This is a genomic window from Micromonospora thermarum (genome assembly GCF_012034245.1).
GTDB classification, from domain to species: Bacteria; Actinomycetota; Actinomycetes; order Mycobacteriales; family Micromonosporaceae; genus Micromonospora; species Micromonospora thermarum.
In genome coordinates, this window is sequence record NZ_JAATEO010000005.1 from 111,919 (window position 1) to 169,589 (window position 57,671).

Consider the following 57,671-nt stretch of genomic DNA (forward strand, 5'->3'; position numbering starts at 1 on the left):
CGCGCTCTACCTGACCGCGCTGATCTTCGCGGGCACGTTCCTGGCCGCCCAGTTCCGTCGCCGGCGCCGCCTCGCCGCGGGTGCGACGAGCGGGGTCGGTGCCCTCTTCCTGGGCTTCAGCGTCAAGCTCGCCACCGCCAGCGGCTGACCCCACCCGGGCGGCCACGTGCCGCCGCCACCGCGACCGGCATCGCCGGCCGTGCCGCGTCGCGTGCCGTCGCCATGGCCGACGCCGGCACCGCCGCGCCGTGCCGCGTCACGTGCCGTCGCCGCCCCCGCCCCCGCCGCCGATGCCGGCGCCGCCGGCCGTGCCGCCCAGGCCGAACCCGGGATGGACCGGTTCGTCGGGCGGGCGGCTGACGTGGGCCGATTCGGTGATGTTCGCCGACCAGTCGGCGTGCGACGCCGCGGCGGCGTGCCGGTTGATCGCCATCCGCAGCCACCCGTCCACCGTCGAGACCCAGTCGCGCCGCTCGGTGCCGGCGTGCCAGATCCGGAAGCGGCTGATGCTCTGGTGGGTGATCCCGGCCAGGGCGAGCCGCCGGTCGCACCAGAGGAGCACCTCCAGGCCGGCCGGGTTCGTAACGAAGATCACCTCCAGTTCGGTGATCGGCCCGGCGTACAGCGGCGCGACCCAGTAGCCCAGCCGCTGGTGCAGCGGAAGGGCCTGCTCGACGCCGGGGAGCCGGCTGTCGACCAGCCCGGCCTGACGCATCCGGAACCCGAGCGTGTCGAGGGCGGTCAGGATGTGCGCCTGGGCGGGCAGCGGGTGCACGAAGACCGGCACCATCGCGCCCTGGTCGAGTTGCGGCTCGATCGCCACCTCGGTCCGCAGACCCATCCGCATGCTGAGGATCGGCACTCCGCCGAAGATCGTCACCGGGGTTTCCCACGGCATCGGGAACTCGAACGGGATGCTCCGGGCCCGCCCGGCACGCAGCGCGAAGGCGCCGGCCACCTGCGCCTGGTGGAACTGCACGAGGCGGCGGGGCGCGTCCGGGTCCTCCGGCTCGGCGGTGGCGACCAGGCCGAGCCGGACGTGCAGCACCGGCACGTCGGTGGAGCCCGCGCTGACGAGCACCCGCCCCGGCAGGTGCAGCCCCGGGCGGGTGCTCGGGTTGGCCAGCGCGGTCCGGACGGTCAGACCCGTCCAGCCCGACTCCGGCGACACCCCCGTCAGCCGCACGCCACTCCCCCGTTCCGGCGTCGACGCGCCGGGCGGACGCCCGGCACCCGCAGCCGGTAGGAGCGGCCGCGGGGCCGGCGGCGCGGACGCCGGCCGACCCCGCTTACCCCTTGGCGCCTGTTTCACAAGTGTCGGCCGGCACGGTGAAACAGGCCCTGCGTCTCACCGCAACCGTCGTCCGCGCGGCACCGGGTCGGTCTCGTCGTCGAACTCGCCGATGACCTCCTCGAGCAGGTCCTCCAGCGCGACGAAGCCGATCGGGCGGGCCGGCCCGCCGCCGTTGCGGACCAACGCCAGCTGCGACTGCCGCGCCCGCATCGCCGCCACCGCCTCCGTCACGGTGGCCGACGCCGGCAGGGTGAAGGCGGCCGTCATCAGCTCGCCGGCCGTCGCCTCCGGACGGGTCGCGGTGGCGCGCACCGCCTCGCGGACGTGCACCAGGCCGCAGACGTCCCCCACCTCGTCCAGCACGGCGAGACGCGACCGGCCGCTGTCCCGGCTGACCTGCTCGACCCGACCGGCGTCGTCGCCGCGGCGTACGGTGACCATCCGGTCGAACGGCTCCATGATCTGGGCCACCGTGGTGCCCTGCAGCTCCAGCATGCTGGTCAGCAGCTCGTGCTGCTCGGCGCCGAGGAGGCCGTGCTCGCGGGACTGCTCGAGCAGGATGCGCAGCTCGTCCGGGCCGTGCACCTGGGCGAGCTGGTCCTGCGGGTTGACCTTGACCAGCCGGAGGATGCCGTTGGCCAGGCTGTTGAGGACCGACAGCACCGGCCGGGCGATCCAGGCGAAGGCCCGGAACGGCAGCGCCAGGAGCGTCGCCGACCGCTCGGCGTCGGTGATGGCCCACGACTTCGGCGCCATCTCGCCGACCACCAGGTGCAGGAACGTCACCACGCTGAGGGCGAAGATCAGCGCGATGGCGTGGCTGGCCGCGTCGGGCAGGCCGACGGCGTGGAGCAGTGGGCTGAGCAGGTGTTCGATCGCCGGTTCGGCGAGCGCACCGAGGCCCAGCGTGCACAGGGTGATGCCCAGCTGCGCGCCGGCGAGCATGAGCGACAGCTCCCGTACGCCATCCAGGGCTGCTTTCGCGGCACGGCTGCCGCCGGCGGCGGCCTGCTCCAGGCGGTACCGCTTGCTCGCCACGAGGGCGAACTCGGCGGCCACGAAGAACCCGTTCAGCGCGAGCAGGACCACCGAGGTGAAGAGTGCGACGCCGGGGCTCACGCGGTCACCTCCTGGCGGCCGCCCGGCTCCATGAGGCGGAGCCGGACCGAGTCGGCCACGTGCCGGTCGACCGCGAGCACCTCGACCAGCGCCCGCGTGCCGACGGCGGCCTCGTCGCCGTCCACGGGCAGGGTGACCTCCAGCCGGTCGCCGACCTCGGGCACCCGGCCCAGCTCCCGCATGACCAGGCCGGAGAGGGTGTCGTACTCCGGGGCCTCGGGAAGCGAGATGCCGGTGCTGTCGGCGACCTCGTCGATGCGCCAGCGGGCGGGGACCACCCACGAGCCGTCGTCCTGCCGGGTCGGCGTCCGCTCCGGCGGGTCGTCCTCGTCGCGGATCGGGCCGACCAGTTCCTCGGCGATGTCCTCCAGCGTGATCACGCCCGCGAAGCCGCCGTACTCGTCGACCACGCAGGCGAGCTGCCGGTGCCCGGACCGGAGCCGGTCCAGCACCGTGGGCAGCGGCAGGGTCTCCGGCACCAGCAGCGGGGGTACGGCCACCGCGCTCACCGGGGTGGTGGCGCGGCGCTCCAGCGGTACGCCGAGCACGTCGGCGATGCCGATGACGCCGACGACGTCGTCCACGCCCTCCGCGCCCCGGACGGGGAACCGGGAGCGGCCGGTCTCCAGCAGTTCCACGACCCGGCTGACCGGCTCGTGCGCGCGGACGGTGTGCACGTCGACCCGGGGCACCATCGCCTCCCCGGCGGTGAGCTGCCGGAAGTCCAGCCCACGGTCGAGCAGGGTGGACATCTCGGCGGTCAGGCGCCCCTCCTCGCGCGACTCCGCGATGATCTGTTCGAGGTCCTCCGGGGTGGCGCCGCTGGGCAGCTCCTCGATGGGCTCGATGCCGATCCGGCGGAGCAGCCGGACGGCGGAGCGGTCGAAGAGCTTGATCAGCGGCCCGGCCACCTTCAGGTACATGAGGGTGGAGCGGGAGAGAGCGCGGGCGAGCGGCTCGGCGCGGGCGATGGCGAGGTTCTTCGGGGCCAGCTCACCCAGCACCATCTGCACGATGGTGGCGATGAGCAGGGCCAGCACCACGGACAGGGGCAGGCTCACGGCGGCCGAGACCCCGGCCACGCCGAGCAGGTCGGCCAGGCCCGCACCGAGGTACGGCTCGGCGACGTAACCGACCAGCAGCGCCGTGACGGTGATCCCGAGCTGGGCGCCGGAGAGCATGAAGGAGAGCCGGCCGGTCACCTCGAGGGCCCGGGCGGCGGCCTTGTCGCCACCGTCGGCACGCTGCTTGAGCCTGCCGCGGTCCACGGCGACGTAACCGAACTCCTGAGCCACGAAGTAGCCGGTGGCTGCGGTGAGAACGATGATGAGGAGAAGACCGACGACGATCAGCACGGGTGGCTCAGGGCTCCCGTACGGGTCGGGGTCAGGGGGTGCCGGGCGCGACCCGGCTGGCTACTGCTGCCCTCCTGGGCAGAAGAGTCGATCATGCCATCCATTTTATCGGCAATCCGCTGTACGTTCGCTGACAGTGTGGGGAAGGGTCTCCACCGGCGCGGGGACCCTTCCCGTGACACGGTCAGCTCTGGGTGATCGTCACGTCGTCGACGGCCGCCTCGACGAGGCTGGCACCGCTGGCGTCCGCCGCGTCGATGACGACCCGTACCGTCTGTCCCCGTAGAGCCGAGATGTCCGCACTGCCGGTCTGCCAGGCGGCCGTCCGATTGCTCGCCGCCCCGGTGGCGTTCAGCGCCGTGACGGTGCCGGTCCCGACCACGCGGACGCGGAGGTAGTCGGCGCTGCTGGCGTTGGTCAGGTGGGCGAGGTACCAGGAGAACGAGAGAGTCAGGGTGCCCGTCGACGGCAGCGTGACGGCCGGCGACTGGATGGTGCTGACCCCGCCGTCGAGGTCGTACGTCCCGGCGCTGCTGCCGGCGAGCGCGCCGGTGACCAGGTCGAAGCTGCCGCTGACCGTGGTGCCGAGCTGGGTGGTCACCCCGGAGCTGGTGGTGGCGGCGGGGTCGCCGCGCTCCCACGCGCCAGCCGTGGCGGTGTCGGTGCCGGCGGGGTTCCCGGTCCAGCCGGTGGCCGTCTCGAAGGTGTCGCTCCAGACCGTGCTGCCCGGCGGGGTCGCCGCCTGGGCCAGCGCCCACACCGCGTACGCGATCGCGTCGGCGTTGCGGTTCAACGCGGTGTCGTTGATGTTGGTGCTCGTGTCGCAGGAGCGGTGGTAGCAGGGGTCGAACGCCTGTCCCGCGGTGCCACCCCAGAGCGACGCCTGGGCGCTCGACTTGATGCCCTCCGCGCCGGTGAAGGTGCCGCCGGCGGGGATGCCGACGGAGATGAACGGTCCGTAGTCGCTGCGGCCGTCGAAGTCGGTGCCGCGGGTCGGCACGCCGATCGACGTGAAGTACGCCTGGATGGTCTGCTCGATCTGCGCCGAGCCGGCGGGGCCGGGGCCGGCACCCACACCGTCGGAGTTGTCCCCGTCGTAGACGAAGTAGCCGGCGTTCGGCGAGCCCACCATGTCGAAGTTCAGGTACTGCTTGATCTTCGCGCGCTCCGCGGTCGGCAGGGTGTTCACGTAGTGCCGCGAGCCGCGCAGACCCAGCTCCTCCGCGCCCCACCACGCGAAGCGCAGGCGCTTGTCCGGGGTGAAGCCGCTGCGGGGCACGGCGAGCGCCACCTCGAGGATGGCGGCGGATCCGGAGCCGTTGTCGTTGATGCCCGGTCCGGCGGTGACGCTGTCCAGGTGGGCCCCGGTCATCACCACCGCGTTCGGATCCCCGGCCGGCCAGTCGGCGATCAGGTTGTAACCGGTGGCGCCGTTGTAGGTGAACGACTGCACGGCCGTCGTGTAGCCCACGGCGTCGAGCTGCGCCTTCACGTAGTTCACGGAGGCGAGGTAACCGGGCCGGCCGTGCGCCCGGTTCCCGCCGTTGGCGGTGGCGATGGACTGGAACTGCGTCAGGTGGGCCTTCACGTTGGCCAGCGGGATGTCCGGGGCGGCGACGGCGGCCTGCACCGGCGCGGCGTCCGGGTCCACGGACGCGGCGGTGGCCGACGGCGCGGCCACGGCCGTCACCGCCGCGACGGCCAGGACGGCCAGCCAGCCGGAGCGGGAGGTACGGGGTCTCATGGGTCTTCCTCCGGGTCGGGGTCCCGGTCACGCCGGTGGGCGCGACCGCACCGTCCGGCCATCTATCGATGACCATCACTGCGCAGAGTGCAGTGGGACTTCCCGGCCGGCAAGACGCAAGCCGTCGGAATCGCCACCCAGCCGCAATTGCGACGCGCTGGATCGCGGTTCAGTGCGGAGCCGGTCCGTCCACCTCGTCGGTCTCGAGGAGGGCCCGGTCCAGGCGGCCGGTGCGGTAGGCCGCACGGCCGATCATCTGCGCCGCCACCGGTGCGGTGGCGAGCTGGAAGAGCGCCACCAGCGCGATCATCCCCAGGTCGGACGGGGAGCGCAGGCGCAAGGCCAATCCGGCGAGGAGAAGCAGCACCCCGAGCGTCTGCGGCTTGGTGGCGGCGTGCATCCGGTCCAGCACGTCGGGGAACCGCAGCACCCCGATCCCGGCGGCCAGGCTGAGCAGTGCGCCGGCCACCAGCAGGACGGCGGCGAGCAAGTCAGCGACGGTCCCCACCATCAGCGCTCCTCCCGGACGGCGAAGCGGACCAGCGACACCGAGCCGACGAAGCCCAGCAGCGACAGCACCACCAGCACCGGCAGCGTCGTGGCGTGCCGGTTCACCGCGGCCTCGGCGCCGACCGCCCCGACCATGGTCGCGAGCAGCATGTCGGCGGCGACCACCCGATCCAGCAGGGACGGTCCCCGGTAGAGCCGGATCAGCGCCAGCAGCGCGGTGACCGAGAACAGGACGGTCAGGACGACGGCGAGGACGACGATCATCAGGTACCCCTCTCGGCGGGACGGCCCAGCCGGCGCACCTCGGCGGCCGAGCCGACCGCCCGCACGATCCGCCGCTCGACGACGCGCACCCGCTCCTTGTTCTCCGCGAGTTGCCGCGAACCGTGGGTGTCCAGAAGGTGCACGTGGAGCGTGCCGGCGTCCCGGTCCACGTCGAGGACCAGGGTGCCGGGCACCAGCGACACCACCTCCGCGGTGAGGGCCAGGTTCAGGTCACTGGGCACGCGCATCCGCACCGCGACGATCGCGCTGTGCGGCCGGTGGCCGGGCAGCACCGCCAGCGCGGCCACCCGAAGACTGGCGGCGACCAGCTCGCCCAGCGTGCTGAGCACGAGCACCAGCAGCGGGCCGGCGCGGACGCGCCCGCCGAACGTGACCGGCGGCAGCGGGAAGAACACCAACACCACGCCGGCCACCACCAGCCCACCGAGCAGGTTGGCCCAGGAGAAGTCGCCCCACAGCAGGTTCCAGACCAGCACCAGCCACCCGTACGCGACCAACCGGTCCCGCCACCGCTTCACCCGGCCGTGCGACGGTTCGGACGTCCGCGATCCGGCGGTCACGGCACCCCCTCGGGGAAGACGGCCCGCACGTACGGGGTGCGCGCGAGCAGGTCGGTGGCGGCGTCCGCGGTCACGTCGAAGAGCGGGCCGGCGACCACGGTCAGGGTCAGGCCGAGCGCGACCAGGGCGACGGTCGCACCGGTCATCAGCGTCGGCAGGCGCACCGCCGGCTCGGTGGTGGCCAGCCGCGGCGCCCGCCAGAAGGCGATGTTCCACACCCGCGACGCCACGTAGAGGGTCAGCAGGCTGGTCACCGCCCCGGCGGCGACCAGCGCGCCGGGCAGGGAGCCGCCGGTCGCCACCCCCGCCTGGAAGAGGCCGAGCTTGCCCAGGAACCCGGAGAACGGCGGGATGCCGGCCAGGTTCATCGCGGAGACGAAGAAGAGCACCGCGAGCAACGGCGCCACCCGGGACAGCCCACCGATCCGGCGCAGGTCGGTGCTGCCGGCCCGCACCTCGACCAGCCCGGCGACGAGGAACAGGGTGGTCTGGATGGTGATGTGGTGCACCACGTAGAAGATCGCGCCGGAGAGCCCGGCGACGGTGCTCAGCGCCACCCCGAAGATCATGAAGCCGATGTGGCTGACCAGGGTGAACGAGAACAGCCGCTTCATGTCGGACTGGGCGACCGCACCGAGGATGCCGACCAGCATCGTCGCCCCGGCCACCAGCATCAGCAGGGCGGCAACCCGACCGCCGGGGAAGAGCAGCGTCTCGGTCCGGATGATCGCGTACACGCCGACCTTGGTGAGCAGGCCGGCGAAGACGGCGGTGACCGGGGCCGGGGCGGTCGGGTAGCTGTCCGGCAGCCAGGCCGACAGCGGGAAGACCGCCGCCTTGACGCCGAACGCGAGCAGCAACAGCAACTGGAGGCTCAGCCGTACGCCGTCGGGCAGCGCGTCCAGGCGGAACGCGAGCTGGGCCATGTTGAGCGTCCCGGTGGCCGCGTACACGAGGCCGAGGGCGATCAGGAAGGTCATCGACGACAGGATGCTGACCACCACGTACGTGGAGCCGGTGCGGATCCGCGTCTCCGTGCCGCCGAGCGTGATCAGGACGAAGCTCGCCGCGAGCAGGATCTCGAAGCCGACGAAGAGGTTGAACAGGTCACCGGCGAGGAACGCGTTGGTCACGCCCGCCGTCAGCACCAGGTAGGTCGGGTGGAAGATGGCGACCGGAGCCTCCTCGCCGGCCTCCCCCTGGCCCTGCCCGATCGAGTAGAGCAGCACGCACAGCGTCACCGCCGCGGAGACCACCAGCATCAGCGCGGCCAACTGGTCGGCGATCAGCACGATCCCCACCGGGGCACGCCACCCGCCGATCTGCACCACCACCGGGCCCTCCCGGTACGCGTGCGCGAGCAGCACCAGCGCCACCACCAACGTGGCGGCGAGGCAGGTGACGCTGACCGCCCGCTGCACCCGGGGCCAACTGGCCACCAGCAGGGTCAGCGCGGCGCCGAGCAGCGGCACCACCACCGGCAGCGCCACCAGGCGGCTCACCGCTGCCTCCCGGCGTGCCCCGTCATCGCGGACCGTCCGCGTCCCCGGCCCGGCGGCGGCGCGCGGGCCCCGGGTCGACCTGTTCCGGGTCCCCGTCCGGGCCCTCGCCGCCGAGGTCGGCGGTGGCCACCTCGTTGCGCTCGGCCTGCCGCACGATCTGCCGGTCCTCGATGTCGTCGGGCACCTCGTCGTCTCCGGTCAGGTACCAGCTGCGGTAGCTGACGGCCAGCAGGAACGCGGTCAGGCCGAACGTGATGACGATGGCGGTGAGCACCATGGCCTGCGGCAACGCGTCACTCATCGCGGCGGTCGGCGCGGTGCCGACCACGGGCGCGGCCCCGGGCCGGCCGCCGAGCAGGATGAGCAGGTTGACGCCGTTGCCGAGCAGGATGACCCCGAGCAGGATCCGGGTCAGGCTGCGTTCCAGCAGCAGCGTCACCCCGCAGGCGACCAGCACGCCGACGGCGAGGACGAGCGCCAGCGGAGGCCCCACGTCGGCGGATGTCACCTCCCCTCCCCGGTGCGGTCCACGACCAGACCGCCGTCACCGCGGCCGGCCGCCTCGATGTGCCGGTCCACCTCCGCACCGAGACTCCGCAGGATGTCCAGCGCCAGCCCCACCACCACGAGGTAGACGCCGACGTCGAAGAAGATCGAGGTGACCACGTAGAAATCGCCGACCAACGGCAACGACAGGTTGATCTTCGTGCTGCTCAGCACCGGCGCGCCGGTGAGCAGGGCGACCACGCCGGTGCCGACCGAGACGGCGAGCCCGGCGCCGAGCACGGTGCCGGCACCGACCGGCGCGGCCTCGGCCAGCTCGTACCGGCCGCCGGCGAGATAGCGCACCACGAGGGCCAGGCCCGCCACCAGACCGCCGGCGAAGCCGCCGCCGGGCGCGTTGTGCCCGGAGAAGAGCAGGAACAGCGAGAAGAGCGCCACGGTGTGGAAGATCAGCCGGGTGACCACCTCCAGCACGATCGCGCGGCGCCGCTCGCTCAGCGTGGGTCCGCCGCGCAGCCACACCGGCCGTCCCGGGCGGTTGACGCGGCCCGTCGGCTCGGGGCGCCGGGGCCGGGGGCCGGTGCGGGACCGCTGGAAGACCAGGCTGGCCACCCCGGTCGCGGCCACCACCAGGACGGCGAGTTCGCCCATGGTGTCCCAGGCGCGGATGTCCACCAGGGTCACGTTGGCCACGTTGCGCCCGTAGCCCTCGGTCACCGCCAGGTCGGGGAACGCGTCGGAGATGGTGGGCGCGGTCCGGGCGCCGCCGGCGACCAGGGCGAGTCCGGCCGCGACCACGCCGACGGCCAGGCCGATCGCGCGGCGTACCCACCGGCTGCGGCGCAGCGGCCGGGCCGAGAACCGTTGCGGCAGCCGGCGCAGCACCAGCACGAAGACCGCGATGGTGGCGGTCTCGACGAGGAACTGGGTCAGCGCCAGGTCCGGTGCCCCGTACAGCACGAAGAGCAGCGCGCTGCCGTAGCCGGTCACCCCCACCAGCAGCATCGCGGTGAGCCGCCGCCGGGCGCCGACCGCCAGCACCGCCGCGACGGCGACCACCGTCACCACGACCACCTGCAGCGGGTTGTCCCACGGGCTGATCCGTTCCCGCCACGGGCGGGCCGTGAGCAGCGCCGCGCCCGGCACCACGGCGAGCGCGATCAGGATCGTGCCGAGGTACTGCGGCAGCGAGCCCCGCTGGGTGACAGCCGTGACTTCGATCGCGAGCCGGTCGAACCGGCGGGTGATCCACTCGTACCCCTGGTTGCCGCCGACCGGCACGTGCAGCCGCGCCAGCACCGGTGCGAGGGGGCCGCGCACCGCGAACAGCGCCGCACCGCCGGCCACGGCGACCGCGGAGAGGCCGAGCGCGGGGCTGAGGCCGTGCCACAGCGCCAGGTCCTTGGCCGCCGGGCCGAACAGCTCGGCGTACGGACGCAGCACGTGGTCGAGCACCCCGGCGGCGGGACCGGCGACCAGTCCCGCCCCGGCGAGCAGGGCGGGCGGGCCGAGCAGCGGCACGCTGATCCGGCCGATGTCGGTCGGCGCGACCCCGGGCCGATCGCCGAAGGCACCCCACATGAACCGGGCGCTGTACGCGACGGTCAGCGCGGTGCCGGCGACCAGCGCGGCGAGCACCACCGGGCGGTCGAGGAACGCGGCGAGGACCGCCTCCTTGGCCACGAACCCGACCAGCGGCGGCAGCCCGGCCATCGACGCCGCGGCGAGCACCGCGACGGCGGCCAGCAGCGGCTCCCGGCGCCCCAGTCCGGACAGCTCACGCAGGTCCCGGGTGCCGGCGCCGTGGTCGAGGATGCCCACCACGAGGAAGAGCGCGGCCTTGAACAGGGCGTGCGCGAGCAGCATCGCCACGCCGGCCAGCGCGGCGTCCGGCGTGCCCGCGCCGACCACCACGACGAGCAGGCCGAGCTGGCTCACCGTCCCGTACGCCAGCAGCAGCTTCAGGTCGGTCTGCCGCAGCGCCGCCCAGCCGCCGGCGACCATGGTGGCCAGGCCGGCGACCGTGACCACCGGGCGCCACGGCCCGACGGTGGCCAGCGCCGGCGCGAGCAGCCCGATCAGGTAGACGCCGGCCTTCACCATCGCGGCGGCGTGCAGGTACGCGCTGACCGGGGTCGGCGCCGCCATCGCCACCGGCAGCCACGACGTGAACGGAAACACCGCCGACTTGGCCAGCGCCCCGACCAGGATCAGCGACACCGCCGTCACCAGGTACGCCCCGCCCGGCAACGACGCGGTGGCCAGCTCCGACCAGCGGTAGGTGCCGGCGCGCGTGCCGAGCATGACGAACCCGACCAGCATGGCCAGGCCGCCGAGCGTGGTGACGGTCAGCGCCTGGGCCGCCGCCCACCGGCTGGACCGGCGCTCGGTGCTGTGCCCGATCAGCAGGTACGAGAAGATCGTCGTCAGCTCCCAGCAGACGTAGAGCAGCAGCAGGTCGTCGGCGAGGACCAGGCCGAGCATCGCGCCGGCGAAGGCCACCAGGACGGCCGCGAAGCGGGCCAGGCCGAGCGAGCCGGGTGCGAAGTACCGGCCGCTGTAGACCAGCACGAGCGCCCCGACGCCGCCGACGAGCAGCGTCATCAGCCAGGACAGGGTGGTCGCCCGCAGCGCCACCTCGAGCCCGAGTTGGCGGATCCACGGGTACGTCTCGACGACCGCGCCGCCGTCGGCGACGGCCGGCGTCCGGGCGAGTGCCCAGCCGAAGGCGGCGGCCGGAGCGAGGGCGAGCAGGTAGCACGCGCGGGGCCCCCACCACCGGACGAGCGGCGGCGCGGCGAGCGCCGCCACGAGGTGGAGGATCAGCAGTACGAGCACCCGCACTCCCCGTCGAGGTGGCGGCGGCGCGCCGGGCGGGCCGCACCGCGCGGGCCGCCCGGGTGGCGGCGTCAGACCCTGGGGCGTGGTGGGTGCCGGCCGGCCTCCGCCGGATCGACGCCACGAACCGTGCCCCAGGTGCGATCAGACGCCAGATCGCCGGGGGGCGGGGTTGTTTTGCGGGAATTCGCCGGATCGCCGGGTGACCGGGCGGACGCCCGGGCTCGTCAGCGGGCGGCGACCTCGGCGTCGGCGAGGTCGGTGGCGCGGTCGGCGGCGACCGGTGCGGGCTCGCGGGCCGGGCGGTCGCGGCGGGTCTCGACGAGCAGGTCGGGGCGGCCGAGCTGGACCACGACCCGGTTGACCACCCGCTGGGCGGCGGCGAGCGAGCGCACCGACAGCAGCCGCCCCTTGCTCTCCCGGCGCAGGACGAAGAAGTGCACGGCGGCGCGGACCCGGCCCCGGTCGGCGGCGCTGGCCCGCGCGGTGGACACGACCAGCTCGCGCAGCGCGTGGGCGAGCCGCTCGGCGAGCTCCAGCTCGGGCCCGGTCAGGCCGGCGCGGACGGCGGCGAGATGACTGTCGACCTTGCGGATGAGCACGTCGGTGCCGGGCTCGACATTCCGCTCCTCGACAGCCATCCGATCCCCTCCACCCGCGCCCGCGTCGCGAGTGAAGTTACTTTATGTTGTGGGTCACAAGCAAGCAGTTAAGTAAGACTTAACGTATTCATTGTCATATCCGTCGCTTTTGCCGATGAGCCGGACAGAAGGCACGGCGCGTCGACGTGACTGTCACACCGCCGAGGCAGGATGGAAGGCGTGGCGGAGGTGACGGGAAACGCGGGCGGGCCGACGACGGGCGACGCGCTCGCCGCGTTCGGCACCGCCACCCGGGAATGGTTCACCGCCGCGTTCGCCGCGCCGACCGGGGCGCAGACCGGCGCCTGGCGGTCCATCGGCGCCGGGCGCAACGCCCTGGTGGTGGCGCCCACCGGCTCCGGCAAGACACTCGCCGCGTTTCTCTGGTCGCTCGACCGGCTGGCGCGCGAGCCCGCCCCGACCGACCCCCGGCAGCGCTGCCGGGTGCTCTACGTCAGCCCGCTCAAGGCACTCGCGGTCGACGTCGAGCGCAACCTGCGCACCCCGCTCGCCGGCATCCGCCAGGCCGCCACCCGGCTCGGCCTCACCCCGCCCGACATCACCGTCGGGATGCGCACCGGGGACACCCCCGCCGACGAGCGGCGTGCCTTCGCCCGCACGCCGCCGGACATCCTCATCACCACCCCGGAGTCGCTGTTCCTGCTGCTCACGTCCGCCGCCCGGGACTCGTTGCGCGGCGTCGAGACGGTGATCGTCGACGAGGTGCACGCGGTCGCGGGCACCAAGCGGGGAGCCCATCTCGCGCTGTCGCTGGAGCGCCTCGACGAGCTGCTGCCCGCCCCGGCCCAGCGGATCGGCCTGTCCGCGACGGTCCGCCCGGTCGACACCTGCGCCCGCTTCCTCGGCGGCGCCCGGCCGGTCGACGTCGTCGCCCCGCCCACGGCCAAGACGATCGAGGTCGGCGTGCAGGTCCCGGTGGAGGACATGACGCGCCTCGACGAGCAGGAGCCGCCCGAGGACGACCTCGGCGGCTTCGGCTCGCGCCGGGCGTCGATCTGGCCGGCGGTGGAGGAGCGGGTGTTCAGCCTGATCAGGGCGCACCGCTCGACCATCGTCTTCACCAATTCACGCCGCTCGGCCGAGCGGCTCTGCGCCCGGCTCAACGAGCTCGCGGCCGACGAGATCGCCGGCACCGGTCCGGCGGGCGGTGCCGGGACGAGCCCCGACGCCCGGGCGGGTGGCGGCGCCCGGGGCGGGCCGGTGGGACCGGCGCGGTTCAACCGGCCACCGGCCGAGCTGATGGCGCAGGCCGGCGCGGTGGCCGGCGCACCCCCGGTCATCGCGCGGGCGCACCACGGCAGCGTCTCCCGGGAGGAACGCAAACACATCGAGGAGGCGCTCAAGTCCGGGCAGCTCCCCGCGGTCGTGGCCACCTCCAGCCTGGAGCTGGGCATCGACATGGGCGCGGTCGACCTCGTGGTGCAGATCGAGGCCCCGCCGAGCGTGGCCGCCGGCCTGCAACGGGTCGGCCGCGCCGGGCACCAGGTCGGCGCGGTGTCCCGGGGCGTGGTGTTCCCCAAGCACCGGGGAGACCTGCTCTCCTGCGCGGTGGTGGCCGAGCGGATGACCGAGGGTGCGATCGAGGAGCTGCACTACCCGCGCAACCCGCTGGACGTGCTGGCCCAGCAGATCGTCGCGATGGTGGCCCTCGATCCGTGGCGGGTCGGGGACCTCGCCGTGGTGGTGCGCCGGGCCGCGCCCTTCGCCGAGCTGCCCGACTCGGCCCTGCACGCCGTGCTGGACATGCTCTCCGGGCGGTACCCGTCCACCGCGTTCGCCGAGCTGCGTCCCCGCCTGGTGTGGGACCGGGCGACCGACGTGCTGACCGGCCGACCCGGCGCCCAACGGCTGGCCGTGACCAGCGGCGGCACGATCCCCGACCGGGGCCTGTTCGGGGTCTTCCTGGCCGGGGCGGAGCGGGCCGCGCGGGTCGGCGAGCTGGACGAGGAGATGGTCTACGAGTCCCGCGTCGGCGACGTGTTCCTGCTCGGCTCGTCGTCCTGGCGCATCGAGGACATCACCCCCGACCGGGTGCTCGTCTCCCCGGCGCCCGGGCAGGCGGCCAAGATGCCCTTCTGGAAGGGCGACCAGGCGGGCCGCCCGGTGGAGCTGGGCCGGGCCATCGGCTCCCGGGTCCGCACCCTGCTGCGGCAGGGTGACGACGAGGCGGTCGCCGCGCTCCGCGCCGGTGGGCTGGACGACTGGGCCGCCGGCAACCTGATGGCGTACCTGCGCGAGCAGCAGGCGGCCACCCGGGCGCTGCCGGACGACCGGACGGTCGTGGTGGAGCGGTTCCGCGACGAGCTGGGCGACTGGCGGCTCGCCGTGCACAGCGTGCTCGGCGCCCGGGTCAACGGGCCGTGGGCGCTCGCGATCGGCCGCCGGCTCACCGAGCGGTACGGGGTGGACGCCCAGGTGATGCCCTCCGACGACGGCATCGTCGTCCGGCTGCCGGACACCGCGGAGGAGCCGCCCGGTGCCGACGTGGTCGTCTTCGAGCCCGACGAGATCGCCCAGCTGGTCGAGGAGTCGGTCGGCACGTCGACGCTGTTCGCGGCCCGGTTCCGGGAGTGCGCCGCCCGGTCGTTGCTGCTGCCCCGCCGGGATCCGCGCCGCCGCCAGCCGCTGTGGCAGCAGCGGCAGCGCGCGGCGCAACTGCTCGACGTCGCCCGCGAGTACGCGGACTTCCCGGTCACCCTGGAGGCCGCCCGGGAATGCCTCCAGGACGTCTTCGACCAGCCGTCGCTCGCCACGCTGATGCGCGAGCTGGCAGCGCGGAAGGTGCGCCTCGTCGAGGTGGAGACCCCGCAGCCGTCGCCGTTTGCGCGGTCCCTGCTCTTCGGCTACGTCGGGGCCTTCCTCTACGAGGGCGACGCCCCCCTCGCCGAGCGGCGCGCCGCCGCTCTCGCGCTGGACTCGGCGCTGCTCGGGGAACTGCTCGGCCGGGTCGACCTGCGGGAGCTGCTCGACCCGGCGGTGCTCACCGAGACCGAACTCCAGCTGCGCTGGCTCACCGACCAGCGCCGCCCGCGCGACGCGGAGGACGTGGTCGAGCTGCTGCGGGTCGTCGGTGACCTCACCGCCGAGGAGCTGGCGACGCGCGGGGTGCCGACGGAGTGGCTGACCGGGCTGGAGGCCGCGCGGCGCGTGCTGCGGGTCCGCATCGCTGGCGAGGAGCGCTGGGTCGGTGTGGAGGACGCGGCCCGCCTGCGCGACGCGCTCGGCGTGGCGCTGCCGGTCGGCGTGGCCGAGGCGTACCTGGCGCCGGTGGCCGACCCGCTCGGCGATCTCGTCGCCCGGTACGCGCGCACCCACGGCCCGTTCGCCGCCGCCACCTGCGCGGCCCGGTTCGGGCTCGGCGTGTTCGTGGTCGAGCAGGCGCTGCGCCGGCTCGCAGCCGCCGGCCGGGTGGTGTCCGGGGAGTTCGCGCCCGACACGGTCGGCACCCAGTGGTGCGACGCCGAGGTGCTGCGGATGCTGCGCCGCCGGTCCCTCGCGGCGCTGCGCCGGGAGATCGAGCCGGTGCCGCCCCGGGCGCTGGCCACGTTCCTGCCGCGGTGGCAGCAGGTCGGCTCCTCGGCGCGCGGGGTGGAGGCGGTCGCCGCGGCCGTCGAGCAGTTGCAGGGCGCGGCGGTGCCCGCGTCCGCACTGGAACGGCTGGTGCTGCCGGCGCGGGTCGCCGACTACTCCCCCGCCCAGCTCGACGAGCTGTGCGCCAGCGGGGAGGTGGTGTGGGCCGGTTCCGGGGCGATCTCCGGCGGCGACGGCTGGGTCACCCTCGCGTACGCGGACACCGCCCCGCTGCTGCTCCCCCCGCCCGACGAGTCGCTCACCCGCACCCCGCTGCACGACGCGGTGCTCGACGCCCTCGGCGACGGGCAGGCGCTGTTCTTCCGGTCCCTGTCCGACCGCGTCGGTTCCACGGACGACGCCGCCCTGACCGCCGCCATCTGGGATCTGGTCTGGGCCGGCCACCTCACCAACGACACCCTCGCCCCGCTGCGGGCGGTGCTCGGTGGCGGTGGTGCCCACCGGTCCCGCCCGGCCGCGCCGCGCACCCGGTACCGGCGCCCGGGCCGGGTCGCGCTGCCGACGCGCAGCGGGCCTCCCACGGTCGCCGGCCGGTGGTCGCGCCTCCCGGAACGGGACACCGATCCCACCCGCCGGGCCGCCGCCCTCGCCGACGTGCTGCTCGAACGGCACGGGGTGGTGACCCGGGGCGCGGTCGTCGCCGAGCAGGTGAGCGGCGGCTTCGCCGCCGTCTACCCGGTGCTGTCCGCGCTGGAGGAGCGGGGGGCCGCCCGTCGCGGCTACTTCGTCGAGGGGCTCGGCGCCGCACAGTTCGCGGTGCCCGGCGCGGTCGACCGGCTCCGCGCCCTCGCCGACCCGGCCGACGGGGGCCGGGGCCGTGGCGGGCCGGCCCTGGTCCTCGCCGCGACCGACCCGGCCAACCCGTACGGCGCGGCACTGCCCTGGCCGGAGCGGGTGGTCGACTCGGGCGACGGCGCGGCACCGGCGACCGGGCACCGGGCCGGCCGCAAGGCCGGTGCCCTGGTGGTGCTGGTCGCCGGCGACCTCGTGCTCTACGTCGAGCGGGGTGGCCGGACCCTGCTCTCCTTCACCGACGACGCCGACACGCTGGCCGCGGCCGGCAAGGCGCTCGCCGACGTGGTCCACTCCGGAGCGCTCGGGGTGATCTCGGTGGAGCGGGCCGACGGCGAGGCGGTGCACTCGTCGCCCCTGCGCGACGCGCTGACCGCCGCCGGTTTCCGGGCCACGCCCCGCGGGCTGCGGCTGCGCGGCTGACGGCTTGCGGGTAACCCCAGCGGCTGACGGTTCAGGGCGACGGGCGCCGCACGGTCAGCGCAGGTCGGTGAGCACCTTCTCGTACTTCGGACGGTCGGCGGCCGGCGTCTTCGCGTCCAGATAGTTGAGCACCACGGCACCCCGCTGGAACGACTGGCCGTCCCAGGTCTCCGCGATCTCCCTGGCGCTGACCTCGTCGGGGAACACGTACACCGTCACACCGTCGGTGGCGATCAGCTCCGAGCAGCCCAGACCGAGACCGTCCGGTCCACAGTCGACCGACCGGTCCTTCGGGTCGGAGACCTTCAGCCCGGCCGCCTTGAACGCGGCGACGACCTCCCGCGCCCCCGGTGCGGTGCTCAGGCGGGACGGCAGCACCGCCTTCGGCACGCTCGTCGGCCGGCGCTCGGTGGTGCCGGTCGCGGCCGGCCCCGCCGCGTCGCCCGGCGCCGACGCATCACCGGGTGGCGCGGAGGCGGCGGCCGGCGGCCGCGAGCCGTCGCCCCAGGCTCCTCCGGAGGCCTTGTCGTTGTCGTCGCCGCAGGCGGCGGTCAGAGCGGTGGCGATGGCGAGCACCGCGACGGCGGGCAGGGTCCGGTTGGTCACCCTGGCAGTCTGCCAACCCCGGTCGCCGGTGGCATGGGCCGGTCGGCCAGTGGACTGTCCGACATCCGCCGGCACCGACCCGCCGCACGCCTCCCGACCTGCGGGTACGATCCGCCGCGGCACGGCGTCGAGCCGAGAGGCGGGACATGGGCGCGATCGACGGCATCCCGCTGCACGACGAGCTGGTTCTCGAGCTGCGGCTCACCGAGCGGGACTAGCCTTTCGTCCCATGGCGCCGACGCCCTGGATCTCCTTCACCACCGACTACGGCCTCGCCGACGGCTTCGTGGCGGCCTGCCACGGGGTGATCGCCCGGCTGGCGCCCCCGGCCCGGGTCATCGACGTGACCCACCTGGTGCCTCCGGGCGACGTGCGGCGGGGCGCGGCGGTGCTCGCGCAGACCGTGCCACACCTGCCGGCGGGCGTCCACGTCGCGGTCGTCGACCCGGGCGTCGGCACCGCGCGGCGCGGGATCGCCCTGGCCGCCGGCGACGGCCTGCTGGTCGGGCCGGACAACGGGCTGCTGCTGGACGCCGCGGCGGCGCTCGGCGGCGTACGGGCCGCCGTGGAGCTGACGAACCCGGAGTGGCTCGCACCACGGGTGTCGGCCACGTTCCACGGCCGGGACGTGTTCGCGCCGGTGGCGGCCCGGCTGGCACTGGGCGCGCCGCTCGCGGACGCCGGCCCGGCGGTCGAGCCGGACACCCTGGTGACGCTGCCGGCTCCCCTGGTGCGCCCGGAGGCGGACGGCTTCACCGCCGAGGTGCTGACCGTCGACCACTTCGGCAACGTGCAGCTCGCCGCGCCGGCCGCGCTGTTGGAGCCGCTGCCCGCCGCCGTCCAGGTCGGGCATCAGCCCGCGGTGCACGGCCGGACCTTCGGTGACGCGCCGCCCGGCGACCTGGTGGTGCATGTCGACTCGGCCGGGCTGGTCGCGGTGTCGATGAACGGCGGCCGGGCCGCCGACCTGCTGGCGGTCGGACCGGGCGACCGGCTGCGCGTGACCGCCGCCTGACGACGCACGCCGCCGGGCCGGGACGCCGCCCGGCCCGGCCACGGTACGCGGTCAGCAGCGCGGCACCGAGCCCCCGTACACCGCCTGGATGTACGCGTGGCTGACGAACTGCCCGGTCGCCAGGCGGTTCCAGCGGTTGGTGGTGCCGTACGGGCCGGCGACGGTCTGGCCGAGCACCGAGCACTGGATCGGCACGTGGGCGTACCGGGCGGCCAGGCCGCGCGACGCGTACGCGGTGCTCGCCCCGGCCCGGATGTTGAGCGGGCCGTCGCCGACCACGCCGCGCGGACCGGTGCCGGTCCACAGGTACGCGACGTCGACCCAGGCGTTGGTGCTGAGCTGCAACCCGTCCCAGAAGGTCCCGTCGGCGAGGTCGATCCCCGCCGGGTTCAGCACGGTACGGCCGAACTGGTCACGGCCGCCGTTGTAGCCGTACTGGTAGGCGGCCTGCGCCTGTGGGCGGCCCTGCGGCAGGTCCTTCCAGTTCTCCCGGACCGAGCTCAGGTTCCAGTAGTCGTCGCGGGTGTTCCACGGGCCGACGTCCCAGACCGGGGCGTACTCGCATCGGCTGCCCGTGGTGGTGCAGACCCGGACGGTGTAGTCGCCGGCGTTCAGCGGGGACAGGCCGCGCCGGGAGGGCAGGGCGACGAAGTGGTCCCGGGCCGTGATGGTGTGGCCGTTGGCGGTGGTCTGGCCGACCAGGCCGATCCGCGTGGCGTACACCCGGTAGGTGAGACCGGGGGTGGCGGCGGCGACGGCGCTGACCCGGACCCGGTCGGCGGTGAGTCGGACCGACCGCACCTCGGCCGATGCGTCGCCGGTGAGCACGACCCGGGCCTGCACCCGGGTGACCGGCGTGTCGAACAGGGCGCCGCGGGTCGCCTCCCGCCACTCGGTCCAGCCGCTGGCGCGCCAGCCGCGTACCTGCGTCTCGACCGTCGCACCGCGCGGCACGCGGGCGGTGACCTCGGCCCGGACGCGGGTGGCGGGCCGGACGAGGGTACGCGGGGCGGAGAGGTGGAGCCCCTCGGCGACGGCGCCGCGCGGGCTCGGACCGGCCGGTGCCGGCCGCAGGTCGGCGAGGCGGAGGCCGGTACGGGTGTACCGGACGTTGACGTCGTCACCGTCGACGAGGGAGAGGTCGAGGCTCCACCGGTTGCCGTCGCGCGTGGCGGCCGAGGTGGGGGTCGCGAACGGCAGGAGGGCGAGGGTGAGGATGACAGAGAGGACGGCGGACCGAACGGGACGTCGATGATGACTCATGGGCATTCTCCTCAGAACTCCCTGATAGTGCCCTTGTCGGGAGATCGAGGGGAAGCTGGCTACAAATAGCGACACATGCGAATATGACTCGTGGGAGGGAGGATGGAGAGGTGCCCGAAGGCGACACCGTCTGGAACACCGCCCGCGTCCTCCAGCGGGCGCTCGCCGGTGCCCGACTGACCGGGAGCGACTTCCGCGTGCCCCAGCTCGCCGCCACCGACCTCACCGGCTGGACGGTGCGCGAGTCGGCCAGCCGCGGCAAGCACCTGCTGCTGCGCCTCGAATCCCCGCCGGGCGCGACGACCCCCGGGCCCCCGTCCGCCGCCGACAGACCGCCATCCGGGCCCGATTCCGGCACCCGGTGGACGCTGCACTCGCACCTGCGGATGGACGGCGCCTGGCGGGCGTACGCGCCGGGCGAACGCTGGGCCGCGCGCCCGGCGCACCTGATCCGGGTGGTGCTGCGCAGCCCGCACGCGGTGGCCGTCGGCTACCACCTGCACGACCTGGCGCTGGTCCCGACCGCCGCGGAGGACCAACTCGTCGGCCACCTCGGCCCCGACCTGCTCGGTCCGGACTGGGACCCGGCGGAGGCGGTCCGGCGGCTCGCCGCGCACCCGGACACCACCATCGGCGAGGCCCTGCTCGACCAGCGCAACCTCGCCGGGATCGGCAACCTCTACAAGTGCGAGGTGCTGTTCCTGCGCGGGATGTCGCCGTGGACGCCGGTCCGTGCCGTCGCCGACCTCGCCGGCACGGTCAATTTGGCACAGAAGCTGCTCGCCGCCAACCGGGGACGCTGGACGCAGAGCACCACCGGGTCACTGCACCGGGGGCAGACCAGCTACGTGTACGGCCGGCGGGCACAGCCCTGCCGCCGCTGCGGCACGGCCATCCGCAAGGAGGAGTTGGGCGAGCGGGTCACCTACTGGTGCCCGGTCTGCCAACCCGAGCGGCCCGGCTGACCGCTCCCGGCCCTGTCCCGGGCACCCCGGCCCCGGCCCGATCACGGGGCACCAGCCGCGGCCCGCTCCCGGACACACGGCCCCGCTCGGTTCCGGCCACCCGGCCCGCGCAGAACAGCGGCTGGCTCTCGTGTTGCCCGAACCTCTCCCCTTCACGGCCGCCGACCTGCGCGCCGCCGCCGATTCCATCGACGCGGTGGTGACCGACGCGGGCACGCGCCTCGCCCACCCCGAGAGCTGACTCGGACACTGTCGAGCTGCCCCATCTGTGCGACCGCCGGGCGCTCCTCCCCGCCTCCGGGTGGCGGCACCGACGCTGCGAGCTGCCCCGTCTGTGCGGTTACCGTCATGGCGAACATGCCGGGGCCGCCGGCGCTCCTTCCCGTCCCATGGCGGCACCGGTGCCTGTCGAGCTGCCCCGTCCGTGCGACCGCCGAGCGCTCCTCCCTGCCCCCGGGCGGTGGCACCGGCAACGCTTCGGCTCTCGGCCGGTCGTGCCACCACAGACGCTTCCGCCTCTGCCCCATCTGTGGGGGCAGCTCGACAGCGCGTCGCGCGCACCATGCGCTCCACGGGACCGCGGGACCTGCCGGGTCAGGACCGGGCCGCGCGGCCACCGGCGGCGGCCGGGCCCACCACATGAGACGGCGTGTCGGGCGGGACACTCCGGGGACCGCGGCAGGAATTGGTGCGCCGACCCAGATAGGGACGATTGGGTACTTCCTAACCACCCGTCCGGGTCGCATGCTGCGGTTGAGTGCTCACACACCGTCAGATCAGCGCGCCCGCGCCGCCACGCCGAGGTGACGGCCCCGCGCCCGACGCCGGGAGAGCCATGGACCTGTTCCGCAGACTCCGGATCCCGTGGGCGGACCGACCGGCCGGCGACCGCCCCGACGGCACCGGTGAGCCCGGCAGCGCCGACGCCGGCCCGACGGTCCCGGCGGCCCGGAGTGCGGACGACGCCGCGCCGGCACCCGCCAGCCTCGACCCGGCCGCGCTCCCCCGCTGCTTCGGGCCGGTGCCCAACCACGCCCACAGCCCGCTGCCGGTCGTCGACGCCGACGGGCAGGTCGTGCCCGGCACCGGGATCCGCAAGTTCGTCGACCCGCTGCCCACGCTCGGCACCGCCGGCACCACCGGCACCGGGCCCGCCGACGCCCTGCCGCTGGCGGTCCCGGACACCATCACCTATCCGGGGTGCGACTACTACGAGATCGGGCTCCGCGAGTACGCGCAACGCCTGCACCGCGACCTCCCGGCGACCCGACTGCGTGGCTACCGGCAGCTCAACCTCGGCACCGACCCGACCGGGCACAACACGCTCGCGCCGCCGGAGCGCCCCGTCCACCTCGGCCCGGTGATCGTCGCGCGGCGGGGCCGGCCGGTGCGGGTGAAGTTCATCAACCAGCTGCCCACCGGGCGGGCCGGCGAACTGTTCCTCCCCGTGGACCCGACGATCGAGGGGGCGGGCACCGGGCCGCTCGACGGGCCGGCGCCGTACCCGCAGAACCGGGCCGTGCTGCACCTGGCGGGGGCGCAGACCGGCTGGATCAGCGCGGGCAACCCGTGGCAGTGGATCGCTCCGGCGGGGGAGATCACCCCGTACCCGACCGGGGTCGGGCTGACCCACGTGCCGGACATGCCGCACCCGGGCGCCGGGGCCACCACGCTCTACTACCCCAACGACCAGAGTGGACGGCTGCTCACGTTCCAGGACAACACCGTCGGCCTGGCCCGGCTGACCGTCTACTCCGGGCAGCTCGCGCTCTACCTGCTCACCGACCCGGCCGAGGAGCGGCTGGTCGCCGACGGGGTGCTCCCCGCCGACCAGATCCCGCTGGTGTTCGAGGACAAGACCTTCGTGCCGGACGACACCCAGCTCGCCGGCGAGGACCCGACCTGGGACCGGGACCGGTGGGGCGCCCGGGGCAGCCTCTGGCACCCGCACGTCTACCAGCCCCGGCAGAACCCGTACCGCGGCGGGGGCGGCAACCCGACCGGACGCTGGGACTACGGGCCGTGGTCGCGTACCGCCGAGGAGACCGGCCCGGACGGTGAGTCGGGGCCGAACGGCGCCGGACCGGCTCCCGGCCCGGTGCCGAACCCCCACCACGACCCGGTCACCGCGCCGGACGAGCCGCCGATGACGCCCGGTGTGCCGCACCCGTCGGCGGTGCCGGCCGCGTACGGCGACACGGTGCTGGTCAACGGCGTGGCGTACCCGTGGCTCGACGTCCAGCCACGCGCCTACCGCTTCCGCATCGTCAACGCCTGCCCGGACCGCAGCCTGAACCTCCAGCTCTACCGTGCCCGGTCCGCCGGTCCGATGTGGGATCCGGACGGCGCGCTCGCCGACCCGGGAGCCGGCGAGGTCCCGATGGTCGAGGCGGTCAGGGTGCCGGGCCGGCCGGCCGGCTGGCCGACGGACGGGCGTGAGGGCGGGGTGCCGGACCCGCGCGCCGCCGGGCCGGAGCTGGTGCAGATCGGCAACGAGGGTGGCCTGCTGCCGGCCCCGGTGGTGATCCCGAGCCAGCCGGTGACCTACCGGTACGACCGGCGCGACCCCACCGTGCTCAACGTCGACAGGCACGCCCTGCTGCTCGCCCCCGGGGAGCAGGCCGACGTGCTGGTCGACTTCTCCGCGGTCGCCCCGGGCGGCACGCTGATCCTCTACAACGACGCCCCGGCCCCGTTGCCCGGCTTCGATCCCCGGTACGACCACCACACCGACGCGCCGGACCTCCAGGCCGAGGGTGGGACGCCGCCGAGCCGCCCCGGGTACGGGCCGAACACGCGGACGCTGCTCCAGTTCCGGGTGAGCGGCACCCCGGCGCCCCGGTACGACCTGGCCCGGCTGCGCGAGCGGCTGCCCCGCGCGTACGCGTCCAGCCAGCGCCCGCCGATCGTGCCGCAGCCCGCGTACGACGCGGCGCTCGGCACGCGCACCGCCCGGGAGACCGTCGTGCCCGTCCACGCCACCACGGTGAGCTTCACCCCGATCGGTGGCGGCTCCCCGGTGCTGCTGGCGCTCGCCGTGAAGGCGGTCCAGCAGGTCTTCGAGCCCGGTCACGGCCGGCTCGCCGGTCGGCTCGGCGTCGGGCACCCGCACGGCGGCCCGCTCGCGCCGGCCGTGCTGCCGCTCGGCCCGACCGATCCGGCCACCGAGGTGGTGCAGGCCAGCGACCCGGCGGCGCCGGTGGGCGCACCCGCCGACGGCACTCAGCTCTGGCGGATCCGCGGGGCCAGCCGGCAGACCCAGCCGGTCCGGCTGGACGGGGTCGACCTGCAACTGGTCAACCGGGCGGGGTGGGACGGCACGCTACGGCCGCCGGACGAGAACGAGCTGGGGTGGAAGCAGGTGGTCCGGGTGAACCCCCGGGAGGACGTCATCGTCGCGCTGCGCCCCGTCGCGCCACCGCTACCGTTCAAGATCGGCGACAGCGTGCGGCTGCTGGACCCCGCCCGGCCGGCGGGCGCGCGTACCGGCTCGACACCGGTGAGCCCGGTGGACGGCCGGCCGGCGCTGGTGGTCAACCAACTGGTGAACCTGGGCTGGGAGTACCGCTGGCACAGCCAGCTCGCCGGCCACCGGGACCAGGGCATGAGCCGCCCCCTCGTGCTGCGGGTCGCCCCGAAGGCGCCCACCGGCCTGACCGCGACGCCGGCACCGGGATCGGCCACCGCGTTGCCGGCGATCACGCTCGCCTGGACCGGCAACGGCAGCCGGCCGGCAGCCACCAGCCACCTGCTCCAGCGGGCCACCGACCCGACCTTCACCGAGGGGCTCACCGGGATCACCGTCGCCGCCACCGCCACCCGGTACACCGACGCCTCGATCACCCCCGGCGTGACGTACCACTACCGGATCCGGGCGGAGAACTCGGTGAGCTGCTCGGCCTGGTCGAACAGCGTGCCCGCGTCGGTGCAGCTCGCCGCGCCGGCCGGGCTCGCCGCGGCGGTGCCGCCGGCGGCACCGCTGCGGGTGGCGCTGCGCTGGCGCAACCGCTCCTTCGCCACCGGCATCGACGTGCAGCGGGCCACCAACCCGACGTTCACCAGCGGGCCGGGCACCACCGCGATCGGTATCGGCGACACCCACCTCGACACCGCCGTGGCACCGGACACCACGTACTACTACCGGGTGCGCACCACGTACCTCGGCGCGGCCTCACCGTGGTCCACGGTCGCGCAGGTGACCACCCCACCGCGACCGGGTGCGCCCACCTCGGTGAGCGTCACCGCCACCGCGCCGGCCCCGGACACGGCGACCGTGATCCTGGGCTGGGCGGCCAGCACCCCGGCCGGGCCGGGCGCCGGGTTCACCGTGCAGCGGGCCCTGGACGCCGCGTTCACCCGGGAGGTGGCCACCTTCACCGTGAGCGGGCGGGGCTTCACCAACACGGGCCTGGCCCGTGGGGTCACCTACCACTACCGCATCCGCTCGTTCAACGTCGTGGGCACGTCCCCGTTCAGCGCGGCCGTGGCGGTGACGACACCCGGCTGATCAGAAGGTGCGCAGCGGGGTGCCGACGCCGCGAAGCTCGGCGAGGGCCGAGGCGACCCCGTGCAGCAGGTCGGTCGCCTCGGTCAACCGGGCCGCCGCCGGGTGTTCGGTGCCCGGTCGCGCGTTCTCCGCCACGTAGCTGGCGGCGGCCACGACCAGTCGCTCGTACGCCGCGACGCCGCTCGCCAACTGCGCGCCGAGCGCCGCGTGCGCCTCGGCGAGCGGGGGCCGGGCGTCGGGCGGCGCGAGCCGCAGCGCGCGTTCGACGCTGGCTACCCGGGCGGCGAGGTCCCGCAGCGACCGGTCGGCCGCGGCAGCCTCGGCCACGGCCGGCTGCGCCAGCCCGGTCAGCCGCGTCGTCATGCCGGCGAAGGTGAGAGCGGCCCGGTCCAGGCGGGCGAACGGCTCGGCGGCGCTGGTGCCCCGCAGCGCCACCCTCGACCGCATCCGGCGGACCTCGGCGAGCACGCCCGGCCCGACGGGGAGCCGCTCCACGGCGGCGACCAGCCGGGCCCGGGACCGGGCCGCCGCCTCGGCGGGATCGAGCGGGGGCGGGGCCGGCCGGGCAGCCAGCGCGCGCAGGTCGATCCACCGCCACGCGGCGAGCGCCACCGCGCCGCCCGCGCCGGCGGCCCAGGCCGCGTCCGGCAGGCCCAGGCCGGCGTACGGCGTGAGCACGGCGGCGGCCCCGCCGAGGCCCCCGGCCAGCACGCTCCACCGGCGGGCGGACCGCCGCAACCGGCCGAGCCGCCGGAAGTACCGCGTACGCTCGTCTGCCACGTCGCCTCCTCGACCCGGGCCGCTCAGCCGGCGGCTGTCGTGTCGCCGCTGCCGCGCTCCCGGCTCATGCTGGCCCGGATCTCGTCGAGCCGGGCGGCTGCGGCCGGATCGGCGGCCGGCGCCGCCGGGGCGGCCTGCTCGGGCCGCGCGACGGCCGGCCGTTCAGTCGCACCGCCGAGCTTCTCTCCCGCCATACTGGCGCGGATCTGCTCCAGCCGGGCGGAACCGGCCGAGTCGAGCGTCGCCTTCTGGATCTCCAGCATGCGTCCCTCGACCGAGTTGCCGGCCAGCTCGGCGCGGCCCATCGCGGTGGCGTACCGCCGCTCGATCCGGTCGCGGACCTCGTCCAGGGTGGGGGTGGTGCCGGGGGCGGTGATCGCGGACATCGACTCCAGCGAGGCGGCGACGCTCTCCTGCATCTTCGCCTGCTCCAGCTGGCTGAGGAGCTTCGCCCGCTCGGCGAGCTTCTGCTGGAGGATCATCGAGTTGTTCTCGACGGCCTTGCGGGCCTGCGCCGCCGCGCCGAGCGCCTGGTCGTGCAGGGTCTTCAGGTCCTCGGTGGCCTGCTCGGCCGAGACCAGCTGGGTGGCGAGCGTCTGCGCGGACTGCTCGTAGCGCGACGCCTCGGCCTCGTCGCCCTTCGCGCGGGACTGGTCGGCCAGCACCAGGGCCTGGCGCGCGTTCGCCTGCAGCCGCTCGACCTCGGACATCTGACGGGACAGCTTCATCTCCAGCTGCCGCTGGTTGCCGATCACCGCGGCGGCCTGCTGGACGAGCGCCTGGTGCTGGCGCTGGGCCTCCTCGATCGCCTGCTGGATCTGCACCTTCGGATCGGCGTGCTCGTCGATCTTGGCGCCGAAGAGCGCCATCAGATACTTCCAACCCTTGACGAACGGGTTCGCCATCTCCGCGGTACCCCCTCAGTAGCGTCGCGCCGCCCGTGGTCGTCCGACCGCGGTACGGCAGTGGCTCCATCGTCCCAGGCGGACGCCAGTGCGGCATCCGTACGTGACGAGCGGGGTCGCCACCGTCGCGATCAACCCTACGCGGCGTAGGGGTGACCGACCATGACGAGAGTCGGGAAACCAGGGTCGAGCCAGGGTCGCCCGCAAGTGGACCCGGGGCCCGGACGAGCCGGGTGGCCGGTGGATCAGGCGGCGCAGACCACGTCGCGGTCGCGGTCGGCGGGGCGTACGCGGGTGCTGCGCAGGGTGGCCTTGAGCGGGGAGTCCTGCCGGACCTGGACGGAGACCGTGCCGTCGGAGGAGACCTGACGGACACCGCGCCCGGCGGCCTTGCGCACGGCCGGCGGCGACACCGGAGTGGACTGCTCGACCGGCTCGTCCTGGACCGGCACCAGCACGCCCGGCATCTGCTCGGCGAGGGCGACCGTGTCGCTGACCTCACGCAGCAGCTCGGACAGGCGCGCGCCCAGCGCGTCGCAGATGGCCGCCAGCAGCTCGCTCGACGGCTCCTTCTGGCCGCGCTCGATCTCGGAGAGGTAGCCGAGGCTGACGTTGGCGGCGGAGGAGACCTCGCGCAGGGTGCGGTGCTGCCCCTGCCGGCGTGCCCGCAGCGCGTCACCGATCACCCGGCGTAGCAGGACCATCGCACCTCCCCTGGGGAACACCACTCCCGCCCCGACGGCCCGGACCCCCGGGCCCCGACCACCGGAGCCTTCCCGCAACCGTACCCGTTGCGGGCCCGGCCGACATCCCGCCCCGCCCGTCGGAATCGGACGATCCCTCACCGACGGGCGGCGCCGGCCGGGTCGCGCTCGGCGGGACCGGAGTCCGCCGGGCGTCCCGGGTCGGCGTCGTGGAGCCTCTCGGCCAGCAGGCGCAGCGCCTCCACGACGGCGGCCGACCGTACGTGGTCGCGGCCACCGTCCAGGTCCAGCTCGCGCACCGCGCTGCCGGACGGGCCGGCCACGGCCACGTACACCAGCCCGACCGGCTTGCCGTCCTGCGGCTCCGGCCCGGCCACCCCGGTCGTGGCGAGGGCCCAGTCGGCGCCGCACCGCCGCCGCCCGCCCTCCGCGAGCGCCACTGCGACGTCCGGGTCGACCGGCCCGCGCTCGGCCACCAGATCCTCCGGTACGCCGGCCAGCCCCGACTTCAGCTCGGTGGCGTAGACCACGAGACCGCCGCGGTAGACACTGCTGACACCGGCGATCTCCACGATCGCCGCGGCGAGCAGGCCGCCGGTCAGCGACTCGACGGTGGCGAGGGTCTGCTGCCGCTCGACGAGGCTGTGCACCACGCCGGCCGCGGGGCTGCCGACCGGCCGATCGCCGTCGGCGTCCGTCTCGATCTCCATGCCGACTTTCCTTCCCCCGGCCCGGTCGCGGTACTCATCCTGCCGGAACGCCGGCCGCGCGGTGACCGCTCAGCCGGTGCGCCGGCGCAGGCGCAGGGCCTGGGCGACGTAGTCGAAGCCGGTGACGACCGTCACCACCACGGCGGCGCCCATGATCCAGGGGCCGACCGCGGCCAGGGCGGCGGGCATCGGCCACAGGTACCAGGCGATCGCCAGGATCTGGAGGGCAGTCTTGATCTTGCCGCCCCGGCTGGCGGCGATCACGCCGTGGCGGATCACCCAGAACCGCAGGGCCGTGATGCCCAACTCCCGGGCGAGGATCACGACCGTCACCCACCAGGGCAGCAGGTCGTACCAGGAGAGCAGCAGCAGGGCGGCTCCGGTGAGCGCCTTGTCCGCGATCGGGTCGGCCACCTTGCCGACCGACGTGACCATGCCGAACCGGCGGGCGATCCACCCGTCCACCAGGTCGGTGACCGAGGCCACCGCGAAGATCAGGCAGGCGGCGATCCGCCAGCCCGCGTGGCTCATCGCGGAGACGACCACGGACGCCGCGAACACCGGCACCAGCACCAGCCGCAGCAACGTCAGCGCGTTGGCCGCGTTGAGCACGGACACCCGGGCGACCACCGGAGCCGAAGCCGGCTCCGCCGCCCCGGTCACCGCGGCACCCCGCTCCGGCCGCCGTGGCCGACCTGGCACCTCACCACGTGGCTCCCTCGCTCCGTCCGGGCCCGCCGTCACCGCTCCGCGCCGGGCGCCGCCGAGATCATCTCATCCGGTACGGCGACCAGGTCGACACCCTCGGTCGCGGTGACCGTGGCGCGGACCAGGTCGCCGGGGCGCAGCGCGGCCAGGTCCACCCCGCCGCCGGGCGGCGCGACCAGGGTGGTCGAGCCGTCGACCTCGGGCGCCTGGTGCGCGGCGCGCCCCTCGACCACGCCCTCGTCGACCGAGTCGACCAGGACCTCCACCGTCGAGCCGAGCCGCTCCTCGGCCCGCTGGGCGCACAGCTCGTCGGCCAGGGCGCTGAGCTTGTCGTACCGCCGCTTGACGGTGGCTGCCGACACCTTGCCCGGCAGGCCGGCGGCCTCGGTGCCGTCCTCGTCGCTGTAGTCGAACACGCCGATCGCGTCCAGGCGCGCCTCGGTCAGGAAGCGCACCAGCTCGGCGACGTCGGCCCGGGTCTCCCCCGGGAAGCCGACGATGAAGTTGCTGCGGGCGCCGGCCTCCGGGGCCAGGGCCCGGGCGCTGCCCAGCAGTTCCAGGAAGCGGTCGGTGGAGCCGAAACGGCGCATCCGACGCAGGACCGGCTCGCTGGAGTGCTGGAAGGACAGGTCGAAGTACGCGGCGACGCCCGGCGTCGTGGCGATCACCTCGACCAGGCCGGGCCGGGTCTCGGCGGGCTGCAGGTAGCTCGCCCGCACCCGGACGATGCCGTCGATCGCGGCGAGCTGCGGCAGCAGCTTCTCCAGCGCCCGCGGGTCGCCGAGGTCCTTGCCGTACGAGGTGGAGTTCTCGCTGACCAGGACCAGCTCGCGCACCCCGGTCTTGGCCAGCCACTCGGCCTCGGCGAGCAGCTCGTCGGGTGTGCGGGAGACGAAGGCGCCGCGGAACGCGGGGATGGCGCAGAAGGCGCAGCGCCGGTCGCAGCCGCTGGCCAGCTTGAGGGAGGCGACCGGGCCGGTGTCCAGCCGGCGGCGCAGCACGGGCCGCAGGTGCGCGGGCGTGTGCTCGTCGGTCTCGACGGCGGCGCGGGTGCCGTGGCCGGGCAGCGACACGGCCGCCTCCCGGCGCTTGACCGGGGTGAGCGGCAGCAGCTCCCGGCGGTCGCGCGGGGTGTGCGCGTCGACCGCCTCGCCGGCGAGCACCGAGCCCAGCCGGGCGGAGATGTCGGGGTAGTCGTCGAAGCTCAGCACCGCCTGCGCCTCGGGCAGGCTGTCGGCCAGCTCACGCCCGTACCGCTCGGCCATGCACCCGGCCGCCACCACCTTCGCGCCGGTGTCCGCGGCGGCGAGCAGGGTCTGGATCGAGTCCTGCTTGGCCTTCTCGACGAACCCGCAGGTGTTCACGACGACCACGTCGGCGCCCTCGCCGTCCGTCGTGACCTGCCACCCGTCGGCGTGCAGGCGGGCGGCCAGCTCCTCCGAGTCGACCTCGTTACGGGCGCAGCCCAGGGTCAGCAGGGCGACCCGACGGCCGTCGGCGAAAGAAGGGGAGGTGGCAGACACCATCCGAGGGTACCGGGCCCGCGAGCGGCCGGGCAGGTCGGCGTCAGGCCGGGACGGCGGCGCGGACCAGGCGGTCGAGCAGGAAGACCTCGGTGCCGGCCAGGCCGGTCGAGCAGAAGAGGGAGATCTGGTCCGCGCCGGTCCGGCCGGGGACCGCGCCCGCCAGCACCGCGCCCAGGTCGCGCAACCGACCGGCGTACGGGTGCAGCGCGGCGAGCATCGGCGGGGCGTACGCCGCCGCCTGCGCGGGCGAGTCGGTGACCAGCAGGTCCGCCCGGTCGAGCAGGTCGGCGCCGAACTCCTGCCGGTCGACCTGCTTGAAGCCCACGGCGTTGACGTGCGTGCCCGGGGCGAGGTCGGCGGCGTCCAGCACCGGCGAGGTGCTCGTCGTGGCGAGCACCACGACGTCGCGCCCGGCCACGGCCGCCTCGGCCGATCCGACCGCGCGGGCGGGAATGCCCAGCTCGGCGCGGACGCGGGCGGCGAACGCCGCGCGCCGGGCGGCGGAGCGGCTGTGCACGGTCACCTCACGCAGCGGCCGGACCGCGGCGGCGGCCCACACCTGGGTCCACGCCTGCCGGCCGGAGCCGATCACGCCGAGGGTCACCGCGTCGGGGCGGGCCAGCGCGTCGACGGCGACCCCGCCCAACCCCCCGGTACGCCGGGATCCCAGCTCCTCCCCGACCGCGACCGCCCGGACGGCGCCGGTCCGCCCGTCGTGCAGCACCACGACCTGCTCGCTCTCCGGATGCCCGAAGGTGTCGTACGAGCGGTAGCCGTACCACTCGCCGACGAGGTGCCCGGCGGTGAGCACCATCCGCCCTCCGCCGAGCGCGGCGGCGGCCCGGGGCGGGGCGACCAGCCGCCCTTCGTGGGCGGCCCGGAGCGCGTCCCGCATCGCCGCGACGGTCGTCGGGGCGTCCAGCGCGGCGGCGACCTCGGGGTCGGCGAAGAGCAGCGGCATACCGGCCATACTGCAAGTTGAAGTCAGGTTGAGGTCCACTCGCGGTGGTCGGGATCACCGCTCCCGGATCGGCGCCGGTGCTACCGTCGTCGCCGGCGGCTCCGGCCGCCCCGGACGAGTGGTGGGCGTACCCGGTCAGGCCAAGACGCCCCGCGTGACCCGCAGAATCGACTCGTCCCGGCCCCCGCGGTCCGGGCGGCACCCCCACAGAGGTGACCCGATGGCCTGGATCGTTCTGGTGATCTCCGGACTCCTGGAGACGGCGTGGGCGATCGCCCTCGACCGCAGCGCCGGCTTCAGCCGGCCCGTCCCGTCGGCGGTCTTCGCCGTCACCCTCGTGCTCAGCATGGCCGGCCTCGCGTACGCGCTGCGCGACATCCCTGTCGGCACCGGGTACGCGGTCTGGGTCGGCATCGGCGCGGTCGGCACCGCCGTCGTCGGCATGGTCGCGCTGAACGAGTCGGCCAGCCTGCCCCGGATCATCTGCCTGCTCCTGGTGGTCGCCGGCGTGGTCGGACTGAAGATCTACCACTGACGCCGCCAGGCGTAGCCGCTGACCACAGTGGGTAGAGATCGGCCAGCACCGACATCTCACCCACCACGGAGGACATCATGGCCGACATCCACAGCACCGCGCGCCCCCGCAGCAGCGCCGCCCGCGTCTGCACGATCCTGGGCTTCGTCTTCGCGGTCATCGCGATCCTGTTCCTCCCGCCGCTGTTCGGCCTGGCGGGCATCGCCCTGGGCGTCGTGGGCGCCGTCCTCGGCGACAAGCCACTGGGCTGGTACGCGGCCGGGGCCAGCCTGGCCGGCATGATCATCGGCATGCTGATCGGCGCGGCGCTCTACAGTTCCTGACCCACTCCGCTCCCCCGACGCCACGGGCCCGCCGTACCCGGCAGGCCCGTGGCGTCGTCGTGTCGCGGTCCGTGCGGCTCGGGCCCGGCGGCCGGCCGGAGCGAGCCCGCCGCCCGCGCGTGCCGGCCCGACGGGTCCGGCCCGGCGCACCGCGACCCGGGGCCGTCGTCACTCGTCGCCGCCGCGCAGACCGGCCAGGACCTCCTCCAGCTCGTCCGGCTTGACGAGCACGTCGCGGGCCTTGGAGCCCTCGGAGGGGCCGACCACACCGCGCGTCTCCATCAGGTCCATCAGCCGGCCGGCCTTGGCGAAACCCACGCGCAGCTTGCGCTGGAGCATCGACGTCGAGCCGAACTGCGAGGTCACCACCAGCTCGACCGCCTGCACCAGCAGGTCCAGGTCCTCGCCGATGTCCTCGTCGATCTTCTTCTTGCTCTCCTGCGCCACCGTCAGCACGTCCGGCCGGAACTCCGGCTCGCGCTGGTCCTTGCAGAACTTCACCACGTCGGAGATCTCGCGCTCGGTCACCCAGGCGCCCTGGATGCGGATCGGCTTCGACGCGCCCATCGGCAGGAAGAGGCCGTCACCGCGGCCGAGCAGCTTCTCCGCGCCGGGCTGGTCCAGGATGACCCGGGAGTCGGCCAGCGAGGACGTCGCGAAGGCCAGCCGGGACGGGACGTTGGCCTTGATCAGGCCGGTGACGACGTCGACCGACGGGCGCTGGGTGGCGAGCACCAGGTGGATGCCGGCGGCCCGGGCGAGCTGGGTGATCCGGACGATGGAGTCCTCGACGTCGCGGGGGGCGACCATCATCAGGTCGGCCAGCTCGTCGACGATCACCAGCAGGTACGGGTACGGCCGCAGCTCCCGCTCGCTGCCCGGCGGTGCCTTGATCTCGCCGTTGCGGACCTTGCGGTTGAAGTCGTCGATGTGCCGGACCCCGTTGGCGGCGAGGTCGTCGTAGCGCATGTCCATCTCGCGGACGACCCACTCCAGCGAGTCCGCCGCCTTCTTGGCGTTGGTCACGATCGGCGTGACCAGGTGCGGGATCCCCTCGTAGCTGGTCAGCTCGACCCGCTTCGGATCGACCAGCAGCAGGCGTACCTCGTCGGGGGTGGCCCGGGTGAGGATCGAGACCAGCAGCGAGTTCAGCAGGCTGGAGTTATGGGTGGGAACGAGGGTGCGACCGGCCAGAAATAGACGACTTGGGCTGTCCACCTGGATGCACCGCACCGGGACCGACGGCACCGGTCGCACATCCACGATGTAGCGCCGTGAGGTGCTCGGACGGCTCTCCGTCACCTGACGGACCAGCTTCCTGGTGAGCCGGAAGACCTTGTCCTTCGGGGTGAAGCGGATGCGGTAACAGGTCGAGGTCGCACTGTGCCTGCCCTTGACCTGCCTCGTGGTCATGGTCGCCTGGTAACCCAGGCCGAGGACGAGGTCGAGGGCGTCGTGGGCGAGCCGTTCGCAAGTAAGTGCAAGCTCGACGCCGCCGCGCTTCGACACCGTACCGTCGGTGTCCAACAAACCAGCGAGCAACGCCCTCCGCTGGTTCTCGGACGCGCGCAGATAGGCCGGCGGGATGTGCTTTTCACCGATCTCCCGGAAGAGCGCCCGCATCGTGCGGTACGGCCCACGATCCTGGACCTCTACCGAGTGTGGCTGCGGGTCGCCCGCTGGCAGCCCCGCCTTGCCTGCGAGGTAGACGGCAGTGGCGGAGACCCCGACCCGTCGGGCTGCGGCTGGCCCGCTGACGCCGCGTGCAACCAGGCGCAACGCTTCCAGGACACGGAGCTCGCGTTCCTGCCGATTGGAGATCGTGTATTGGATCCGACCGCTGGGTTGTCTGATGACCTCGTAACCATCCAGCCGGATCTGATCCAGGATCTCGTCGTCAGCACAGGTGAAGCCGGCCGTGCCTGTTGTCCCGTCCCCCAACCAGCAGCCCAGGGTGTACGGCGCGATCGGCAGCTCCCGCTCGGGGCAGACCAACGGCCCAGCCACGTCGACCGCGTGGTTCGCCCACTCGCCGTTTGGGCCGACGCGCAGGCTCTCCGCGATCTCCCGGGTCGTCACCGTCCCTTCATCATGGCGCTTCCTACCGACGGATCGGCCAGCGGCAAGGACCCGCTGGCACAGCGCCTTATAGACGCGGTGGCGGGAGTAGGTCGGCACCCATCGGGTGATCCGGCGACCGCCACGGTGGTAGGGCGTTCGGGCGAGCGTCTGCTCCTTCGGCACCTCCTGGAGCACCCGGGAGACGACGTTCCGGAACTGCTCGCCGAGATCCGTCACCACCTCGCTAGTGGATACCGGTCGATCAGGCTCGCTCAGCACCTCTCGAGTCCGACGTGAGACCAGCTCACGGTCAGCCTCCGCCCAGTAGGAACCATCCGTCCATCGGTGCCTGCGCTGCGTGCGCCCGGCCCGGGTCGTCGTCCGCCACTCGTGGCTAGCGTCGGCCACGATGACCGTGCCGTCGGAGAACTCGACCTCGTAGCACGGGCGACCATGCATGACAGGGGTCGCCGCGACCACGTTGCACGGCCTCCCCTCCTCGTCGAACACCTGGTCGCCCACAGCGAGGTCACCCATCGTGGACCACCCGGCTGACGTGGCGATCGGCGTATCCAGGGCTAGAGCCTTACCGGCTCCCGTCGCGCCTGCCACGAGAATGTGCGGCATCTTCGCGAGGTTGGCCACCACGTAGCCACCCTCGATGTCCTTGCCGAGCGCCACCACCATCGGGTGGTGGTCGCTGGTGGCCGTCCGGGAGCGCAGCACGTCGCCGAGCGCCACGTTCTCCGGGTCGGTGTTCGGGATCTCCACGCCGACCGCGCTCTTGCCGGGGATCGGGCTGAGGATCCGGACGTCCGGTGACTTCACCGCGTACGCGATGTTGCGGGAGAGCTGGGTGATCCGCTCGACCTTGACGCCCGGGCCCAGCTCGACCTCGTACCGGGTAACCGTCGGGCCCCGGGTGAAGCCGGTGACCGCGGCGTCCACGTCGAACTGGTCGAAGACGCCGGTCAGGGCGGCGATCACCTCGTCGTTGGCCTTGCTCCGGGTCTTCGGGGCGGCGCCGCTGCCCAACAGGTTCGCCGGGGGCAACGTGTAGTCGCCGGCCAGCCCGGTCAGGGCGAGCTGCTCGGCCCGCGTGGGCAGCGGCGAGTGCTCGGGCGGCTCGGCCGGCTTGCGGCTGGCCGGCACCTTTGCCGGCGGCTTGCGGGGCAGCACGAGCGTCTCCTGGAGGTCGGCACCCTCCAGGTCGTCGTCGAAGTCGTCCGGGTCCAGCGGGGGCGGCATCCGCTTCGCCGGGCGCCGGCGGGCCGGCTTGTCGGCCGCCTCCTCGGCGTCCTCGGCCGGCGGGGTGCCGACCACCGCGCCGGCCAGGAGGCCCAGCCGCTCGGGGATCTTGTTGATCGGCGTGGCGGTGACCACCAGCAGACCGAAGACCAGCAGCAGGACGAGCAGCGGAACCGCCACCCAGGCGGTCACGGCGCGCTCCAGCAGGCTACCGACGCCCGCGCCGACCAGGCCGCCGGCGAAGTCCCGCTGGACCGGATCCACCGGGTCCTGCCCGATGTGGAGCATCGCGGCGGTGGCGACCAGCATGGAGCCCCAGCCGACCAGGCCGCGGCCGCGGTGCTCGGGATCGGCCGGCTGCCGCATCAGCCGCCAGGCACCGATCATCAGCAGCACCGGCACCACGATGGCGATGGCGCCGAGGAAGAGCCGGACACTGTCGGCCAGCCGCTGGCCCACCGGCCCCGCACCGGAGAACCAGATGCCGACCGCGCTGAGCAGGGCGAGGCCGAGCACCAGCAGCCCGGCCCCGTCGCGGCGGTGCTCCGGGTCGAGATCACGGGCCGAGGCGGCCTGCCGGCCGACTGCGCGGAACCCCCAGCCCACACCGTGCGCCAAGCCCATCCACAGTGCACCGAGGGCACGGCCGAGGTAGGCGGCGGGGCCCGGACGGGTGGCCGTGGTGCGCCGCCGGGCCGGCGTACGGGCCTTCTTCGCTGGCTGACGGGCACGGTTGTTCGTGGTGCCACGCGGCGACGCGCCGCGCCGCCGGCTCGCCTGAGAGGTACGGCCCGCCATAGCATCAACTTAACGGCGGTACCCGGCAGATCGCCGCTTTTCCGGGTCGTGTCCGCGCGTCGTCGTGCGAATCCGCCGCCGGTCGTGATATCCGCCTCAGAAGGGATGCCCCATGGCGTCGCCGATCGCGGACGGTGCGGACCGCCCCCAGGCCGGGTACCCGGGCGCGCTGCGCCCGCTGACCGGCGAGCTGATCGCCACCGTGCTCGCCGGCCGGGGGTACGCGATCGAGACCGACCCGGCCGGCGACCTGGTCGGCCGGTGGGCCGACAGCCTAATCTGGTTCCTCCGCCCGGGCGCCGCCGGGGAGCTGCTCCAGGTGCGCACGGTGTTGGCGCCGACGTTCGCCATCGAGTACGTGCCGGCGCTGCACGCCTTCTGCAACGCGTGGAACCACGACCGGCTCTGGCCGAAGGCGTTCGTGCACGTCGAGGACGACGGGCGGGCCCGCGTCTGCGGCGAGGTCATCACCGACCTGGAGCACGGGGTGACCCCGCACCAGCTCGACCGGCTGCTCCACTGCGGCATCTCCACCGGCTGCGAGCTCGCCGCCGAGGTGGCCCGCCTGCCCGGCGGGGTGCTGCCGTGACCGGGCAGCCCGGCGGCCGGGGGCTGGAGGAGTTCGGCTGGCCGGGGTGGCTGCCCGGACGCCGCCGGCCGGAACGGGACCGCCGCGCCCTCGCCGAGGAGCTGGCCGACATCCGGGACTCCCCCGACGGCGAGACGCGCAGCGCGGAGCTGGAACGGATCGCGGCGCGCGCCGACGCGGCCGGTGACGACCGCTCCGCGCTGGACGCCCGGCTCGCACTGATCGAGTCGTACCTGCTGCACGGCCAGCGGTGGCGCCTGGTCGAGCCGGTCCGCCGCTGCCTCGCCGCCGCCGACCGCCGGCCCGACCTGCTGCCACCCGGTGGCCGGGAGGTGCTGTCGCGGTACCAGCGGTACGCCGTGGAGGCCCTGCTGGGCAGCTCGCGCGTCGGGCTGGACCAGGCCCGTGCCCTGCTCGACGACCTCGCCGCCGGCGACGCCCCGGTGGTCGCCGAACTCCGCTGCCGGATCGCCGACCACCTCGGTGACGAGCCGGCCGCCCGGTCCTGGTACGACCGCTGGGCGGCCGCCGCGCCCGACCCGGCCGACGGCTGCCCGGAGTGCGCCCGCGTACGACGGGCGGAGCTGCTCGCCGGATGGGGCGACTGGCGGGCGGCGCTGGACGAGCTCGCCGACGCCGGAGGGCCGGACTGCACCGAGGCGCCCGAGCGGGTGCTCACCGCCGGCATGCTGCCGTGGCTGCGGGCCGGCGAGCCGGAGCGGGCCGTGGCGGCGCACGTCCGGGCGTACCGGCGGCACCGGCACGAGCGGGCCGCCTTCCCGTACCTCGCGGCCCACCTGCGCTTCTGCGCCCTCGCCGGGCATCCCGGCCGCGGGCTGGACATCCTCGCCGAGCGGTTGCCGAGCCTCGACCACGCCGACGACGAGTTGTCCGCGATGGAGTTCGCGGCGGCCGGCGCGCTGGTGTGCGCCGTCGCGACGGACGCGGGGCTGGACGCGCGGACCGTGCACCGGCCGGCGTCCGGGTCGCGACCCGCCGCCGACCTGGACGTCGAGGCGCTCGGCACCGCTCTGCTCGACCTGGCCACCGGCCTGGCCGGCAGCTTCGACGCCCGCAACGGCACCGGTCACCAGTCCGGGCGGATCGCGTCCTGGTTGGCCGAGCGGACGCGGGCCGAGCAGATGCTTGTCGCTCCCGTCCCGTGGCCCCCCGACTGGCCCGAGGACGACGGTCCGCCGGACGACGGGCTGGCCGACGACCTGCCGGACGACAGGCCGGTCCCCCTGAGCCTGGCGCTCGTCACCGCCGCCCTGGAGCGGCGCGGCGACCGGTACGTGGTGGACGCCGCCGACACCGTCGTCGGGCGCTGGGGCGAGGCGCTCATCCAGGTGCGGCGGGCCGGCGAGCGCGGCGAGATCCTGCACGTCCGCACCGTGGCCAGCCGCCGGCTCCCGGCGTCGCGGCGGGCCGAGGCGTACGCGTTCTGCAACTCCTGGAACCAGGACCGGCTGCTGCCGACCGCGTACGTGCACGACTCCGGGGCCGAGCTGGTGCTGGCCGGGGACGTCAGCACGGACCTGTCGCACGGGGTGGCCCCGGTCCAGCTGGACGTGCTGCTGGAGTCGGCGGTACGCACCGGCTCGGCGTACGCCGACGCGGTGGCCGCGCTGCCCTGACCGTTTCCTCTCATGATGCGGGAATTAGCTCATGGTCGGATGTCCCACCTTGCGGTGGGACAGTCCCGGTCTTGTCCGCGGTGGCGGTGCCGGGTGGACGTTTCACTGCCACCGGCCCCGTGGGCGGGGTCTTATGGTCGGCTCCGCGTCCGTTTAGCGTCTCCGGGCCACTCCCGGCGACGGTGGCCGCGAGGGCGGCCAAATTGCGTGCGGCGTTGACGTCCCGGTCCAGGACCAGGCTGCAGGTGGTGCAGGTGAACGTGCGTTCATGCTTCACCCCAAGATCGACGCCGACCGTCGCATCCGGACGGGCGGGAGTGCGGTGCGCCCGCTCCACATGGCAAGTGAACGACACGTACCAGCGGTGACCGTGACGGCGCACGGTGGCGGACAGGATCCGGGCGGTACCGGCCTGAAGCCGGCGGGCGAGTTTGCGGGCCGACTCGTGCAGCCTCAACCGGCCCAGCCGCGGCAGCACCACATGCCGGCGATCCGGCTCCACTCGGATGGTCCCGGTGGTGAACCGCACCGATGGGATTGACCGGCGGCGCGACTTGAACCGGGGAAAGCCGACCGCGCGGCCGCCGGCCCGCCTACCGGAGCGGGACTCGGCCCAGTTCTTCAACGCGCGGGCGAGGGCGTCCAGGCCGGTGTTGTACGCCTCCTTCGAGTAATCCCGCCACCACGGCGCCACCTCGCCCTTCACCGCGTTCCACCACCGGCGCAGGGCCGGCAGAGACCAGCCAATCGTGGGGGTGAGGTGCTCCTGGGGGATACCGTAGCTGCGTTCGGCAGCCCTCTGATCCATCACCGCCTTCACCCGCGCCAGCCCCCGGTTGAACGCCGCTCGCGCAGCACCCGCAGACCCAGCACCGCCCGCTCCTGCCCCGGGGACAGGTCAAGAGCGAACTGGTACGCCTGCACGACGCTCAACCGATCCCGGTGCCCCACATCCGGCACATTAACCACGCGGTACGACATCCACCCCGACCAGCCGCGCCCGGCAGCAGCACGGTGGCGCCGCCAGGCTCTCGACCAACACCCGCCACGACGCACTACCCACGCCGCAAGCCACTCCCTCAGAGTCACCAACGCATACCAGCGCCTACTCGACCGGCAACAGCAGACAACCCCGCCGGGCCGGTGGTCCCGGACCCGGCGGGGTCGGCGACCGCTAACGCGTGTTGCCCGTGGTCACCAGGGTCAGCCCGTTGACGTCGAGGATCTCCCGCAGCGGCTGGAAGAACGTGGTGCCGCCCCGGGTGCAGTCGCCGGAGCCGCCGGAGGTGACGCCCTGCGCCTGGTCGCCGGAGATCCAGGAGCCGCCCGAGTCGCCCGGCTCGGCGCACACGTTCGTCCGGACCAGCCCGGTCACCGTGCCCTCCGGGTACCGGACGGTGGCGTTGCGGGCCTGGACGACGCCGCAGCGGGCACCGGTGGTGGAGCCGGAACGGCAGATCGACGCACCGACCGGCACCTCCTGCGCACCGGCCACCGGCACCGTCCCGCCGTTGAAGTCGTTGACCACCGGCTGCGGCGTCCACGCGTTGTTGACCTCGACGACCGCCCAGTCGTCACCGGGGAACGACGAGGCCCGGAAGACACCCTGGCCGACGCCGTTCGCCCCGTCGGTCCGGGAGCCCACCCGGCCGCAGTGCCCGGCGGTCACGAAGCCGCCGACCACGGAGAAGCCCACCGAGCACCGGCCCGCACCGTCGATCGTGAACGGGTCGCCGCCGCGGACGTCGAAGAGCAGCCGGGGCTCCTCGCTGGAGGCGTCCACCCGGACCGCCTGCCGGGGTACGCGGGTGCGGTCGACCAGCCGCCAGGCGGCCTCCTCCGCACCGGGGCGGGCGAGCACGACCAGCGAGTTGTCGGCGATGTCGACGTACCAGCCGGACACCGCGTCGGACGCCGAACCGCCGGCGCGGTCCAGCCGGGTCTTGAACGTGTCGAGCTGCCCGACGCCCCGGGCGACCACCTTCGGCACCGCCCCGGCGGCGCGGACCCGCTCGGCCTCCGCCCGGTCGGCGACCGCGACGTTGAGGGTCCGGCCGTCCGCGCCGAGCCAGCTGCCGCCGTAGTCGGCGCCGAGCTCGCTCCGCAGTTCGTTGACCACCCCGGTCGCCCAGCGTTCGGTGGCGAGCCGTTCCGTGACCTGGTCCGGGCTGAGCGACAGGTCCCGCCGCATCGCGTCGACCACCTCCGGCGCGACGTCACCGGCCGCCGGGGCGGCCGTACCGCCGCGGGGAGCGGCCTCCTCCCCCGCGAAGGACGGCAGCGTCACCGCCGCCGCCGCGCCCACCGTCGCCACCATCACGCCGATGGCTGTCAATCGTCTGCGGTCCATCCGTCACGCTCCTCCCGGCCGGCGCGGTCACGCCGCCACGACGGAGTACGGGAGCGGCGCCGCGACGGTTGAAGGATCGACGGAAAACGATGCTGCGAATACGGCGACGCCCGCCGGGAGTGACCGGCGGGCGTCGGAGCGTACGCGGATCGGTGCGTGTGGTGATCAGACCTCGACGACGGTCGGGACGATCATGGGCCGGCGCCGGTACGCGTCGTTGACCCACCGCCCCACGGTCCGGCGGACGATCTGCTGGAGCTGGTGCGGGTCGGTGATGCCGTCCGCCGCCGCCCGGTTGAGGGCCTCGGTGATCAGTGGCACCACCGGGTTGAACGCCTCCGGATCCTCGGAGAAGCCCTTGGCGGACACAGTCGGGCCGCCGACGACCTTCCCGGTCACCGAGTCGACCACGACCGTCGCGGCGATGAAGCCGCCGTCGCCCAGGATCCGGCGCTCGGTGAGCAGCGACTCGCTCACGTCGCCGACGGCCAGCCCGTCGACGTAGACGTACCGGCTCTTGACGTGCCCGACCAGGCTCGCGCGGCCCTCGACCAGGTCGACCACGTCGCCGTCCTCGCAGAGCACCACCCGGTCCGGCTCGACGCCGGACTCGATGCCCAGCCGGGCGTGGGCGCGCAGGTGCCGCCATTCGCCGTGCACCGGCATCAGGTTGCTCGGCCGGACCACGTTGAGCAGGTAGAGCAGCTCACCGGCCGGGGCGTGACCGGAGACGTGCACCTTCGCCACGTCCTTGTGCACGACGACCGCGCCGGCCCGGGCCAGGCGGTTGATCACGCGGTAGACGCTGGTCTCGTTGCCGGGCACCAGCGAGGAGGCGAGCACCACGGTGTCGCCCGGGGCGATGGTGATGTGCCGGTGGTCGCCGCTGGCCATCCGGCCCAGGGCACTCATCGGCTCGCCCTGGCTGCCGGTGGACATGAGCACGATCTGGTCGGGCGGCATCGTGGTGGCCTCCTCGATGCCCACGACCAGCCCCGGCGGGATGTTGAGCAGCCCGAGGTCGCGCGCGATGCCCATGTTGCGGACCATCGAGCGGCCGATCAGGGCGACTTTGCGGCCGTGCTCCACCGCGGAGTCGAAGACCTGCTGCACCCGGTGCACGTGCGAGGCGAACGACGCGACGATGATCCGGCCCCGGGCCTTCTGGAAGATCGAGTCCAGCACCGGCCCGATCTCGCGCTCCGGCGTGACGAAGCCGGGGATCTCGGCGTTGGTCGAGTCCGACAGGAGCAGGTCGACGCCCTCGGCGCCGAGCCGCGCGAAGCCGGCGAGGTCGGTGATCCGCCCGTCCAGCGGGAGCTGGTCCATCTTGAAGTCGCCGGTGTGCAGCACGAGTCCGGCCGGCGTGCGGATGGCGACGGCGAGCGCGTCCGGGATCGAGTGGTTGACCGCGAAGAACTCGCACTCGAACGGGCCGAGCCGCTCCCGGCCGCCCTCCCGCACGGTCAGCGTGTACGGCTGGATCCGCCGCTCGGCGAGCTTCGCCTCGACCAGGGCGAGGGTGAACTGGGAACCGACCAGCGGGATGTCCGGCTTGTGCGCGAGCAGGTACGGCACCGCGCCGATGTGGTCCTCGTGGCCGTGGGTGAGCACGATCGCCTGCACGTCGTCGAGCCGGTCGAGGATCGGGCCGAAGTCCGGCAGGATCAGGTCGACGCCGGGCTGCTCCACGTCGGGGAAGAGCACTCCGCAGTCGACGATCAGGAGCTTGCCGTCGTACTCGAAGACGGTCATGTTCCGACCGATGGCGCCGAGCCCGCCGAGCGGGATGATCCGCAGTCCGCCCTGCGGCAGCGGCGGCGGAAGTTCAGCCTCGATGTGCGCCTCGGTCACGCGTTCACCTCATTCTGGGACACCGTCACCCGGCGTCCGTCGACTCGTTCGATCATTCGGGAAGGTCCAGCCCGGCCGCCGCGCAGTCGGCGCGGAGCTGGGCGAGCTGCTCGGCCGTCGCGTCGACCAGCGGCGGGCGCACCGGGCCGGCCGGCAGACCCTTGGCGGCGAGCCCGGCCTTGACCAGGATCGTGCCCTGGGTGCGGAAGATGCCCGTGTACAGCGGCAGCAGCCGTCGGTGCAGGGCGAGCGCCGTGGCGGTGTCGCCCGCGTCGTACGCCTGGATCATCTGCTGGGTCTGCACCCCGGTGAAGTGCGTCGAGGTGCCGACCACGCCGACCGAGCCCACGGCCAGCGCGGGCAGCGTGAGGGAGTCCTCGCCGCTGTAGAAGGCGAGGCCCGTCCGGCTGGTGACCCAGCTCGTCGCGGTCAGGTCGCCCTTCGCGTCCTTCACCGCGACGATCCGGCCGTGCTCGGCGAGGCGCACCAGCGTCTCGGTCTCGATCGGCACACCGGCGCGGTGCGGGATGTCGTACAGCATGACGGGCAGCCCGCTCGCGTCCGCCACGGCGGTGAAGTGCCGCAACAGGCCCGCCTGCGGCGGCTTGTTGTAGTACGGGGTCACCACCAGCAGGCCGTGGGCGCCGGCCTTCTCGGCGGCGGCGGCCAACTCGATGGTGTGCCGGGTGTCGTTGGTGCCGACCCCGGCCACCACCTTCGCGCGGTCGCCGACGGCCTCCACGACGGCCCGGATCAGGCGCTCCTTCTCCGCGTCCGTGGTGGTCGGCGACTCGCCGGTGGTGCCGTTGACCACCAGCGCGTCGTTGCCCTGCTCGTCGACCAGGTGGTTCGCCAGCCGGGCCGCGCCGTCCAGGTCGAGCGACCCGTCGGCGTGCAGCGGCGTCACCATGGCCGTGAGCACACGCCCGAACGGCCGGGACGCGGCCGGGGCGGGGGTGTCAGGGTGGTCGTGCGTCATGCGTCCAACCTAGCGGACGACCGCCGAGCCCCTGCCGGGGAAGGGCTCAGGACACCTCGGCGTGGGGGCTGGCCGCCACCTCGGTGCCGTCGGGCAGGGTCGAGATCACGAAGTCGTTGAACACGTTCGGGGCGACCCCCTGGAGCTGCCGCAGGCACTCCACGGCCAGCTCACGGATCTCCACGTCGGCGTGCTCGGTCGCACGCATCGCGATGAAGTGCCGCCACGCCCGGTAGTTGCCGGTGACCACGATCCGGGTCTCGGTGGCGTTGGGCAGCACCGCCCGCGCCGCCTGCCGGGCACGCTTGCGCCGCAGCGTGGGGTTGGGCTCGTCGGTGAAGCGTTGCTCCAGCCCCTCCAGCAGCTCGGTGTACGCCCGGACGCTCGCCTCGGCCGCCTCGACGAACTTCTTGTGCAGCTCCGGGTCCTCGGCGATCACCGTCGGCTCGACCATCGCCGCGTCCCGCTCCGGCACGTACCGCTGGGACAGCTGCGAGTACGAGAAGTGCCGGTGCCGGATCAGCTCGTGCGTGAACGACCGGGACACACCGGTGAAGTAGAAGCTCACCGAGCCGTGCTCCAGCACGCTCAGGTGACCCACCTCGAGGATGTGCGCCAGGTAGCCCGCGTTGGTCGCGGTGGCCGGATTCGGCTTCTTCCAGCTCTGGTAGCAGGCCCGGCCGGCGAACTCCGCGAGCGCCTGGCCGCCGTCGGCGTCGGTCGACCACGGCACGTCGTCCGGGGCCGCGAAGTGGGTCCACGCGATGAGCTTGACCTGGGGCTGCACCATGTCCGGCATTCCTGGGACTGTAGTGGCGAGCCCCGGTCGCGCCCAAGTCAGGCTCGCCCGCTGCAATGTCGGTCACCCGCCGCGTTCGTCGGGTCGACGCGGGCGACGTCAGACGTAGAGCGAGGTGAAGGGAGCCCAGGGCAGGTTGCGCAGCACTGAGAAGGCGAACCACGCGGCCAGGAAGACACCGATCACCCGGGTGTCGAGCCGCAGCTCGGGGAGCCGCCAGCCGAACGCCTGCTTCCCCGCCCACGCCACGAAGAGGTACGCCAGGAAGGGCAGGGCGAACACGAAGAGAAAGTGGTGGCGGGCGGCGGCCGGCAGGTCGCCGTGCAGCACGAACCAGAGGGCGCGGGTGCCGCCGCAGCCCGGGCAGTCCAGGCCGGTGGTGAGCTTGAGCAGGCAGGTCGGCGCCGCGTCGGGCGCGGACCGGGTCGGGTCGCTGATCAGCGTGTAGCCGATGCCGGCGGCGACGCAGCCCAGGGCGGCCAGCGGAACCGCCCAGCGCGGCGAGCGCTCGTAGAGCCGGACCACGAAGCGGGTCAGCCGGTCGGGCTCGGGAGCCGGGTACGGCGGGACCGGCCCGGCGGGCCACGCACCGTGGGGATCGACCTGGGCGCCCGGCGCGGCCGGAGACGTCGCCACCGGGTGCGGCGGGACCGGGTGCGGCGGGACCGGGTGCGGCGCGGCGTCGCCCCGGGGCCCCTCAACGCTCGTCACGCCGATCACGGTACACCGGCCACGCTCTTCAGCGCGGCGGCCAGCGGGGCCGCCAGGTCACCCGCCGCCGGGGGCGCCACGGCGTCCAGGCCCAGCCAGCCGGCGAGCCGGTGCAGCTCGGCGGCGAGCGCGAGCGCCGTCTCGCCCGGGTCGGCGCCGGGCTCGAGCCAGGCCGCGGGCACCAGGAGCACGCCCGCCTTGCGGTCGGCCTTCAGGTCGACCCGGGCGGTGAACCGCTCCCCCTGGAGGAACGGCAGCACGTAGTAGCCGTGCACCCGCTGCGGCGCCGGCACGTAGATCTCGATGCGGTAGCTGAAGTCGAACAGCCGCTCGGTGCGGCCGCGCTCCCACACCAGCGGGTCGAACGGGCTGACCAGCGTGTTGCCGCGGACCCAGCGGGGCAGCCGCGCCTGCGCGTGCAGCCAGGCCGGCTGCCGCCAGCCCTGCACCGTCACCGGCAGCAGCTCCCCCGCCTCCGCCAGCTCGGCGATCGCCGCCCGGGCCCCGGCCAGCGGCAGGCGGAAGTAGTCCCGCACCTCCGGCTCGGCGGCCACCCCGAGCGACCGGGCCGCCACGGCGACCAGCATCCGGTACGCCTCGGCGTCGGTCGGGGTCGGCGCGGCCAGCACGGCCGCCGGCAGGACGCGCTCCGGGAGGTCGTAGCGGCGGGCGAACGAGGTGGTGCGGTCGGCCGCGGTCACCTCACCGGCCCAGAACAGGAACTCCAGCGCCCGCTTCACCGCCGACCAGTTCCACCCCCAGTTGCCGGTCTCCCGCGGGGCGTCGTGCTCGATCTCGGCGGCTGTGAGCGGGCCCCGGGCGGCCACCTCGTCGCGGACCCACGCCACCAGGCCGGGCTGCTCCTCGGCGATGCGGCGCATGCCACCCCACGCCTCGGCCCGCGCGCGGGCCATCCGCCAGCGCAGCGCCGCGTGCAGCCCGACCGGCACCAGCGACGCCTCGTGCCCCCAGTACTCGAAGAGGTCGCGGGGACGGCGGTAGGCGGCCGTGTCGAGCAACGCGGTCGGGTACGGCCCCAGCCGGCTGTAGAGCGGCAGGTAGTGCGCCCGCTGGAGCACGTTGACCGAATCCATCTGGATCAGCCCGACCCGGTCGAGCACGCGGCGCAGGTGCCGACGCGTCGGCACGCCGGTGGGCGCCGGGTCGGTGAAGCCCTGGGCGGCGAGCGCGATCCGCCGGGCCTGGGCGAGCGAGAGCGATTCCGGTACGGCCATCGCCGGGACCCTAGTTCAGCGGTACGACACCGGTGTGCGCCCGCCCGTCGAGCCCGCCCGGCCCGGCGCCCGCCCGCCCGTCGAGCCCGCCCGGCCGCGCCGCGCCGGCCGTGACGACCGCCTCGGCCGGTGCCCGCACCGACGGCGGCCGGACCGGCAGGAAGGCGAGCAGCGCCAGGCTGATCCAGACGTAGGTGTTGCTACCGAGGAAGCCATCGATTCCGGTGAAGTCCCGCTCCCACGCCCAGACGATGCGGCTGATCAGGAAGGCGTACGCGACGGCCGCGGCGACCAGCAGCGTGCGGCGCCGGCGGCTGCGCGCGGGGGCGGCCATCCCGTTGTCGACCAGGAGGATCAGCGCGGGCAGCAGCCAGACCAGGTGGTGCACCCAGGTGACCGGGCTGACCAGGCACATCACCGCACCGGTCAGCGCCAGCCCGGTCGCCTCGTCACCGGCGGCGGCGGCCGCCCGCGACCGCCACACCCACAGCGCCAGCGTCACCACCACCAGCGCCAGCCAGGCCAGGGTGCTCGGCTCCTCCGGGTTCAGCCGGGCCACCACCCCCCGCAGCGACTGGTTGGACACGAACGCCAGCTCGCCCACCCGGTTGGTGTTCCAGAGCGCCTCGGTCCAGAACTCGCGGGACGCGTCCGGGAAGAGCGCGCCGGCGAACACGGTGGCGGCGGCCGCGGCGCCCATCGCGGTCACCGCCGCCCGCCAGCGGCCGGTCACCAGCAGGTACACGATGAAGATGCCGGGAGTCAGCTTGATCGCGGTCGCGAGGCCGATGCCCACCCCCGCCCAGCGGCTCCCGCCCGGCAGCAACCGGAGCAGGTCGACCGCCACCAGGAACAGCAGCAGCATGTTGACCTGGCCGAAGTTGACCGTCTCGCGCATCGGCTCGTACGCGGCGGCCAGGCAGAGCGCCACCGCGAGGGCGAACCAGCGGGTCCAGCCGGCGCGGCGGGAGATCGGGTCGATCAACCAGTGGAACAGGACGGCGGTGACCACCACGCTGGCGGTCACGCTCACCACGATCGCCGCCGTCCAGGGCAGGTACGCCATCGGCAGCATCACCAGCGCGGCGAAGGGCGGGTACGTGAAGCCGTACTGGGTGAACGGGCGCAGGTAGTCGTAGATCTCCCCGCCGTCGTGCACCCAGTGGCGCAGCGCGCCGTAGTAGACCTGGAGATCGAAGAAGCCGTGCCGCACGGCGGCCACCGAGAGGAAGAGGGCCACCGCGACGGCGAGGCCGGCCACGCCGACGACCTGCCCGATCGTCCGCCCGGCACCCTGCGCCACCGTCGCCTCCCTCGTCCTGCGTAGGCTTCCGTGCCATGGCCCTCGGATACGTCCGCCCGGCGCGTCCGGAAGACGCCGGCGAGATCGCACGCATCCAGCTCGCGACCTGGCGGGTCGCGTACCGGCGCATCCTGCCCCGGCACGTGCTCGACAACCTGGACGAGGCGTGGCTGGCCCGGCGGTGGAGCGCGGCGGTGCAGGAGCCACCCTCCGGCTCGCACCGGGTGCTGGTCGCCGTCGAACAGGCCGAGCAATCGTATCTGGTGGGCTTCGCCGCCTCCGGTCCGGCCGACGCCGAGGCCCTGGCCCCCGGCGAGCCGGCCGAGGCGCTCGGGCCGGACGTCGTCGCGGTGACCGACCTGCTGGTGGAGCCGCGGTGGGGCCGGCGGGGACACGGCAGCCGACTGCTCGCGGCGAGCGTGGACCACTGGCGCGAGGACGGGTTCGGCCGGGCGGTGGCCTGGGCGTTCGACGGCGACGCGGCCACCCGGAAGTTCCTCACCGGCACCGGTTGGGAGCCGGACGGGGCGGGCCGCGCCCTGGACGTGGACGACATGCTCGTCCCGCAGGTGCGCCTGCACGTCGCCGTGCCGCCTCCGCCGGACGGCGCGGACGGCTAGCCGGCGGGTCGTCGCGGACTGTCGGACGCCCCGCCTACGGTGACGCCATGACGGTGACGCACGCGCAGGTCCCGGCCGCCGGGGGCCACGACCACCCGCTCGGCGAGCCCGGCCCGGCGGTCTCCCCGGCGCACCGCGCCGAGCTGACCGGCTACTGCTACCGCATGCTCGGCTCGATCTTCGACGCCGAGGACGCGGTGCAGGAGACGCTGCTGCGGGCGTGGCGGGCGCGGGACCACTTCGCCGGCCGGTCCTCGGTGCGCACCTGGCTCTACCGCATCGCCACCAACGTCTGCCTCGACCTGCTGCGCGGGCGCGACCGCCGGGCCCTCCCGGTGGATTTCGGCGAGCCCGGCCGGCCGGTGCTCGCCTCCCTCGGGGCGCCGGAGGCGCGGTGGGTGGAGCCGGCGCCCGACGCGGCGGTGCTGCCGGCGGCGGGCGATCCGGCGGAGGTGGCCGTCGCACGGGAGTCGGTGCGGCTGGCGTTCGTCGCCGCGCTGCAGCACCTGCCGCCCCGGCAACGCGCCGTGCTGATCCTGCGCGACGTGCTCCGCTGGCGGGCCGACGAGGTGGCCGGCCTGCTCGACGCCACGGTCCCCTCGGTCAACAGCGCCCTGCAGCGGGCCCGGGCCACGATGGCCGACCGCGCCGACACGGCACCCGCCACCGAGCTGGACGCGGCCCACCGCGAGCTGCTCGACCGCTACGTCGAGCTGTTCGAGCGGTACGACGTCGACGCGCTGGTCACCCTCCTGCGGGAGGACGCGGTCCACAGCATGCCGCCGTACGCGCTGTGGCTGCGGGGGCCGCGGGACATCGGGCGGTGGATGCTCGGCCCGGGCGCCGAGTGCCGGGGGTCGCGGCTGCTGCCGGTCACGGCCAACGGCGGGTCCGGCTTCGGGCAGTACCGGCCCGACCCGGCCGGCGGGCACCGGCCGTTCTCGGTCCAGCTCGTGTCGACCGACGGGGCCGGGATCACCACGATCACCCACTTCCTGGAGCCCCGGCTCTTCCCGCTGTTCGGGCTGCCCGACCGGCTGCCCTGACCGCCGGTCCGAGACGCGTGGGTGGTTCCGAGGTTCCCGCGACCCGGGGAACCCCCACGCGTCAGCCCTTCTCCGCGCCCTCGGAGGCGTCCCGGACGAAGTAGCGCTGGAAGATCACGAAGATGACCGCCACCGGGATGGTGGCGAGCAGCGCGGCGCCGAGCTTGAGCGGATACTGCGTGCCCTTGCCGAGCGAGCCGCTGACCAGGTCGGCCAGGCCGCGCGGCAGGGTGAACAGGTCCGGGTCCTGCACCGACACCAGGCTGTGCGGGAACTCGTTCCACGAGCCCTGGAAGGACAGGATCGTCAGCGTGATGAGCGCGGGCTTCGCCATCGGCAGCACCACCGACCAGAAGGTACGGAAGACACCGGCTCCGTCGATCCGGGCGGCCTCCTCCACGCTGACCGGGACGGACTCGAAGAACTGTTTCATGATGAAGATGCCGGCCGCGTCGGCGAGCAGCGGCACGACCAGCCCGGTGTAGCTGTTGTAGATGCCCAACTGGTTGAGCACCAGGAACTTGGGGATCAGCAGCACGACGGGCGGCACCGCCATCACCGCGACGACCGCGGCGAAGAGCCACCGCCGCCCGTGGAAGCGGAGCCGGGCCAGGGCGTACCCGGCGAGGGAGTCGAAGAACACCCGCCCGAGCGTGACCAGCACGGTCACCAGCAACGAGTTGCCCAGCCAGAGCGGGAAGTTGGTACCGGCGAAGATCCGTTCGAAACCGGCCAGCACCAGCGGGTCGGGGATCGGCGAGAGCGGGTTGGCCGCCGCGTCCGGCTCGGTCTTGAGCGAGTTGCCGATCTGGATCACGAACGGGTAGATGAAGACCAGCCCGAAGAAGATCAGGACGGCGTACCCGAGGACGCGGCTGGCCAGCGCGCGGCCGTCGCGGGCGCGACGGCCGCCGACGGGCGCGGGCGCCGCCGCTGCGGATCGGTCGGTCAGGGTGGTCACGGCCGGCCTCCCCGGCGTACGGCCCGACGCCACGACCGGCGCCCGTCGGCGTCCCGGTCGGCCATGATCCGGCGCTGGACCAGGGTGAGCACGATGATGATCAGGAACAGCACGAACGAGATCGCCGCGCCGGAGCCGTAGTCGAAGTCCCGGAAGGCGGTGCGGTACGACAGGTAGGCCGGCGTGAGGGTGGTCTTGGCCGGGTCGCCCTGGCTCATGACGTACACCTGGTCGAAGACCTGCCAGGACCCGATCAGGCCGAGGGTGAGCACCAGGAACGTGGTCGGCTTGATCAGCGGCAGGGTGACGTGCCGGAACCGCTGCCAGCGCGAGGCGCCGTCGATCGTGCTCGCTTCGTCCAGGACGACCGGGACCTGCTGCAGCGCGGCCAGGAACATCAGCATGAAGGTGCCGGAGGTGGTCCACACGACCAGCGCGATGATGGACATCATTGCCACGCTCGGGCCGGAGAGCCAGTCCCACCAGCTCAGCCCGAACGGACCGCCCTCGGCCAGGGCGGCGGGCGGACTGTCCACGCCGACCGCACCCAACACCAGGTGCAGGACCCCCCGGGGGTCGGCGAACCACTGCGGCCCGTCGATCCCGAAGAGCCGGAGCAGGCCGTTGACGGCTCCGGAGTTGGCGAAGAGGAAGAGGAAGACGACGCTGATCGCGACCGAGCTGGTGACCGACGGGAAGTAGAAGGCGCTACGGAAGAAGCTCTTCCCCTTGAGCAGCCGGTTGTTGACGACCAGCGCGAGGCCGAGCGCCAGAACGGTCTGCGCCGGCACCACGAGCGCCACGTAGTAGATGTTGTTGCGGATGCTGGTCATGAAGTCGCGGCGGTCCAGCCCGTCCTCGGTGAAGAGCCGGGTGTAGTTCTCGGCACCGACGACCGGCACCTCCGAGGTGAACGGGCTGCCCTGCCCGTTCCAGTCGGTGAGGCTCACCCAGAACGCCATCAGGATCGGCAGCAGCATGAACAGCCCGAGGATGACGATGACCGGCGCGACGAAGAGCCAGCCGGCGGCGTTCTCGTTTCCCCGCACTCCCCGGCCACCGCGACGCGGCGGTCGGGCGGTCGCGGTGGCCGGGGCGGCCACGGCGTCGATCGCCATGTCCCCTCCTTCCTCCGGTCGGAGGTGGAAGGAAGGGCCCCTGTCGCCCGAGGGGCCCTTCCTCGCACCTCAGCCGCCCAGGGCCGCCTTGGCGTTCTTGTCGAAGTTGGCCAGGATGGTCTTCGGGTCGCCGCCCGCCAGGCCCTGCAGGCTCGCCTCCAGGTCCTGCAGGACGCTGTCCATCTTCGGCGCGTTCACCGGGCCCTGGGCGTACGCGGCGCCGTCGATGAAGGGCTTGTCCGCCGGGAAGGCACTGGTGTACTGGTCACGGACCGACTGGCGGGACGGCATCACGCCGAACGCCGTCGCGAAGGCCATCTGCTGCTCGCCCGAGGTCATGGCCTCGACGAACTTGATCGCCTGGTCCTTGTACTTCGACTTCGCCGCGATCCCCCAGCACTGGGTGAAGGAGAGGGTGCCCTTGCCCTTCGGGCCGGCGGGCAGCTCGACGACCTTGTACTTCACGTTCGGGAAGTCGTTCTTGAGGGCACCCTTGATCCAGTTGCCCTCGATGGTCATCACGGCCGCGCCCTTGCCGAACGCCTCACCGGACCAGCCCGCGTCGAGCTGCTTCGGGAAGCGGGCCAGGCCCTCGGTGACCAGCGACTTGACGTACGTCAGGGCGGCGACGTTCTCCGCGGTGTCGGCCGCGGGCTGCTTGCCGTCCTCGCTGAGCAGCCAGCCGCCGTTCTGCACCAGGAACGCGCCGATGCGGTCGCGGGTGTCACCGAGCGCGAGCGGCACCATCCCCTTGGCCTTGATCGTGCGGGAGGTGGCGGTGAGCTGGTCCCAGGTCGTCGGGACGTCGGCGTCGGTCAGGCCGGCCTTCGTCCACAGGTCGGTGTTGATCTGGAGGGCCAGGGTGGAGAAGTCCTTCGGGGCACAGTAGAGCTTGCTGTCGTAGGTGAACGTGGTGCGCAGGCTCTCGTAGAAGTCCCCGGTGTTGCTGATCTTGTCACCGTACGGTTCGAGGGCTCCGACGCTGGCGTAGTCGGCGAACCGCGCCGCGTCGACGTAGAACACGTCCGGCGGGGTGCCGCCGGCGAGGGCCTGCCCGAGCTGCTGGGTGAGGTCCTGGGCGGGGGTGACCGTCGCCTGGTTGCCCGAGGACGACGCCCACTTGGCGGCGGCATCCTGCACGGCCTTGGTCTCGGCGTCGCCGGAGGAGCCGATCAGGATCTGGAGGCTGGCCGGGCCGCTGGACTGCGTGGCGTCGCCGGAGCTGTCGTCGAAACCGCTGCCGCACGCGGCGGAACCGAGGAGGGCGGCGGCGGTGAGGCCGGCCAGCGCCGCCCGGGTGAGGGAGCGAGGTGCCATCGGATTCTCCTGTGGGGGACGGGGGATCATGCGGTGTGGCGCCGCACCAGCGAGGGCCGGAGCAGCACCTGGTCGGTGGTGCGGTGAGGACCGTCGAGGACGGCGGTGAGCAGGTCGACACAGCGGGCGGCCGCCTCGCCGAGGGGTTGGCTGACGCTGGTGAGGCCGACCGCGGCGGCGACCGGAGTGTCGTCGAAGCCGATCACCGCCACGTACGGGGCGTCGGCGCGGACGGCCTGGAGGGCACCCAGGGCGAGCGAGTCGCTGGCGCACAGCAGCGCGGTCGGCGCCGCCTCGGCGAGGAGTCCACGCGCGTGGCGTTCGCCCTCGGCGATGCCGTCCACCGCCTCCCGGTCCAACCCGGCCACGTCCACGCCGGCGGCGGCGAGGGTGCGCCGCCAGCCCGCGCGCCGGTCGTCGCCGACGCCGGAGCCGGCCGGCCAGCCGATGAAGCCGATCCGCCGGTGGCCGGCGGCGAGCAGGTGGGCGGTGGCCTCGGCCGTGCCGGACGCACCGTCGACGTCGACCCAGGGGTGCGCGTCGGGCGCGTCCCACGGCCGGCCGAAGGTCACGAACGGCACCCCGCGCCGCGCGAGCCACGCCGTCCGCGGGTCGCCGTGGTCGGTGCCGGTGAGCACGAAGGCGTCGAGGTCGTACGCCCCGAGCAGGTCGTCGTACGTCGCGATCTCGCGGTCGGTGTCGGTGGCGGTGTAGAGCATGACCCGGTATCCGGCCGCCTCGGCGGCCTCGGTGAGGCCGTGCAGGAACCGGTCGAGCACCGAGCCGTTGATCCCGTCCCGGGTGGGCTCGATGCGGGCCGCGATCAGCCGGGACCGGCCGGTCCGCATCTGGCGGGCGGCCTGGTTGGCCCGGTAACCGAGCGCGTCGATGGCCTCCTGCACCCGGAGCCGGGTCTCCTCGCGCACGATGTGCGGCGCGTTGAGCACGTTGGACACCGTCTGCCGGCTGACCCGGGCGTGCCGCGCCACCGTCGCGATGGTCACCTTTTCGGCCACTTGGTCCCTCTCGCGGTCTTGAACGATCCAATTTGGATAGGGCAGGATTGGATCGTTCAAGTTGCTGGAATGTTTCGCACTCTGCACCGCCTGGGGACGGTCTGTCAAGACATCCGCGCCCCGCCGAGAAGGATCTGGAGCCGCATCGTGACCGAACGCCACCTGCAACCCCTGCTGCACGATCTGGTGGGGGTCGTGCTCGCCCCGACCAGCGCGCTGGGGGACGCGGCCGGGCAGATCCGCCCGACCGGCGTCCAGGGCGTGTTCCACGCCGACGCCCGGGTGCTCAGCCGCGCCGAGCTGCGCGTCGACGGTCGTGAGCCGGAGGCGCTGACGCGCGGGGCGGCGGGCCCGCACGGGGCACGGTTCGTCGGCCTCGCCCGCTGGCTGGGCGACCCGGGTCCCGACCCGACCGTACGTGTGGAGCGCACCCGCCACCTGCACCCCGGCGGCCTGACCGAGGAGGTACGGCTCGTCTCCACCGCGTCGGAGCCGGTCCGCGCCACGGTCGACGTCGACCTGGCGTGCGACCTGGCGCCGATCGAAGTGGTCAAGTCCGGTGGCGCGACCGCACCGGTCGCGGCGGAGGTCGGTGCCGCCGGCGGTCTCACCTGGTCCGGCGACGGCGTCACGGTCCACCTCAGCGCCGAGGGCGCCGAGGTGCGCGCCGACCGGGCCGAGGCGCCGGCCCTGCGCTGGCCGGTGGAGCTGCCGCCCCGCGGCACCGCCACCCTGCGCTGGCGGCTCACCGTCTCGGACCCGCGCGCGGTCGTGGCGAACCCGGCGGCCGAGCGGTCCTGGGCCGACCCACGGGTCCGCGCCGACGACCGCCGGCTGACCCGGCTGCTCGACCGGTCCCTCGCCGACCTGCGCGGGCTGCGCCTGGCCGACCCGGACGCCCCACAGGACGTCTTCGTCGGCGCGGGCGTGCCCTGGTTCCTCACCCTCTTCGGCCGCGACAGCCTCTGGGCCGCGCGGATGATGCTGCCGCTCGGCACCGACCTCGCCGCCGGGACGCTGCGGGTGCTGGCCCGCCGGCAGGGCACCCGCCTCGACCCCGCCACCGGCGAGGCGCCCGGCAAGATCCTGCACGAGCTACGGCGGCACGAGTTCGCGCTGGCCGGCGAGGGCCTGCGGCTACCGCCGGCGTACTACGGCACGGTCGACGCGACCATGCTCTGGGTCTGCCTGCTGCACGACGCGTGGCGCTGGGGACTGCCCGCCGACCAGGTCGCGCCCCTGCTGCCCCACCTGGAGGCGGCGCTGGGCTGGCTCGCCGACCACGCGGACGCCGACGGCGACGGCCTGATCGAGTACGTCGACACCACCGGGCACGGCCTGTCGAACCAGGGCTGGAAGGACTCCGGGGACGCGGTCCGCTTCCGCGACGGCCGCCTCGCGACCGCGCCGATCGTGCTCGCCGAGGTGCAGGGGTACGCGTACGAGGCGGCAATCAATGGAGCCGCCCTGCTGGACGCCTTCGGCCGTCCCGGCGCCGACCGCTGGCGCGCGTACGCCGACCGGCTCGCCGAGCGGTTCCGCGCCACGTTCTGGGTGGACGGCCCGTACGGGCCGCAGCCCGCCCTCGCGCTGGACCGGGACAAGCGCCCGGTCGACTCGCTGACCAGCAACATCGGCCACCTGCTCGGCACCGGCCTGCTCGCCGCCACCGAGGAGGCTCAGGTGGCCCGCCTCCTCACCACCGACGCGATGACCGGCGGATTCGGGCTGCGCACCATGTCCACCGACGACACCGGGTTCAGCCCGCTGTCGTACCACTGCGGCTCGATCTGGACCCACGACACGGCGATCGTCCTCGCCGGGCTGGCCCGGGCCGGCTTCCGGCAGGCCGCTCTCGGCCTCGCCGACGGCCTGCTCGCGGCGGCCGAGGCGTTCGACTACCGGCTCCCCGAGCTGTACGGCGGCGACGACCGCAGCCTCCTCGGGCGTCCGGTGCCCTACCCGGCGGCCTGCCACCCGCAGGCGTGGTCGGCGGCGGCCGCCGTGCTGCTGCTCCAGGCGGCCACGGGCGTCTATCCGGACGTGCCGGCCGGGACGGTGCACCTCGCCCCGCTGGCCGGCGCCGACCTGGGCGCGGTCTCCGCCGCCGGCCTGCGCGTCGCCGGCCGTCCGGTCACCGTCGCGATCGACCGGGCGGGCGCGGCCTCGGTCACCGGCCTGCCGGCGGGCTTCCAGCTGACCGGCCCGGCCGTCTCCGCGCCGATCCCCGTTCCCCGCTCGGCGGTCGCGGACGCCACCTCGGACGTCAGCTGAGCCCGACGACGCGCGGCTCAGGCGAGGGTGACCAGTTCGACGACGATCTCGTCGTCCTCCGTCGCGCCGGTCGGGGCGAAGCCGAGGCTGGTGTAGAGGCGGGCGGCGACGGCGTTGTCCGGGTGGTACGACAGCCGCACCGGGTTCCCGCCGCCCTCCCCGGCCAGCCACTGCGCGAGGGTCGCCACGGCGGCCCGGCCGACGCCGTGGTCCTGCTCGGCCGCGTCGACCAGCATGCCGCCGATCCACCGGGAGCCGTCGTCGTCCACACCCCACATCACGTGGCCGACGACGGTCTCGTCCGCGTACACCGCGAGCGAGGTCCACACGTCGGTGCGGTCGGTCAGCAGCAGGTAGCGGGCGGCGAGGGCGGGCACCCAGGCGCGCTGGTCGTCGCGTGGGGCGACGTCCGCCACCGCACGCCAGTTGTCGTCGTCCACCGGGCGCAGGGTGACCCGGCGGCCGAGCCGGTCGTGGAGGTGGGAGTCGATCACCCGGGCAGCCTAGAGCGGCCCGGGTGGTCTGACGACCCGTTTCAGTCGAGCAGGGCGTCGAGGCCCACGGTGAGGCCGGGCCGCTTCCGCACCTCGCGCACGGCCAGCAGCACGCCGGGCATGAAGGAAGCCCGGTCGTACGAGTCGTGCCGGATCGTCAGCGTCTCGCCCGTGGTGCCGAAGAGCACCTCCTGGTGGGCGACCAGGCCGGTGGCGCGGACCGCGTGCACGCGCACCCCGTCGATGTCGGCGCCCCGCGCGCCGGCCACCTCGTCCTTGGTGGCGTCCGGCGCGGGGCCCATACCGGCCTCGGCGCGGGACTGCGCGATCAGTCGGGCGGTGTGCGTGGCGGTGCCGCTCGGGGCGTCGAGCTTGCGCGGGTGGTGCTGCTCGATGATCTCCACAGACTCGAAGTGCCGGGCGGCCCGGGCGGCGAACTGCATCATCAGCACCGCGCCGATGCCGAAGTTGGGGGCGACCACCACGCCCACGCCGGGCTTGCGGGCCAGCCAGCCGCGTACCCGCTCCAGCCGCGCCTCGGTGAAGCCCGTCGTGCCGACCACGGCGTTGATGC

47 protein-coding genes, 1 pseudogene and 1 riboswitch (2 of these 49 only partly in view) are annotated in these 57,671 nt (G+C 74.2%); of the genes and pseudogenes, 12 read left to right on the plus strand and 36 right to left on the minus strand.

The window, feature by feature from the left end; genetic code table 11:
* Positions 1-148, plus strand: partial view of a leucine efflux protein LeuE gene (gene leuE / locus HCJ94_RS06710; RefSeq protein ID WP_168000099.1) — the end only. 521 nt of this gene lie to the left of the window's left edge; 148 of the gene's 669 nt are visible here — the last part of the coding sequence; its start codon lies off the left edge, out of view; its stop codon occupies positions 146-148.
* 108 nt (positions 149-256) lie between these two features.
* On the opposite strand, the gene HCJ94_RS06715 is transcribed toward leuE, so the two are convergent.
* The 11 genes from HCJ94_RS06715 to HCJ94_RS06765 all read right to left on the minus strand — a co-directional run bounded on the left by HCJ94_RS06715 (position 257) and on the right by HCJ94_RS06765 (position 12,352).
* Complete coding sequence (locus tag HCJ94_RS06715) at positions 257-1,186, minus strand: sporulation protein (protein ID WP_168000100.1); 930 nt, start codon at positions 1,184-1,186, stop codon at positions 257-259.
* 162 nt (positions 1,187-1,348) lie between these two features.
* Positions 1,349-2,413: a hemolysin family protein gene (locus tag HCJ94_RS06720; RefSeq protein ID WP_168000101.1), complete on the minus strand. Its 1,065-nt coding sequence runs from the start codon at positions 2,411-2,413 to the stop codon at positions 1,349-1,351.
* Positions 2,410-3,768, minus strand: coding sequence for a hemolysin family protein (locus HCJ94_RS06725; protein WP_168000102.1), 1,359 nt, complete (start codon positions 3,766-3,768; stop codon positions 2,410-2,412). The genes HCJ94_RS06720 and HCJ94_RS06725 overlap by 4 nt, the downstream gene beginning before the upstream one ends.
* A gap of 184 nt (positions 3,769-3,952) precedes the next feature.
* Positions 3,953-5,512, minus strand: coding sequence for a M28 family metallopeptidase (locus tag HCJ94_RS06730; protein WP_168000103.1), 1,560 nt, complete (start codon positions 5,510-5,512; stop codon positions 3,953-3,955).
* Between the two features lie 169 nt (positions 5,513-5,681).
* The gene (mnhG, locus tag HCJ94_RS06735) at positions 5,682-6,023 is read right to left on the minus strand and encodes a monovalent cation/H(+) antiporter subunit G (RefSeq protein ID WP_205800791.1); all 342 of its coding nucleotides are present in this window, start codon (positions 6,021-6,023) and stop codon (positions 5,682-5,684) included.
* On the minus strand, positions 6,023-6,286 hold the full coding sequence (locus HCJ94_RS06740) for an MrpF/PhaF family protein (RefSeq protein WP_168000104.1): 264 nt from the start codon (positions 6,284-6,286) through the stop codon (positions 6,023-6,025). Before HCJ94_RS06740 ends, mnhG begins: the two co-directional genes overlap by 1 nt.
* On the minus strand, positions 6,286-6,867 hold the full coding sequence (locus HCJ94_RS06745) for a Na+/H+ antiporter subunit E (protein WP_168000105.1): 582 nt from the start codon (positions 6,865-6,867) through the stop codon (positions 6,286-6,288). The genes HCJ94_RS06740 and HCJ94_RS06745 overlap by 1 nt, the downstream gene beginning before the upstream one ends.
* Positions 6,864-8,369 carry a Na+/H+ antiporter subunit D gene (locus tag HCJ94_RS06750; protein ID WP_168000106.1) on the minus strand — a complete coding sequence of 502 codons (1,506 nt, stop codon included), beginning with the start codon at positions 8,367-8,369 and terminating at the stop codon, positions 6,864-6,866. Before HCJ94_RS06750 ends, HCJ94_RS06745 begins: the two co-directional genes overlap by 4 nt.
* A 22-nt stretch (positions 8,370-8,391) precedes the next feature.
* Complete coding sequence (locus tag HCJ94_RS06755; protein WP_168000107.1) at positions 8,392-8,877, minus strand: Na(+)/H(+) antiporter subunit C; 486 nt, start codon at positions 8,875-8,877, stop codon at positions 8,392-8,394.
* Positions 8,874-11,711, minus strand: coding sequence for a Na+/H+ antiporter subunit A (locus HCJ94_RS06760; RefSeq protein WP_168000108.1), 2,838 nt, complete (start codon positions 11,709-11,711; stop codon positions 8,874-8,876). Before HCJ94_RS06760 ends, HCJ94_RS06755 begins: the two co-directional genes overlap by 4 nt.
* 227 nt (positions 11,712-11,938) lie before the next feature.
* Complete coding sequence (locus tag HCJ94_RS06765) at positions 11,939-12,352, minus strand: hypothetical protein (protein ID WP_240944007.1); 414 nt, start codon at positions 12,350-12,352, stop codon at positions 11,939-11,941.
* Positions 12,353-12,523: 171 nt separating this feature from the next.
* Between HCJ94_RS06765 and HCJ94_RS06770 the strand changes: the two genes are divergently transcribed.
* Positions 12,524-17,179 carry an ATP-dependent helicase gene (locus tag HCJ94_RS06770; RefSeq protein ID WP_205800792.1) on the plus strand — a complete coding sequence of 1,552 codons (4,656 nt, stop codon included), beginning with the start codon at positions 12,524-12,526 and terminating at the stop codon, positions 17,177-17,179.
* A gap of 54 nt (positions 17,180-17,233) precedes the next feature.
* Here HCJ94_RS06770 and HCJ94_RS06775 read toward each other — a convergent pair whose 3' ends face one another.
* Positions 17,234-17,785 carry a hypothetical protein gene (locus HCJ94_RS06775; protein ID WP_168000109.1) on the minus strand — a complete coding sequence of 184 codons (552 nt, stop codon included), beginning with the start codon at positions 17,783-17,785 and terminating at the stop codon, positions 17,234-17,236.
* A 229-nt stretch (positions 17,786-18,014) separates the two neighbouring features.
* Here HCJ94_RS06775 and HCJ94_RS06780 point away from each other — a divergent pair, with 229 nt between their 5' ends.
* Entirely contained in the window at positions 18,015-18,800 is a 786-nt protein-coding gene (locus HCJ94_RS06780) for an S-adenosyl-L-methionine hydrolase (protein ID WP_168000110.1), read from the plus strand.
* 51 nt (positions 18,801-18,851) lie between these two features.
* On the opposite strand, the gene HCJ94_RS06785 is transcribed toward HCJ94_RS06780, so the two are convergent.
* Positions 18,852-20,063: a DUF8814 domain-containing protein gene (locus HCJ94_RS06785; protein WP_168000111.1), complete on the minus strand. Its 1,212-nt coding sequence runs from the start codon at positions 20,061-20,063 to the stop codon at positions 18,852-18,854.
* 110 nt (positions 20,064-20,173) lie between these two features.
* Here HCJ94_RS06785 and HCJ94_RS06790 point away from each other — a divergent pair, with 110 nt between their 5' ends.
* Positions 20,174-21,028, plus strand: coding sequence for a DNA-formamidopyrimidine glycosylase family protein (locus HCJ94_RS06790; RefSeq protein WP_168000112.1), 855 nt, complete (start codon positions 20,174-20,176; stop codon positions 21,026-21,028).
* 835 nt (positions 21,029-21,863) lie between these two features.
* A complete protein-coding gene (locus tag HCJ94_RS06795) occupies positions 21,864-25,535 on the plus strand; it encodes a hypothetical protein (protein ID WP_168000113.1) in 3,672 nt (1,223 codons plus the stop codon).
* Here the strand turns inward: HCJ94_RS06795 and pspM are convergent, their stop codons facing one another.
* The 7 genes from pspM to HCJ94_RS06830 all read right to left on the minus strand — a co-directional run bounded on the left by pspM (position 25,536) and on the right by HCJ94_RS06830 (position 31,829).
* Positions 25,536-26,315, minus strand: coding sequence for a phage shock envelope stress response protein PspM (pspM, locus tag HCJ94_RS06800; RefSeq protein ID WP_168000114.1), 780 nt, complete (start codon positions 26,313-26,315; stop codon positions 25,536-25,538).
* Positions 26,316-26,338: 23 nt separating this feature from the next.
* Entirely contained in the window at positions 26,339-27,220 is an 882-nt protein-coding gene (locus tag HCJ94_RS06805) for a PspA/IM30 family protein (RefSeq protein ID WP_168000115.1), read from the minus strand.
* A 245-nt stretch (positions 27,221-27,465) separates the two neighbouring features.
* Entirely contained in the window at positions 27,466-27,924 is a 459-nt protein-coding gene (locus tag HCJ94_RS06810) for a helix-turn-helix domain-containing protein (protein WP_168000116.1), read from the minus strand.
* A 137-nt stretch (positions 27,925-28,061) separates the two neighbouring features.
* Positions 28,062-28,634 carry a CinA family protein gene (locus HCJ94_RS06815; protein WP_205800794.1) on the minus strand — a complete coding sequence of 191 codons (573 nt, stop codon included), beginning with the start codon at positions 28,632-28,634 and terminating at the stop codon, positions 28,062-28,064.
* A 69-nt stretch (positions 28,635-28,703) separates the two neighbouring features.
* A complete protein-coding gene (pgsA, locus tag HCJ94_RS06820) occupies positions 28,704-29,297 on the minus strand; it encodes a CDP-diacylglycerol--glycerol-3-phosphate 3-phosphatidyltransferase (RefSeq protein ID WP_168000117.1) in 594 nt (197 codons plus the stop codon).
* 77 nt (positions 29,298-29,374) lie between these two features.
* The gene (gene rimO, locus HCJ94_RS06825) at positions 29,375-30,868 is read right to left on the minus strand and encodes a 30S ribosomal protein S12 methylthiotransferase RimO (protein WP_168000118.1); all 1,494 of its coding nucleotides are present in this window, start codon (positions 30,866-30,868) and stop codon (positions 29,375-29,377) included.
* 40 nt (positions 30,869-30,908) lie between these two features.
* Positions 30,909-31,829, minus strand: a complete 921-nt coding sequence (locus HCJ94_RS06830) for an ornithine cyclodeaminase family protein (RefSeq protein WP_168000209.1) — start codon at positions 31,827-31,829, stop codon at positions 30,909-30,911.
* A gap of 86 nt (positions 31,830-31,915) precedes the next feature.
* Positions 31,916-31,984: riboswitch (guanidine-III (ykkC-III) riboswitch) on the plus strand.
* 65 nt (positions 31,985-32,049) lie between these two features.
* Between HCJ94_RS06830 and HCJ94_RS06835 the strand changes: the two genes are divergently transcribed.
* Both HCJ94_RS06835 and HCJ94_RS06840 read left to right on the plus strand, forming a co-directional pair.
* On the plus strand, positions 32,050-32,364 hold the full coding sequence (locus HCJ94_RS06835; protein WP_155333516.1) for a DMT family transporter: 315 nt from the start codon (positions 32,050-32,052) through the stop codon (positions 32,362-32,364).
* 77 nt (positions 32,365-32,441) lie between these two features.
* Positions 32,442-32,687: a hypothetical protein gene (locus HCJ94_RS06840; protein WP_168000119.1), complete on the plus strand. Its 246-nt coding sequence runs from the start codon at positions 32,442-32,444 to the stop codon at positions 32,685-32,687.
* A 168-nt stretch (positions 32,688-32,855) separates the two neighbouring features.
* Here the strand turns inward: HCJ94_RS06840 and HCJ94_RS31420 are convergent, their stop codons facing one another.
* Positions 32,856-35,285 (minus strand): DNA translocase FtsK, encoded by a 2,430-nt coding sequence (locus tag HCJ94_RS31420; RefSeq protein WP_373684208.1) that lies wholly within the window; start codon positions 35,283-35,285, stop codon positions 32,856-32,858.
* Positions 35,286-35,315: 30 nt separating this feature from the next.
* Positions 35,316-36,794: pseudogene (locus HCJ94_RS31100) on the minus strand (DNA translocase FtsK 4TM domain-containing protein); the annotation flags it as partial.
* Positions 36,795-36,906: 112 nt separating this feature from the next.
* Between HCJ94_RS31100 and HCJ94_RS06860 the strand changes: the two are divergent.
* The gene (locus HCJ94_RS06860) at positions 36,907-37,383 is read left to right on the plus strand and encodes a type III secretion system chaperone family protein (protein WP_168000120.1); all 477 of its coding nucleotides are present in this window, start codon (positions 36,907-36,909) and stop codon (positions 37,381-37,383) included.
* Positions 37,380-39,020 carry a type III secretion system chaperone family protein gene (locus HCJ94_RS06865; protein ID WP_168000121.1) on the plus strand — a complete coding sequence of 547 codons (1,641 nt, stop codon included), beginning with the start codon at positions 37,380-37,382 and terminating at the stop codon, positions 39,018-39,020. Before HCJ94_RS06860 ends, HCJ94_RS06865 begins: the two co-directional genes overlap by 4 nt.
* Positions 39,021-39,030: 10 nt before the next feature.
* Here the strand turns inward: HCJ94_RS06865 and HCJ94_RS06870 are convergent, their stop codons facing one another.
* The 8 genes from HCJ94_RS06870 to HCJ94_RS06905 all read right to left on the minus strand — a co-directional run bounded on the left by HCJ94_RS06870 (position 39,031) and on the right by HCJ94_RS06905 (position 48,251).
* Positions 39,031-39,840 (minus strand): zinc ribbon domain-containing protein, encoded by an 810-nt coding sequence (locus tag HCJ94_RS06870; protein ID WP_205800795.1) that lies wholly within the window; start codon positions 39,838-39,840, stop codon positions 39,031-39,033.
* Positions 39,841-40,194: 354 nt separating this feature from the next.
* A complete protein-coding gene (locus HCJ94_RS06875) occupies positions 40,195-41,370 on the minus strand; it encodes a S1 family peptidase (protein ID WP_168000122.1) in 1,176 nt (391 codons plus the stop codon).
* 165 nt (positions 41,371-41,535) lie between these two features.
* Positions 41,536-43,224 (minus strand): ribonuclease J, encoded by a 1,689-nt coding sequence (locus HCJ94_RS06880; protein WP_168000123.1) that lies wholly within the window; start codon positions 43,222-43,224, stop codon positions 41,536-41,538.
* A gap of 52 nt (positions 43,225-43,276) precedes the next feature.
* Positions 43,277-44,203, minus strand: a complete 927-nt coding sequence (gene dapA / locus HCJ94_RS06885) for a 4-hydroxy-tetrahydrodipicolinate synthase (protein ID WP_168000124.1) — start codon at positions 44,201-44,203, stop codon at positions 43,277-43,279.
* 46 nt (positions 44,204-44,249) lie between these two features.
* Positions 44,250-44,993, minus strand: coding sequence for an FAD-dependent thymidylate synthase (gene thyX, locus HCJ94_RS06890; RefSeq protein ID WP_168000210.1), 744 nt, complete (start codon positions 44,991-44,993; stop codon positions 44,250-44,252).
* A 108-nt stretch (positions 44,994-45,101) separates the two neighbouring features.
* The gene (locus tag HCJ94_RS06895; RefSeq protein WP_168000125.1) at positions 45,102-45,722 is read right to left on the minus strand and encodes a DUF2752 domain-containing protein; all 621 of its coding nucleotides are present in this window, start codon (positions 45,720-45,722) and stop codon (positions 45,102-45,104) included.
* A complete protein-coding gene (locus HCJ94_RS06900) occupies positions 45,719-46,948 on the minus strand; it encodes a winged helix-turn-helix domain-containing protein (protein ID WP_168000126.1) in 1,230 nt (409 codons plus the stop codon). The genes HCJ94_RS06895 and HCJ94_RS06900 overlap by 4 nt, the downstream gene beginning before the upstream one ends.
* A gap of 10 nt (positions 46,949-46,958) precedes the next feature.
* Positions 46,959-48,251, minus strand: a complete 1,293-nt coding sequence (locus tag HCJ94_RS06905) for a glycosyltransferase family 87 protein (protein WP_168000127.1) — start codon at positions 48,249-48,251, stop codon at positions 46,959-46,961.
* A gap of 35 nt (positions 48,252-48,286) precedes the next feature.
* Between HCJ94_RS06905 and HCJ94_RS06910 the strand changes: the two genes are divergently transcribed.
* Entirely contained in the window at positions 48,287-48,871 is a 585-nt protein-coding gene (locus tag HCJ94_RS06910) for a GNAT family N-acetyltransferase (protein WP_168000128.1), read from the plus strand.
* Positions 48,872-48,918: 47 nt separating this feature from the next.
* The gene (locus HCJ94_RS06915; RefSeq protein WP_168000129.1) at positions 48,919-49,917 is read left to right on the plus strand and encodes a sigma-70 family RNA polymerase sigma factor; all 999 of its coding nucleotides are present in this window, start codon (positions 48,919-48,921) and stop codon (positions 49,915-49,917) included.
* 61 nt (positions 49,918-49,978) lie between these two features.
* Here HCJ94_RS06915 and HCJ94_RS06920 read toward each other — a convergent pair whose 3' ends face one another.
* The 4 genes from HCJ94_RS06920 to HCJ94_RS06935 all read right to left on the minus strand — a co-directional run bounded on the left by HCJ94_RS06920 (position 49,979) and on the right by HCJ94_RS06935 (position 54,329).
* Positions 49,979-50,878 (minus strand): carbohydrate ABC transporter permease, encoded by a 900-nt coding sequence (locus tag HCJ94_RS06920; protein ID WP_168000130.1) that lies wholly within the window; start codon positions 50,876-50,878, stop codon positions 49,979-49,981.
* Positions 50,875-51,996, minus strand: coding sequence for a carbohydrate ABC transporter permease (locus HCJ94_RS06925; RefSeq protein WP_168000131.1), 1,122 nt, complete (start codon positions 51,994-51,996; stop codon positions 50,875-50,877). Before HCJ94_RS06925 ends, HCJ94_RS06920 begins: the two co-directional genes overlap by 4 nt.
* Positions 51,997-52,065: 69 nt before the next feature.
* Positions 52,066-53,313, minus strand: coding sequence for a sugar ABC transporter substrate-binding protein (locus tag HCJ94_RS06930; protein ID WP_168000132.1), 1,248 nt, complete (start codon positions 53,311-53,313; stop codon positions 52,066-52,068).
* Positions 53,314-53,339: 26 nt separating this feature from the next.
* The gene (locus HCJ94_RS06935; protein ID WP_168000133.1) at positions 53,340-54,329 is read right to left on the minus strand and encodes a LacI family DNA-binding transcriptional regulator; all 990 of its coding nucleotides are present in this window, start codon (positions 54,327-54,329) and stop codon (positions 53,340-53,342) included.
* Positions 54,330-54,476: 147 nt separating this feature from the next.
* On the opposite strand from HCJ94_RS06935, the gene HCJ94_RS06940 reads away from it, so the two are divergent.
* Positions 54,477-56,603: an amylo-alpha-1,6-glucosidase gene (locus HCJ94_RS06940; protein ID WP_309227170.1), complete on the plus strand. Its 2,127-nt coding sequence runs from the start codon at positions 54,477-54,479 to the stop codon at positions 56,601-56,603.
* A gap of 17 nt (positions 56,604-56,620) precedes the next feature.
* Here the strand turns inward: HCJ94_RS06940 and HCJ94_RS06945 are convergent, their stop codons facing one another.
* Entirely contained in the window at positions 56,621-57,097 is a 477-nt protein-coding gene (locus HCJ94_RS06945) for a GNAT family N-acetyltransferase (protein WP_168000135.1), read from the minus strand.
* A gap of 41 nt (positions 57,098-57,138) precedes the next feature.
* On the minus strand, positions 57,139-57,671 hold the 3' portion of the coding sequence (dapB, locus tag HCJ94_RS06950) for a 4-hydroxy-tetrahydrodipicolinate reductase (protein ID WP_168000136.1). It continues 241 nt past the right edge of the window; the window shows 533 of its 774 coding nt (coding positions 242-774); its start codon lies beyond the right edge, outside the window; it ends in the stop codon at positions 57,139-57,141.

Excerpts from the sequence above, each read along its gene's own strand:
- HCJ94_RS06730 (WP_168000103.1), bottom strand. The coding sequence starts at position 5,512 with ATGAGACCCCGTACCTCCCGCTCCGGCTGGCTGGCCGTCCTGGCCGTC.
- mnhG (WP_205800791.1), bottom strand. The coding sequence starts at position 6,023 with ATGGTGGGGACCGTCGCTGACTTGCTCGCCGCCGTCCTGCTGGTGGCC.
- HCJ94_RS06740 (WP_168000104.1), bottom strand. The coding sequence starts at position 6,286 with ATGATCGTCGTCCTCGCCGTCGTCCTGACCGTCCTGTTCTCGGTCACC.
- HCJ94_RS06765 (WP_240944007.1), bottom strand. The coding sequence starts at position 12,352 with ATGGCTGTCGAGGAGCGGAATGTCGAGCCCGGCACCGACGTGCTCATC.
- HCJ94_RS06770 (WP_205800792.1), top strand. The coding sequence starts at position 12,524 with ATGGAAGGCGTGGCGGAGGTGACGGGAAACGCGGGCGGGCCGACGACG.
- HCJ94_RS06780 (WP_168000110.1), top strand. The coding sequence starts at position 18,015 with ATGGCGCCGACGCCCTGGATCTCCTTCACCACCGACTACGGCCTCGCC.
- HCJ94_RS06785 (WP_168000111.1), bottom strand. The coding sequence starts at position 20,063 with ATGAGTCATCATCGACGTCCCGTTCGGTCCGCCGTCCTCTCTGTCATC.
- HCJ94_RS06795 (WP_168000113.1), top strand. The coding sequence starts at position 21,864 with ATGGACCTGTTCCGCAGACTCCGGATCCCGTGGGCGGACCGACCGGCC.
- HCJ94_RS06805 (WP_168000115.1), bottom strand. The coding sequence starts at position 27,220 with ATGGCGAACCCGTTCGTCAAGGGTTGGAAGTATCTGATGGCGCTCTTC.
- HCJ94_RS06810 (WP_168000116.1), bottom strand. The coding sequence starts at position 27,924 with ATGGTCCTGCTACGCCGGGTGATCGGTGACGCGCTGCGGGCACGCCGG.
- HCJ94_RS06815 (WP_205800794.1), bottom strand. The coding sequence starts at position 28,634 with ATGGAGATCGAGACGGACGCCGACGGCGATCGGCCGGTCGGCAGCCCC.
- rimO (WP_168000118.1), bottom strand. The coding sequence starts at position 30,868 with ATGGTGTCTGCCACCTCCCCTTCTTTCGCCGACGGCCGTCGGGTCGCC.
- HCJ94_RS06830 (WP_168000209.1), bottom strand. The coding sequence starts at position 31,829 with ATGCCGCTGCTCTTCGCCGACCCCGAGGTCGCCGCCGCGCTGGACGCC.
- HCJ94_RS06835 (WP_155333516.1), top strand. The coding sequence starts at position 32,050 with ATGGCCTGGATCGTTCTGGTGATCTCCGGACTCCTGGAGACGGCGTGG.
- HCJ94_RS06840 (WP_168000119.1), top strand. The coding sequence starts at position 32,442 with ATGGCCGACATCCACAGCACCGCGCGCCCCCGCAGCAGCGCCGCCCGC.
- HCJ94_RS31420 (WP_373684208.1), bottom strand. The coding sequence starts at position 35,285 with ATGGGTGACCTCGCTGTGGGCGACCAGGTGTTCGACGAGGAGGGGAGG.
- HCJ94_RS06860 (WP_168000120.1), top strand. The coding sequence starts at position 36,907 with ATGGCGTCGCCGATCGCGGACGGTGCGGACCGCCCCCAGGCCGGGTAC.
- HCJ94_RS06875 (WP_168000122.1), bottom strand. The coding sequence starts at position 41,370 with ATGGACCGCAGACGATTGACAGCCATCGGCGTGATGGTGGCGACGGTG.
- dapA (WP_168000124.1), bottom strand. The coding sequence starts at position 44,203 with ATGACGCACGACCACCCTGACACCCCCGCCCCGGCCGCGTCCCGGCCG.
- thyX (WP_168000210.1), bottom strand. The coding sequence starts at position 44,993 with ATGGTGCAGCCCCAGGTCAAGCTCATCGCGTGGACCCACTTCGCGGCC.
- HCJ94_RS06900 (WP_168000126.1), bottom strand. The coding sequence starts at position 46,948 with ATGGCCGTACCGGAATCGCTCTCGCTCGCCCAGGCCCGGCGGATCGCG.
- HCJ94_RS06910 (WP_168000128.1), top strand. The coding sequence starts at position 48,287 with ATGGCCCTCGGATACGTCCGCCCGGCGCGTCCGGAAGACGCCGGCGAG.
- HCJ94_RS06915 (WP_168000129.1), top strand. The coding sequence starts at position 48,919 with ATGACGGTGACGCACGCGCAGGTCCCGGCCGCCGGGGGCCACGACCAC.
- HCJ94_RS06925 (WP_168000131.1), bottom strand. The coding sequence starts at position 51,996 with ATGGCGATCGACGCCGTGGCCGCCCCGGCCACCGCGACCGCCCGACCG.
- HCJ94_RS06930 (WP_168000132.1), bottom strand. The coding sequence starts at position 53,313 with ATGGCACCTCGCTCCCTCACCCGGGCGGCGCTGGCCGGCCTCACCGCC.